The organism is Nonlabens agnitus (genome assembly GCF_002994045.1).
Taxonomy (GTDB): Bacteria; Bacteroidota; Bacteroidia; order Flavobacteriales; family Flavobacteriaceae; genus Nonlabens; species Nonlabens agnitus.
Genome location: NZ_MQUC01000003.1, coordinates 703,187 through 760,857, shown reverse-complemented (window position 1 = coordinate 760,857; position 57,671 = coordinate 703,187). Strand labels below are relative to the sequence as shown.

Below are 57,671 nucleotides of genomic sequence, written 5' to 3'. Positions count from 1 at the left end.
TCAAAACCGTTGTACGAGACAATCCCAAAGCAACCGAAAGAGTTCGCGTGGGTGGCATGAGCCAGTGATCCGGTAGTTCTCTATTGTGAATGCTGGCTTTTATAGCTTTGTAGAGTAAAGTGTATTTTGCAAGTTCCTCTTTATCTTCTTGATATTGAAATTGTTTGATGATACGTTGGATTGCAAAGTCATGATTGGTACTCATTTTTTGTCGTAATTGGTATCTTAAATATAGACCTATTTACTCGTAGTTTTCAAGTTGGAACTAATAAGTCCCTTTTAAAATGAAAAATGCTTTACGATTCTTGTACGTTGCCTTATGCAGCAGCTTTCTATTTCTTTCTTGCAGTGACCCAGATAATGTAGTATCTCAAGAGAATGAAACCCTAGAAGCTGGTAGCGGCTTCTATAGGTACAATTATCAAGATGCTGGAACTTCAAGGGAAATGAAAGTGTATTATCATATCCCGATGGATGTAAGTCCTTCAACCCAAATTTTATTTGTTTTCCATGGAGGTGGCAGGAATGCTAGAGATTATAGAAATGCTATGGTGAGCAAGTCTGATCGATATTCATTTATCGTCATAGCGCCAGAGTTCTCAACGGCCAATTTTCCAGGAGGTGATGGATATAATCTAGGGAATGTTTTTAGCGATGGTGACAACCCAACACCAGAAAGCCTCAATCCAGAAAACGAATGGGCGTTTTCCATTATCGAGCCCTTATTTGATGATTTCAAGGAAAAGCTTGATAACACGAGTAGCACTTATGATGTCTATGGCCATTCTGCTGGTGGGCAATTCGCTCATAGGTTGCTCATGTTTCAACCAGACCTAAGAATGGACCAAATGGTAGCATCAGCTTCTGGTTGGTACACAGTTCCAAATAATCAGGTTTCATTTCCATATGGGTTTGCAGATTCTCCCTTGAATAGTATTTCAATATCTAGTTTGCTTTCGCGAAAGCTAACTATTCAAGTAGGTGCCAATGATAATGATCCCAATGCTTCTAGTTTAAGGCGTAATGCCGAGGCAGATGCTCAAGGGACAAACCGAAAAGATCGTGCAGAATACTTTTTTGAGTACGCTGAAGATCTGGCGGCTAGGAATAATGTGATATTCAACTGGAGGTTTGTTATTCAGCCAAATGCAGATCATGATTATATATTAGCTTCACAAAATGCAGCTGATTTGCTATATCAATAGATAAAAAAAGAGGATGACAAAAAAGAAAATCGGGTTACTATTAGGACCGTTATTGTTTGTATTGATTCGCTGGTTTTTTCGACCAGAAGGAATGAGTGACGAGGCTAATGCTGTACTTGCCTCTACTGCCTGGATTGCCAGCTGGTGGATTACTGAGGCTGTGCCTATTGCTGTAACTGCTTTTTTACCCATTATTCTCTTCCCATTAACGGGCGGATTATCACTCTCTGAAACTACAGAATCCTACGGTCACAAATATATTTTTCTTTTTATTGGTGGTTTTATTCTAGCCATTGCCATTGAACGGTGGGATTTGCATAAACGCATAGCCCTTAATATAATAAAAGTCGTAGGTACGAATGTCAACAAAATCATTCTAGGTTTCATGATTGCAACAGCTTTCTTATCCATGTGGATTTCCAATACGGCTACGGCTGTGATGATCCTACCGGTAGGAATAGCCATCGTTGTTCAATTGCAGGACAATCCATTGACTAAAAAGAATGAGACGCTCATTTTTGGAAAAGCATTGATGCTTGCAATCGCTTATAGTGCATCCATTGGAGGTATGGCTACACTAATAGGGACACCTCCTAATCTAGTGTTAGCTGGTGTCGTAGAAAGTACTTTTAATACTGAAATATCATTTTCTCAGTGGTTTCTGTTTGGTTTTCCTTTAAGTATCATCTTGCTGTTTATCTGTTGGGTTTATTTGACAAGATTTGCTTTCAAATTTGAGCAGAAGCAATTTCCTGGAGGTAGAAAAGAGATCGATCTTCAATTGAAATCACTAGGCAAAATGTCGTATGAGGAAAAGATGATTGCCATAGTTTTCTCATTAACCGCAATTGCATGGATTTGTAGGTCCTTTTTATTACAGCAATGGCTACCTGCTATTGATGATACGATTATAGCCATTGCCGGTGCGTTTCTGATGTTTTTGATCCCAAGTAAAAAGACTAAAGAGCCTTTATTGAGTTGGGAAGATGCCGTAAGGTTGCCTTGGGGAATATTGATTCTTTTTGGCGGTGGTATGGCTCTCGCATTAGGTTTTGAAACAAGCGGACTCGCTGTATGGATAGGGAATAAATTGACATCACTAGAAGGGGTTTCTATTTTCCTTTTAATTCTATTCCTTATCGCCTCCGTTAATTTTCTTACAGAAATTACATCTAACATGGCGACCACAGCAATGCTTCTTCCTATAGTAGTTACTCTAGCTGCAATTCTAGAAATAGACCCATATATACTTCTTGTGAGTGTTACTGTGGCCGCTTCATGTGCATTTATGTTACCCGTTGCGACTCCACCTAACGCCGTGGTCTTTGGATCAGGTTACCTTTCTATTGAGGACATGGTAAAAAAAGGGGTTTGGATGAACTTGGTTTCCATTGGTGTGTTGACTTTGTTTGTTTATTATGTGTTGCCTTGGTTGTGGGGTTTATCTTAATATCATTTAAGGACTACTTCTACGGTCAGTTTTGACCCATAATTTATAAATAATGTACACCTATTCTCCACCTGATTGTGTAGAAGACCAGTAATATCAAAACATTGAATATTCTGCATCGGCAAATAAACAGATGGAATTTGTAGAACAAAGTTTCTCTAAGACAGGACATCATCCAGTCTATGTTGGTGATTTTAGAAATTGATGGAGATGAATTACTAATGCATTCTGCTTTTGCAAGTTTCGCTTTCGCGAAAGCGAACTTCTCAACGACCATTCATCAACTTTTTGCTCTAATAGTGAGTCCATCAGCAGAATTATGAATACAATAACCATGCAGATGCGGTAGCTATGGCCTTAGGCAGTATTTTTAGGGTATGATCACCTCTATTCCAAAGACGATATGACCAATAAAGCCATTTACATTACCACAATGGAACCGCACAGCGGGAAATCTATTGTCTCACTAGGCTTAATGCAGCTGTTGCTGGGCAAAACACCCAAGGTTGGCTACTTCAGGCCCATAATAGACGATTTTGCGGCTGGCGAGATGGACAATCACATCAAGACAGTTATCACTTACTTCAATCTAGATCTCAAATTTGAAGATGCGTATGCCTTCACGCGCAGTGAAGTCATAAGAATGCGCAATCTGGATCTGGAAGATGGGATTCTGGGCGGTATCATAGAAAAATACAAGGCTATCGAGCATAGCTATGATTATGTGCTTATAGAAGGTACTAGTTTTACGGGCGAAGGTTCTTTGATCGAATTTGACATTAACGTCGCTATTGCTAGAAATCTAGGCGTACCCGCCATAATTCTTGCCAGTGGTACTGGAAAATCACTTAATGATTTGACCGGCAGCTTGCGGATTGCTTATGATACTTTTAAAGATAAGGGTGTCGAGGTACTTTCTGCCATTGCCAACAAAGTAGCACCAGAAAATATTGAGGCGGTGATTGGAGATCTTAAAAGAAAGCTGCCATCTCAGGTTATTGTGAATGCCATACCGCTCAATCCTATTTTGGCAAATCCATCTATTAAAGAGATCGTGGATGTGCTGGATGCGACGGTGCTTTTTGGCAAGGACTATCTCAATAATCAGGCTGGTTATTATAGCGTCGGTGCTATGCAGCTGCGCAACTATCTCACGCACCTCAAATCCAATGGGCTGGTCATAACACCTGGCGATCGTGCCGATATTATTCTGGGTGCGCTGCAGGCAAACATCTCGGCAAACTATCCGTCTATTTCTGGAATTGTTTTGACCGGTGGTTTGATTCCTGAAAAGTCTATTATCAAATTGATTGAAGGTTTGAGTGCCGTGGTTCCTATCATCTCTGTTCAAGGCGGCACCTTCAACGTGACCAATCAAATAGGGAACATCAAATCACAGATCTATGCAGAAAACACGCAAAAGATCACGGCATCCATCAAAGATTTTGAAAAGCATGTTGATGTTGATGCTTTGGTAGAGCGATTGATCACTTTCAAAACCGATGCGATCACACCCAGAATGTTTCAGTTTAACCTATTACAAAAGGCCAAAAAACATAAAAAACACATCGTCCTACCAGAAGGAACGGACGAGCGCATCTTGCGAGCTACGAAACAACTTATCGATATTGACGCGGTAGATATCACGCTTTTGGGCGATCCTAAACAAATTGCAGATAAGGTTACTCGCCTTGACTTAGGGCTGGATTTAAGTAAAATACAAGTGATTGATCCAGTGAATAGTGATGATTTTTCCGCTTTCGCGAAAGCGCTATACGAATTAAGAAAGCACAAGAATGTCAATCTTGCGATGGCCAAAGATTTGATGGAAGACGTCTCCTATTACGGCACCATGATGGTCTATCAAGGAAAGGCAGACGGAATGGTATCTGGTGCGGTACACACCACACAGCACACCATCTTGCCAGCGTTGCAGTTTATCAAAACCAAGCCTGATGCATCCATCGTGTCATCCGTATTTTTTATGTGCCTGGAAGATCGAGTATCCGTTTACGGCGACTGTGCCATCAATCCTAACCCAACTGCAGAGCAGCTGGCCGAAATCGCTATTTCATCGGCAGCGACAAGTCGGGCATTCAACATCGATCCTAAAATTGCGATGCTCTCCTACTCTAGCGGTACCTCTGGCGTGGGCGAAGATGTAGAGCGTGTACGCAAAGCAACGCAACTTGTAAAAGAATTACGACCTGACTTAAAAGTAGAAGGACCTATACAGTATGATGCAGCGGTAGATATGAAAGTAGGTAAAAGCAAAATGCCAGACAGCGAGGTTGCTGGACAGGCTAACGTCTTTATTTTTCCAGATTTGAATACTGGTAACAATACGTATAAGGCGGTTCAAAGAGAAACGAAAGCACTCGCCATAGGACCAATCATTCAAGGACTGAATAAACCAGTCAATGATTTAAGTCGTGGCTGCACGGTAGATGATATTTTCAATACGGTAGTCGTGACTGCAATACAGTCACAGGAAGATTTTTAAAATAGAGCTATGAATATATTGGTGATCAACGCTGGAAGTTCTTCAATCAAATTTCAATTACTGGAATTACCTGCAGAACGTGTGGTGTGTTCTGGAATGGTAGAGCGTATAGGCGCAGTGGATGCGATTTTGACCTATGAAACTAGTGAATCGCAACACTCAGAGACGACCTCTATCCCTAATCATCATGATGGTCTGCAAAGAATTTTAAGGCTTTTATTAGATCCAGACAAAGGCGTGGTGAAGGATATTAGTGATATTGACGCAGTAGGACATCGTGTAGTGCATGGCGGTAAGGAATATTCAGACACCACACTTATTACCCAGCAAGTCAAAGAAAAAATAGCGGAGCTTTCTGCGTTGGCACCTCTACACAATCCACATAATTTGGAAGGTATAATAGTGGCCGAAAAGCTTTTCCCTGATGCGGCACAGATTGCAGTTTTTGATACCGCTTTTCATCAGAGCATCCCTGTAAAGGCAGCTAAATATGCATTACCCGCTGAACTTTTTGAAAAGCATGATGTCCAGGTATATGGGTTCCACGGCACTAGTCACAAATATGTCAGTGAAAAAGCGATACAGCATTTAGGAACTAAGTCTGGAAAAGTCATTTCCATCCATCTAGGCAATGGCTGTAGCATGACGGCCATAGAAAACGGAAAAAGTATAGATACCAGTCTTGGATTTGCGCCATCTAACGGCTTGATTATGGGATCACGCAGTGGCGATGTAGATCACGCGATTATTTTTCATTTGGTCAACAAATTAGGTTATCACTTGAGTGATGTGGAGCGCATGATCAGTAAAGAAAGTGGTATGCTAGGATTGACAGGCTACTCAGACTTACGAGACATTCAACGTGCGGCAGAAAATGGTGATCAAAATTGCCAGCTGGCATTAGAAATGAACGCCTACCGCATCAAAAAATACATAGGTAGCTACGCGGCTATTTTGAACGGATTAGACGCAATTATTTTCACGGCAGGAATTGGAGAGAATTCAAGTTTGCTGCGCCAGATGGTTTGTACAAATCTTGACTTTCTTGGAGTTGAACTGGATCGAAATAAAAACGATCAACGATCTAATGACTTACGAGAAATTCAGTCTGCAGAGTCAAAAGTCAAAATTCTAGTCGTTCCTACCAATGAAGAATTGGAAATCGCAAAGCAAGCGCATCAGCTAATGATGAAGCGCACAATTTAGTAGGCAGTGATTAATTTTAATCATGGTCCACAGATTCAAGAGCCAATTCGAACTGATTTATTTTAGAAGATAAGTAGCTAATTGCAGGAAAAATTATTGAAAAAATTGAAACGAGAACGAAGTATTAAGTTGGTTTAATACTCATGAAGAAAACCTAAGCAATATAAACCTCCATGAACTTAGCTCCATTTGAAGTGAAATGGGTCGTATTTGCTGTAGCCGGCAATAAAATGGTTTCACCGGTTTGAACTGTTTCCGTATATCCATTGATGGTTACTTTAGAATTTCCTTCTACACACATCAAGATTACAAAAGAATCGAGATTTGAGTACTCACGATCAAATTGGTGACGCACTTCAAAGATATTGGTAGTGAAATAATTACACTCAACGACGTTAGCAATATCATTTGCTTTTACCTCAAAGTCCTTTTTGCTCTCTTCTTCAAACTCTTTGGTAGATTTCACAGACTGATCTAAATGCAATTCTCTTTTACAACCACTGCTATCGGTACGATCCCAGTCATAAACACGGTAAGTGATATCTGATGTTTGTTGGATTTCTGCAGCTACTACTCCGGCACCTATGGCATGAACTTTTCCTGCAGGAATGAAATAGGCGTCACCCTTACGCACTCTATTACTTTCAAAAACATCATATACATTCTCTCTACCAACGGTTCTCAGTATTTCGGTATTGGCTGTCTTGTCTTTCATTCCCACGATGATTTCAGCTTCTTCTTCGTGATCCATGATGTACCACATCTCTGTTTTACCAAATGACCCGTGATCTTTCTTTGCTATAATGTCGTCTGGATGTACTTGTATGGAGAGGTTTTCTTTAGCATCCAGGAATTTGATAAGTAAAGGGAACTCATCACCAAATCGCTCGTAATTCTTAGAACCTACAAAATCTTTGTTATAGGTTTTCAACATTTCCACCAACGACCGTCCTTTGTAGTCACCATTTTTCACAACAGAAATATTTCCCTCGACGCCAGATATTTCCCAGCTCTCACCTACATTATCTTTATCAGTATTCTTGTGAAGTACATCTCGCAGTTTAGAACCGCCCCAAATTTTTTCTTGTAAAATTGGCTCAAATTTGATAGGATAAATATTCATGGTGATATGATTTTAAGATGATTGGAATTAAGCTGCAGTTCTTTGCGTAGATAGGGTTGGTGCTGCTATTGTAAAATCGTGATCCACAACCACAGGGTTTCCTGTATTAGTAACTGCATAGTTCAACCAGATTTGAGTGAGGTTGAATGGGATTTTCAAAGCGTCTTTCATTCCTAATTTTGAGTCGTCCACATGAACCCATCTCATTAATGGTTGTTCAACAATCTGTTTCATGACCTTTTCCTTTCCTAGGTATTTTTTTAACCTTAGGAAAATCTCAACATCAAACAACCATCTGCTCAAAAAGCTTTTACCATATACAAAAGGCACGATCTCTCTTTTGAAAACCTTTGCACCGCATTGCGTGTCTCTAATAGGAAGTCCTAAGATCATTCCTATAAACTGCTTGATGAATTTTGAGAGGAGATTACGCATAAGATCACGTTTAATTCCTGCACCAGTTCCCATGTTTCTGGATCCAAAAACCATGAGCTTTTCATCTCGATGCAAGGTTTTTACCAGGTCCTTAAAATCTCTAAAGTCTGTTGATAAATCTGCATCGATAAATCCTATAGAAGTGATCTCTGGAATACCATACATATATTGAGATCCAGATCTTACGGCAGCGGCCTTACCCGCATTTTTCTTGATATCTACAATGCTGATGTTGTATGGAGACTTCCACTGCATCTTTTCAAGAATGTCATTAGTATTGTCAATACTACCATCGTTGACAAAGCACAAATGATAATCTTGATGAGAAATGGCAAAGTCCACGAACGCCTGTTGGTCGATTCTATTCGCTTCGTTATAACACGGTATGATGATTCCAGTTTTCATAATATTTGAGATTAAATTCATGACAAACTTAGAGCTGGTAAGGGCTGTGAGCTGTTGGTTTTCGGTCAATGGAGCATTTGTGTAGATGGAAACCGCTTATCGATAGTTAGAGCAGATTTTAAAACCTTTATCTTCGAATTGACGAAACTCATACCACACGAGTGAATCAAAATGAAAGCATCGACTACCAATAAATATCTGATTGTAGCCATTCTAGTGGGCCTGGTTTTTCATGGCACATCCATGTTCTTTACCCTAGAGAAGACTTATGATGCGCTCATTCACCTATTTTTTGCAAACCACTATGCGACCAGTTGGTTCGAGCCATGGAACTACAGTTGGTACACAGGCTTTACCGTTATGGGTTATCCACCGCTGGTCCATCAAGCTATAGGTGCACTATCGTTAATTGGCGGATTGAAGTTTGGGATGTTTACAGTGGCCTTGATCGCTATAGTGTTATTTATCACGGGTGTGTATCGATTTACTCAGGTATTGATTCCCAATAAAAAGGTGGCTGGCTATGCGGCGCTTCTCGCTGTGTTTTCATCATCTTTTGTAGAGACACTGCACATCTTCGGGCAGTTGCCTAGTATCATAGGGATTTCCATTTTGATGCACGCCATGCCAGAGATCTATTTATGGATCAAAACTGCTCGCTATAAGCACCTTTTTAAAGCCTTGGCGCTGCTGGCAGTTACGGTGACTTCTCATCATGTGACACCCATTTTTGGAATGGCTTTCTTCATTTTTCCTTTAATAGGTATGGCGGTGATGGATGCTACAAGGGAAAAGGTAAATAGCAATAAAGAGGTGACCTTTTTCGCTTTCGCGAAAGCGTTATGGCAGCACCTCAAGCGCATTATCCTTTTTGGGGTGTGTTCCTTAGTATTGATTGTGGGCTGCATCCTGCCGTACTGGATCAACACCAAAAACAATCCAATTACACAGGTTCCTATTCCACATGGGTCTCGTGACAATTTTCTTGAGGTGACCTCTTCAGGACTGGTATTTTTTGTAATTCCATGGGGACTTTTACTCATCCTATTACCCTATTTCTTTTACAGGTATTACAGCAAGCGATTATTGTTCTTTGGCTTCTCATTTACCTTGCTCGCTGTACTTGGAACTGGCGGTACCACGCCTATTCCTTTGAAGATATTGGGTGAGAATGCTTTTAATATTCTTACTCTCGATCGTTTTACTTTATGGGCATCCATCATGGCCTTGCCAGCTTTTGGCGAATTTTGCTTCCGGTTTGTAGAAGGTGATTATAAAGAGTATCTGCAGGACAAATGGGGCAGCCTTGCCCACAGATTATCTGGCGGATTGCTTGCCAGCTTATTTATATTCCTAGCCATTTTTACGATTACCCTTGGAAAGTTCCGACCCAGCCAGCCTGATGAAATCAACATGCTGCCTATCGTCAACTTTTTGAATGAAGACGATCATGACATGTGGCGTTATTTGCCCTTGGGATTTGGCGATCAAATGGCATGGCTGTCTGCGCAAACCAAAGCAACCACCGTAGACGGCGATTATCATAGTGCGAGACGTTTACCAGAACTTACCTCACGAGCCGTAGAGAGACTTGAAAACTCAAAATACCGTGGGATTGAAGGTATAGGTTCGCTCCAGCAATTTCTTACCGTACCAGAAAAGTATCACTTGAAGTATGTGTTTTCCAATGATAAATTCTACGATCCACTACTCTACTTTACGGGTTGGCATCGACTGAGTTTATTGGAAAACGGAATCATGGTTTGGGAAAAAGCAGGAATCGCACCACTGCCCAGTATTTTGCCTAAAGACAATGTGCCGCTTTTTCAAAAGATCCTTTGGGGAACCATTCCTTTTCTAACCATCATCGTGGCCTTGCTATTGCACCTAAGATCGATGTGGACACGTTCTTTTAAGAGTGGCCCGGAAGAATTGCCAGCCTACATGCATTTTGCTCCAGTGTACAGAAGAATTCCAAAACTTCTATACGGGATTTCCTTGATATGGTTTGTGATCGTGACGGTCTGTGTTGCTATAGGCATGTATATTTTTTACTTGAAAAACTCCACCCAAATCAGTGCAGAGAACGTCGTACTCGCGTATTACGACGCACTGGATTTCAAGGAGTTTGAACGCGCACATTCGTATCTGGATCCTAAAGCAGATAAATCCATCTCTCAGTTTATGCTCGAGATTTCGGTATCAGATGGTCTATTGAGCTCCTATGCCAAGCTGGATGAGATTGACATTGATATTACTGCAAAAACGGACAGTACCGCTACAGGCTTTGTAAAAGCCAATTGGGTCACGCCGCTCAAGATTATTGATACTCGAGACACTTTAGATCTAGAAAAGATCAAAAGTAAATGGTACATCAAACCTAAACCTATCGATCCAGATGTGCCACCAGAACAACTGGTTATACAGAGCAACACACAGTTTTACAACCATGGAAAGCGTAAGATCACATCAGAGCAAACCTATCATGAGGATGTGCTCAAACAACCTGTGGTAGAAGTCTTGACGGCAAAAATGGTAGTAGTTGATGGTGAATATGCCATCATAGGCGAGATTCAAAATGTGGACAATGTCCCGGCAGATATTTCAGTTACAGGAACATTGTATGACATTGATAACAACCCATTAGCAAAGTTCAATGCAAAAGATGTCATCAAACATAAATTACTGCCTAAAGAAACGACGCCGTATCGTGTCAATTTTGAAGATATCGCTTGGGCTGGCGATCAAGCCCAAAAGCCAGCTTCTTACGATCCCACAACATTCACAAAAATAGACCTGAGCGACACGCCGGTTAATTTTGAAGTTCAAGTCGTAGCTAACGTAGCCACTACCGATTTATACCAAGCGGTGGCCACATCGCAAGTAGAGCAAAATAAAAACCTTATCAATGGTTTTCTATTTAATCCTAGCATAGAAGCAGCTACGATCCCGCAGTTGTTGATCAGTTATTACAATCAGAATCAAGAATTGGTTTGGGTCGAATCCATTTATATTGATGAAAGTGTACGCCAGCAGCGCAAGCGTAAATTTCAAATTGATATTTCTAAAATCGCATTGCCAAGACTATTGTCAACCAGCCTGCAAAATGTTTCTGTCAATGGATTGCCTAATCAGAGCATCTCAGATAAAGTGGTTCCTAATCGCAATGACATTGGCCTTACAAATCGATTGATTCCAGTAAAAAATATGCCGTTTGGTTATATTTCCATTACACCTAATAGTTACATAGGAAATCCCGAATGAGAAAGCTGCACGTCTATATAGGTCTGTTTTTGCTGCTTATCTTGAGCGGCATAGGCATATCATGGAATACCATGACTGCGGTGATTTCTCCATCACAGGAAAATGAGCAAATCCAGATTCAAGAACCGAAAGATCAAGAAGTACATGCTAGCGGAATTTCAATATCAGTTTTAGGTGCAGTATCTGTGCAAAAAGAGAATTTTAAACTCATTGTTTCTGGAACCTACGGCAGCACTATTTCAAGACCCGAAAAGAAGGATGATAAATGGTTTTTCCAAATTCCACCTAGCATATCCAAACGCGCTGGTGTCGTTCAATGGGATTTGGTTTTAGAGGATCTCATCATTCAGAAAGGCGAATTCCAATTATTGCCCGATACTAAAAATCTGTGTGCATTGGAAAACTATTTAGGACCTCGCAGCATCGTGGCAAACGTGAGAGATTACACCATGCTAGTCGCCATTCCAACAGATTCACTGGACAATATGCTGCCCGACGATACGCAAGTTTTCCTAAAACACCAGTTCAAAAACAAAATAAACACCACTCCATTTGCCTTGGAAAAAGGTTTTGCGTGGCAGCGTATTCCTTCGCCACTTTCTACTGGTAGAATTAGTACAGGCAGCACGCTGGACCAGATTTCTTCAACTGAATTGGTTGCCGATGTTTTTCCAGATGTTGCGGTAGATTTTCAACTATCGCTGGATCAAAATCATTCCTATGCAGACGGCAACGAGATTTCCACCTTCAAAACGTCCCAAATCACAGACGAGCACGGCAACGTGATGACTGATGGAACGCTGGTCAAATTTTTCATGAGCGATGCTAACGGTTCCCAGTGGCAAACCATGGCGAGTACGATTAATGGGTACGCTTTTGCGAAAGCGATACATCCACAAACACCTACCACATGGACGGTTAAGGCCTTAATTCAAGGCATCGCCGAAAGTCCAGACCTCATCGTCACTTTCAAATCCATTATCGACGACATACCTGTGGAAATGCAAAATAATGACACTATAGTGGTGGGACCGCTCACAAGCTATTTAGGCCAGATCATTCCCGATGGTATTCAAGTAACGATTGATTTTCAAGGAGAAACACAAATCCTTTTTACCGAAAAAGGAATGGCGACCATCACTTTTGAAAGCGCCATCAATGAGAATGCAGAGATGACCATCGCCACGCTGGGCTTGACCAAAACTTCTAAAATAGGATCCTTTGAAAAAGAATAAGACCTTGTATCGCATATTGATCGTGGCTGCTTTTCTGGTACTATTTGCTGGAATCCTATTCGGTATTAGTCAATTGTTGGCCTATTTGAATACGGGCGCAGATCGTTCTACCATGCTGCATCTGGATCTGGAACGAGAAAATTATTATGTGCCTGAGGTGCTTTGGGAATCCATTGAAAACCCAGGAAGACCACTAGAGCCCGCAAATCAGGAAAAAATAGAGCAGGATTATCTCGACGCTTGGTATGTGAAAAATCAGGCGCTATTCACCGGTGATGATGCTGGAATTTATGACCATTATACCAAAAGCGCCAGAGCCAAAGTACGCGAACTCATTTCTTACAATGCAAGCGAAGATATTAGTATTGAATCCACTACCTTAAGTCATCATCTCACGCTTGACTTTTACAGTGCCGACGGTACGTTAGCGGTGTTAACTGATCGTAATGTGCGTGGTGTAGAGCAACTCTATAAAAATGACGAGTTTGTTCTCCAACGAGAATTCAATAATGATTACCGAATCGTTCTACTGTTGGAAGACGGTTTCTGGAGAGTGCGGCATTTTGAATTGTTGCAAACTCATCCTATCAAAGAAAATAAGCCCGTAATTTCAAGTGAGATCAAAAATCTGGCTGGATTAAATTATTACCCACAAGACAGTCCTTGGGACACTTTTGGAGAAAACTTTGATGCCGCACAAATCGCCGCCGATTTTAAAATTATTCAAGACTTACAACTGAATACCATCCGAATTTTCCTGAGCTATGAGGATTTCAAAATCAGTGAAAATTCCAATGAGAAAATGGAAAAGCTTACAAATTTGTTAGATCAAGCAGATAAAGCCGATTTAGAAGTGATGGTCACTTTATTTGACTTTTACGGTGATTATGGAATCCAAGACTGGACTTTGACTAATGCCTACCTTAAAAATATCGTGGATCACATGAAAGATCATCCAGCCGTGTATGCCTGGGACATTAAAAATGAACCTGATCTGGATTATGATTCTCGAGAAAAACGCAAGGTGAATGCCTGGCTCTCACAGACGATCACGAGATTGAAGGAACTAGACTCCATACATCCTGTAACCATAGGCTGGTCAACTGCTGCAGCGGCTGTGGAACTAGAAGATCAAGTAGATCTGGTTTCTTATCACTATTATCAAGATCTGGAAGATTTGTCTGCAACGCATCAAGAACTCAAATCAAAAACCAAAAAACCTATCGTTTTACAAGAAATAGGCTGGTCCAGCTATCATGGCTTGTGGAATCCATTTGGGATGGACGAAGAAGATCAAGCGGAGAAATACACTGAGTTTTTTACAACGCAAAAGAGAGACAGCATCAACTATCTCTCTTGGACTTTATATGATTTTCAAGAAGTTCCTTCTAGCGTTGCGGGTTCACGACCTTGGCGACGCAACAAGCAAAAATATTTTGGACTTATTGATGTCGATGGTGAGAAGAAGCCGAGCTACAGTGCTTTTTTGAAAAAGTAACCTTAAGCAGCTACTGGGAAATCAGCATCTACTGTTGCAGGTTGACTTTTAAAAGCATCGATATACATTTTAGTAATGACCGACATAGGCATTGCGGTGGCTGCTTCATAATTCACCTTGGCAACGTGATTTCTATATTCTGTATCAAGTACAAATCTCTTGATGGATAGGGCTAGAGAGTCCACATTGGATGGTAAAAACAATTCTGCCATATAGCCTTCATCTTCCATGAGTGTGCTTAGGTCACCTAAATCTGGCATGACGACTGCCTTGCCATAACTTCCTGCCTGGTGCAATACTCCAGAACTTCCTGTGGTAGATGTATAGGGAAACACCACCATGGCACTTTCTCTAAAGATCACGGGAACCTCTTCTTCTTCCACATAACTGGTAAAAGTCAATTGTGGTACGTGGCTGTATTTCTTCTTCATGCTTTCTAGATATCCAGGAACATTAGGATTATCAGTTCCAGCAATCACAATTTCTAAATCACGGCCTGTAGATTTACGTACTTTTTCTACTGCTTCAATCATCACTTCTACTTTCTTGTAGGTACCAAATTTTCCAAAAGTCATGATCTTCATAGGGCCTTCTGGCAAACTATAATCCGGTTCTGCTGGGATTTCAAACGTACCATGAGGTATTAAGATACAATTGTCTGCCGCATATTTCTCTTCCAATATGTCCACATACTTTTGTATCGTTACAGCTACTTGATCTGCTTGCAGCACTACTCTAGTGAGCGTTTCGCCTATGAAGTTAAAAAATTTGGACTTCCATTTGTTTTCGGTAAAACCTGCACTGCTCAAGTCTACGGCTTCCATTATGTTGTGAAGCAGCACGATGGTTTTTACTTTCATTAGTTTAGTTACCCATGGAGAAAACAAGCCTAATGCAGCTGGAATCTTTTTATCCCCAAATTTCATGAATTGCAGATTGTATAAAACAGCATCAGGTTGGGTAGCTTTAACGGCCTTGGAGATGGAAAGCACATTAAATATACCGTTGAATTTCCAGCATTGCTTGACCGTAATCTTGCATCCATCTTCTTCAAAAGCAAGATCTGCAGCTTCTGGAGTGGTGTCAGTAAGCAATACGAGTTCGGTGACTTCTTCTTGCTGGCGGAAATGCTTTACCAAATGATACGCATATTCATTTAAGGTAACTTTACTAGGTGGATAAGCGGTAACTATTGCGAGTTTCATAATTCGGTTATTTTGAGGATATGGTATTGGATGGTGTTTAGGCGGCTTGATAATAGTTGGCTGGGCTGTTTATTTCTTGGTACAGTTGCTTGACGTTACGGTCTGGTGATCCAAAAAAGATCAACGATCTATCAATGGAAAGGCTGTCCTTAATCTGCTGCAAAAGAAACAGTAGTGAAGCCTGTCCGTGACCTACTTGGCATACATTGACCACAAGTCGGTTTTCAAATTTTAGAGCCGCTGTAAAATAGTTTTTCAGCTCGGTCAATCTGTTGGCGGTTACTTCACCTTTGATGCAGATGACTCCTTCGATGTTTTTGATTTCTAGTGCCATAATAGTTGAATTTAAAAGTGGAATTAGATGATGATTTCTTGTTTGACAGTACAAATATGGGGTGACGCTTTCGCGAAAGCGAACTAAAAACGACCGACGAACAACTAGTGTAGACGAATGGTAGATTCCAGCCGATTAGCACTTTTCGCATACTTCTGGTGCATCATAAAATAGCCCAACTGTATCACCAGCAAACCAGACATGACGAGCACTTGAGCAATGGTCACTTGAAATAAGGAATCATGAAATAGGCTGATGGCATAGACCTGTACCAGTCCAAAAATGCCCGCAATGATCACCGGCTTGTATTTATCTAGGGAAAGGAAATAGTAGGCAAAGATGTTGGAGATGGCAAAAAAGGAAGTCGCAAGTGCATACCAGCCCAGCAAGGGCGCGATACTCAAATACTGCTCGCCAAATAATAGGGTCACCGCAAATTCAGGAACGATAAACGTGAAGCTCACAATCATGGCAGACAAGGCCGTGATGTAACCTACATATTTTTTCAAAACGGGAATGGGATCTTCACCGCGTTTGCGCAAATCGATGACCGCTGGCAGCAAGAGCATCACAAACATCCAGGTAACGAAATACACCACGCGACCAATTAACGCCAGTGAAGAATACAAACCTGCATCATAGGAATCAAAATAATGTTTTACCATCAAGATATCGCTATTGTTACAGACAATTTGCGTGAGCTCATAAAAGGCTGTGAGCAGGAAGAATCTAAGAATACTTTTCTTCTCTGCTGCAGACAGATCCACTTTTAAAAAGGAAGCACGACGCACCTTCTTGAATGGAAACAAACCTGCAATAAATGAAACACCTATGGCAATGGAAACGATAATCGCTGGACTAACAGGAAGAATGGAAAGAAGTATAAACGTTAATCCCAGTCGCCAGAACATCTCAAACTGATAGGTAATAGACAATTCCACAAAGGATTGATCGCCCTGCAGCTTCCCACGATTCACGCTCATAATAAAATAGAGCGGCACGGCCGCACCAAAAATGGTAAACATCAAACTGGATTCGGTTTGAAAAAGGCTCTGCAATTCTGGAGCAAAAATCACGACCGCAGCACCCAGCACCAGTCCGAACATAAGCGCATACTTGTAGGCCTGCTGGATAAAGCTGTTTTGGTTCCTGCTGTGCAGTTCTACCATATACTTTGCGACGGTAAGCTGGAAGGTCATGGCCACAAAGGACAGCACCAGCAGTAAGGTGATAAGAATCACGGCATCTGCAAAGGCGCGTGGTCCCAAGAATCTACCCAGCAACAGGTTGTAGGCATAATTCCCAACATTCACGACAAAGGCACTCGCCATGAAGATTTGCTGTGGTGTTAATGTTCTTTTGAGTTTGAGGATGATGGCAGTCATGGAAGTAGTTTTTTAGGCGATGGTTAAAAAAAGAAGTGGTGCTTCTTCTTTTCTATAGACCACTTGTAGGCGGCAGTCTTTAGTAAGCTTTTTAGTCTGGTGTACGACTTTCAAGTGTGTTGCAGAGTGTATGATGGTCATTTGCATAGCGATATGTTTAAGATTACTGGTGCAAATATGTGGACGCTTCCTTGCTGGCAGGATCAGATTTCGATGAGCAGGAATTTGCTGTAGATGAATGGCGCAGATCGCTCTTTAAACCTGTGACGAAGGATTATGGGTTTTCAATGGCTTCATATCCATGTTTTACAGGCCAGTGTTAGCATCATTTTTATGCCTATGAATCAGCTGGCTGCCTGTGGACAGTTCTCAGGTTCCTTGAATGGACCATAAGTGTAGACGAGTGGTATTTTGCTGCCGATTGATGCGCTGCAAACTGGCTCTACCTTGCTACTGTAAAATAAGGAACATGAGATTAGTTAGTTTTTTAGTGATCGCCTTCATCGCAAGCTTTGGTTTTTCGCAAGACATGAAAACCGGTTTCCAGTTTTTGGAACAAGGCAACTATATCAAGGCTCGGGACTTTTTTGAAGAAGTGCTGCAGGAATATCCAGATAATAAGACCGCGCGTCTTTGTTATGGAAGAGCCTTGGGTTTGAGTGGTAAAACAGTAGAAGCAAAAAGCTTGTTTATCGAGCTGCAAAAGGATTACCCAACCGACTTTGAAGTAGCGCTCAACTATGCCGAATCCCTATTATGGAACAAAGATTTCACAGAAGCTGAAAGCGTTTATGAAGATCTGGTACGGCAAGATTCCACGAGTTTCCCAGCCATATTGGGTTATGCGAACACCTTATCCAATCTCAAGAAATACGACAATGCCTTAATCTACGTCAACAACGCGCTGGATCTACAACCAGAAAATCAAAACGCTGCCATCTCTAAAAAGTACATGCAACTGGGCAAGGCGTCCCAGCAAATCACTAATGAGCAAGTGGATGATGCGATCATCACACTTGAAAGTAACTTGAAGCTGTTCCCTAAAGATGCAGACACCCAGAATGCGTTGGCCAATGCCTATATCGCTCAAAAGAATTACGACCAGGCAGCCACGACTTACGGTCTCATGGCAGATAGTTTGAGCCTTTTGACCGGTCAATCGCTGGTCGCTCATTTGCTTAAAAAAGATAAACTCGCCTTGCAGTATGCTGTTGAAGGTTCCGCTTTCGCGAAAGCGAAATTCCAACAAGATTCCGTGCAACATAAAGAAACCTTGCTAGCAGCTAACGAACGTTATATTCAGGCCTTGATTTGGAACAACAAGTACCCAGAAGCCAGAGAAGTCATCGCCACGACCGAAGCAGCTTGCGGCGTGAGCAACAGACTGGATGCCTTGAAAGCAACCTTGGGAATGTACACGGGAACTTTTGCCAAAAGCATCTCCTATTACAGAGCCATTCTTGAAAAAGACAGCACCTCATTTGACGGAAACCTAGGTATCGCCAATGCCTACAGAGCGCAAGGAAATCTAGATCTCGCAAGAGATTACGCCTTGAAAACACTGGACTTTTATCCCAATCAGCCAGATGCGCGTGCCTTACTGGCAGCATTGAAAAATGGGCTAGCTCCTGTGGTAAATACCGTAGGATCCTATACCAGTGATAATGGTAACAACGAGGCTTATGCCGCAGGAATAAATGCAGTAATTCCGTTTTCTGACCGATTCAGATCTGTTTTTAATTACTCGTACAGAACTACAGAAAATACCGGTAACGGTTCCATGGCATACAATACCAATGCCTCTGTTGGCGCGCACTATCGCGTTCACAACAATACTTGGGTAGAAAGCACGCTGGGATTTGTAAAGGCCAACGCCGACCAAAATGATTATACAGATGTCAATGGATCTGTCTTTGTAAAGTCCAGACCATGGGCGCTGCAATACCTTGAAGTAGGCTACAGTCGCGAGCTTCAAAACTTTAATGCAGATTTGATTGACGAGAAAATCTTTATGAACAACTACTCGCTTAATTATAATATGGGCACCAACATCAACCTGGGCTGGTACACGGGTTTGATGCACACCCAACAAACGGATAGCAACTCGAGAAACCTATTATTTACATCCTTGTATTACACTTTTACCAAATCTCCAGCATTAAAAGGTGGCGTGAACTACCAGTACTTGAGTTATAAGGATCAGGTGCCGACACTCTACTTTAGCCCATCAAAATACCAAGCGGTAGAGGTTTTTGCAGACTTAAGCGGTACAAATGGAAATTGGACCTACAGCGCCAATGCCGCTGGCGGTTACCAATTTATCGAGGACCAAAAAGCCACCACCTTGTACCGCTTAGAAGGTAATTTAAGCTATGCGATAAGCGAGCGCTTTCAAGCTGGTGCTTATGGAAAGTACAGCAACACGGCCAGTGCTACTGCAGCTGGTTTTGAATTCATGGAGTTAGGCGTCAAGTTGAGATGGCAAATCCTAGAAGGCCCTTTATTCCAATTCTAAGAAATTCGTTCCCTAAGACGTTCCTGCCCAATTTATATTCGTAGTTTGATTACTGATGATTTTTTATTTAAATTATCTTTACGAATAAGGTCAAAAAGGTTGATTCAGATATGGAGGACAATACGTATATAAGTGCGGATGGGGTTTATTATGAGGGAATTATCAGAGATATAAAACGTTCCAAAACATCCTTACAACCAATTTATGAAGCATTTACCAACTCATTGGAGGCCATTCGTATAAAGGCAAATGATGATGAAACCTTTCAAGGACAAATTTTAATCAAAATTTATTCCACTCAAAACATCGATCAAACTTTTAGTTTTTCAAGATTATTGATTATTGATAACGGTATTGGTTTTAATGATAAAGAGTTCAAACGGTTCAATACGTATAAAGATTTTACCAAAGGCTTCAAAAACCTTGGATCTGGAAGGATACAATTCACTCATTATTTTGACACTACAACAGTCAAAAGTGTCTATAAAGCTGAGGGTGGATTTCGAGAAAGAGAATTCATCGTTTCAAAGAAAAAAGAATTTCTCGATAATAACGCGATTACATATCACAAACAAGATATCGGAAGTAGTTTTCAAACATCCGGCTCAACAATTATATTCGAAGGTCTTTTAGATCCAACGAGAAATATTTACCACAAACTTAATGATGCAAGTTTGAAGGATGCACTTCTAAGAAGATACATTCAATATTTTTGTTTGAATAAGAACGATTTACCAGACATATCTATTGAACACTTTGTTTTCAATGAAAAAATAAGTTCTTCATCAATTACAAATAAAGATTTACCCGAAATAGACAAAACTACAGAGGTTAACGTAAATTATTCAAAAATATCGGATGACGCCTTTACTATTGTAGAAACCGATAATCACGAGGTTTTCACTATTAATTCTTATAAACTCAATAAGGACTTGTTGAAGTATAACGAATTAAAGTTGACTAGTAAGGATGAATTAATCGAAAATTTTGAAATTGAATTACAATCTCTGGCCAAAGATGAAGTTATTGAAAATAGTCACTTCTTGTTTCTTGTCTCTAGTGATTATCTTGATTCAATAGATACAAATGAACGTGGCGAATTTGAGATACCGGATAACGAGATTTTTTCTGGCGAGCCAGATATCTTTCAAAATGATGAGGTAATAATACTTGACTTATTGGTAATGAAGTTAAATGAGTCTATTTATCATTTATATCCACAAATAGAAAGAATTCAAGAAAAGCGGGAATTAGATCTGAAGAAATTGAAAGAAATGTTTTTATTGCCAGATCACTTAGACCCATCACTCGAAATCTCAATAAATGATTCAGATAAAAAGATTTTAGAAAAATTTTATACTTCTGAGGCGATAAAAAAAGCTGAATTAGATTCAACTATAAAAGAAAGTATCGAAAGGTTAAATGATTTGGACACTACATCGGATGATTTTTCAGAAACTTTAGAAGAGGAAATTGATAAAATAGTTGAAGTAATTCCACAACAAAATAAAGTTGAACTAACACATTACGTAGCTCGTAGAAAACTTGTTCTCGAACTATTCACTTTAATTATTGAAAAAAACCTTTCAATCCAAAAATCTGGAAACCGTAATAAAGATGAAGCTTTATTACATAATCTAATATTTCAGCAAAAAACTACCACACCTGATAAGAGTGATTTATGGATTATAAATGAAGATTTCATTTACTTTCATGGAATTTCTGAATTTAAACTATCTGAAATAAAATATAAAGGAGAGAATATTATAAGGAATGATTTGTCTGATCAAGAGTTAAAATATCTTGATTCTTTAGGAGAAAAGAGGCTTGACAAACGCCCAGATGTTTTATTATTTCCACAAGAAGAAAAATGTATAATTATAGAGTTCAAAAATCCAGATGTGAGTGTTGCTGCTCATTTAAATCAAATTAATAATTATGCAACACTTCTTAGAAATTTTGCCAAACCAGAATTAAGACTAACTACGTTTTACGGTTACTTAATAGGAGAAAAGATCGAAGCAAATGACGTACGCGCTTATGATGCAGACTTTAAATTTGCGTACAATTTTGACTATTTGTTTAGGCCGCAAAAAACTATTGCTGGAATGTTTGCTAACGAGGGAAAAGACGGATCGCTTTATACGGAAGTTTTAAAATACTCAACGCTTTTAGAAAGAGCCAAAAAACGAAATAATATTTTCATAAAAAAACTGACCGATCGGTCTCTGGATTGAAGGAATACCCTTCTTACATTTATGAAATAATCAAATAAAAAACCACCGCAGTTTCCCGCGGTGGCTTTCCTTCTAACCAACCTCAAAAATCTTAACTTTTTTATCGCTTGATAAACTTACCTGAGTTGCTCTCGCCATCTGGATAAGAGACGATATAGGTATATATACCAGCACGCAATTGGGATGCGTTGTATTCAATTACCTTATCATTTTGAGTGGTACTTAAAGTCTGCGTAGAGATCATTCTACCCATCATATCATAAACCTGCAATTGAACGCTGCTAGTGGCTCTTGTCAACGCCATACTGGTACGATCCAGAACTGGATTTGGGTAATTCGTTAGTGCAGGCGTACGATCTTGAAAGGCTGTTGCAGTAGACAAGGTGCTTTTCCCGAAAGAAACATTACTTACTTCCAATTCGAATTCCTGGAAGCTGCTGTAATCTCCATGTATGGAAAACACCACCGATCGCAAGTTCTCAATAGCTATACGATTACCTGATGCATCTTTACAATCCGCTAAGGAAATCGCTTGAGAGGTACGCTCTTCTTGAGCTGGAATATAAAAACGTAAACGGTTTTCCCAGGCTATATCTTGATCAGTAATCAAGATTACTTCTACGGGCAGATTGCTTTTTAGGTCAAATTTGATTTGGTCAAATTCAGACACATCAATTGTCTGATCTCCAGCTTTCAAATGTCTAAATAGGTTGAGCGTTTGCTTTATACGACCTGCAATCCTTGGGTTTCTTTCTACTTGGTAAATATCTTCTACTGCAGCAACATCTAGGTTTTCAATATCCCATTGATCAATGACCACTTCATTCTCCAGATAATCCAAACCCCAAGGTCCATCGGCCAGATACAAAGCATCTATCGCTTCAGTTTCATCAGTCGCTATTGAAAACCCAATGTCAAATAAATGACCGGTAGTAATCTCTACGGTTTCGTAAGTCGCTCCGCTTAGGTTGATGACCGTATCAAAGGTAGATTCTGAGGCGACTTCGGTTGTTTTTAAGTTTCCTTTAAAGTACATCTGAGAAGACCTGTTCTTATTCACAATTTGCAACTGCAATTTCCCATTCTTATAAAATCCAGATTGCACAAAGACTGCAGGTATCACATCGCTAACCGCCATACTTTTCAAGGGCTTTTCTGCAATATAAGTGTCTACAATATGATTGGCGATGGCGAACACTTGAGAAAAGGAACTACCCCAAATCTGGAAGTTGTTATAATCTCCTGATGGGTATTGATCAATGTTCCAAAAACTTAAAATCTCATTTTCTGACGCACCTAGTTTGACCGAAAAACTTAGAGAATACTCCATGTTTCCAGCCTCACGTTTGATCTTGGAACTGATCAATTGGTGACCTCTCACCATAACAGTTCTTACGTCTTCCAGGCTAGAACTATTCAATCGATCACAAATCGCTTTAGAATGATCATAAACGGAATTCTCTGTAGCTGTAGCCAGGACCACAGCAACACGGTCTTCATTATTGTAATAATCCACAGACAAAACCTCATCTGCATTGGTGACGCCTAATAAATCGGTTGGTGTGGAATATCGAGGCTCCTCAGTACCATTTTTACCGGTAGCTGGCATGTAGCGATCCAAAGTTTGCGAAGAGCTGGCACTTTTCATGAAGAAAGAGCTTTGCTTTTCAAAATTCCCGTTGAGATCTTTCTTTTTAAGACGTTTCATCTGGCGTCTGGAAATCAAGCTTGCCAGATCACCATTACTCTCTAATCCACCAGTATTTCCAGAGCTCACTGCTTTATCTGCAATATCTGGATCTGATATGTTTGTGGTTTTAATGGCCTCGTATGGATTTGCTGTGATGTAAAAAATGGCGTCATTAAAATCTTGATCGCAGCTTGCGTAGTCCCTACGTATATCTTCAAAGGCAAGAATGATACGCTCGCTCAACGGTTCTTTTAAAAGAACGTTATGCTGTTGTAGAGTGGAATCGTTTTCTGGATTAAAATCGGGATTTGAAAAAACACGCCACAAACCATCGGTGACTTGGCCGTTTTGATACCCATTAGCCAGTAACACCCAACCTATTCCTGTACCTGCGGGAAATCGTCCAATATGGACTTTGTTACCAGGACGTAAGCCACCACCGCTAAACTGTTTGGATACGTTTGGAAAGATGATCGTGATATCTTCTCTAGTAGGTGCGGCAGGTGTGGCGTCTTCATAATTATAAGTATAAAAACCCAACACATTTCTATAGCCAGCGCCTTCACCTACAAAGGTCACCCAAACATCTGCGTCTGATTCCAACAAAATATCAGTATCATATCCAGACGATATGTATTGCGGGTTGTAATCTGGTACGGGAAAATTCTCTGGCAAAGCGAGATCGATAAATTCCAAAAAAGCACCGGTAACAACGTCGTCGATAGGTTCGAGGTAATCTGGAGTTCCATCGGCTTGAAAACTGCCCAAGTAATTATATCCTTGACCACTTAGAGATATTGAAATAATGTAAACGAAAAATAGTAGTAATTTTCTCATGGCTTATATTTTATACAAGCCAAATCTAGAGCGAACTATCGCGCTATATTTTCAAAAACGACTAGGGTATTTTAAGTGTAGACGAGTGGTCCATTCACTTCGATGAATGCTTTACAGCAAATTCAATCGTTTCATCAACTCTGGTCTGTTGGACCTGCTTATGGGAACTACATTTTTTGCAATGAGCACGCTGTTATCCTCAATATCAATGATTTTTCTAAAATTGATGATGTAGGATCGGTGAACTTTTAAAAAGCTGCTATCAGGAAGTTTTTCCTGGATTTTTTTGAGCGTGGAATGTACCGTATAATTTTTATCCTCCGTTTTGATAAGAATGTAATCGCCTTTCGCTTCTATGAGTTGGACCTTGTCAAATTCGATTTTGATCAGGCGTCGGTCGATGTTGACATACATTTCCTTTTCCGCTGGATCAACTTTGGCCTTTTGTGTAGCCAGAGGAAGGCCTTCCACAGGTGTTACAAAATTCTCTGCCTTGAGCACTGCTTTTTGAAATCTGGGTAGTGTGATGGGTTTTACCAGATAATCGACAATACATTCATAACTAAAAGCCTCTATGGCAAAGTTCTTATCAGATGTAGTCAAGATGATCTTCGGTGGGTTTTTAAGCGTATCGATAAAGTCAAAACCCGTAAAGTCTGGCATGTGAATATCCAGAAAGATCAAGTCTACTTCATTCTTGTTCAAGAACTTGATGGCCTGCATGGCGTTGGGAAACTCTTCCAGCACCTTCAAATTATCGGTCTGGCTGCATAAATGGCCTACAATCGTTCTAGCTGCTGCCTCGTCATCTACTATGATACACTTCAAATCTCAGGTTTTAGGATGGACAGCAATTTACATATTACAATTGATTTATGAAATGGGTCACGCGGTCCAGAACGATTTGAAACGACTCTTTTTGGGACGTGTTCCCAGCTTTGAGGTCAAGTTCATATTGCACCGCTAGTTCATAGCCTTCTACCAGTCCCACGATGCCTAATTTATGTTTGATTTTGTGTACGTTGAGTGCCGCTTTCGCGAAAGCGGAATTCTTCATATTCATCTCGTATTCCTTGACCTCATCGGGCCATTCTGTCTTGATAACAAGAATCAGCTTGTCCTCAAAGGCCGCATCGCCGCCAGAAAGTTCGTTGATGTAATCGCGATTGGGTTGCTCCATTTACAGCGTTTTAGGTAAAGTGAAATAGAATGTGGTGCCCTTGTCCACCTCGCTGTCCAGCCAGATGGTACCATCATAAAAGTTGACGATCTTTTTGACGATGGAAAGCCCAATACCAGTACTAACCGAATCGTCTTCCAGCTTTTGAAACACCTGAAATATTTTACCAAAATAATCTCTGTGAATTCCCTTGCCATTGTCCTTGATCTCAAACTGAATGCCTTGATCCAGCTTCCTTGCGATAACATCGATACGACCGTTCATTTTATCCATATTGTCCACGGCATTTCCCAGTAAATTCTGGAAGAGTTGCTGGATCTTGAATCGATCTGCTGTAATGGTAGGCAACGTATGGATTTTCACCTTGATATGACTGGGCACGTGAAGCAACTCAACGGTTTCGGCCACCAGTTTATTGAGGTCAATAGCGTGTTCCTTGCGGTCTTCCTTATCAATGGAAGAATAACTCAAAATCCCTTGAATCAAGGCATCCATCTTCTCTAAATGGGTCACGATCAAATCGATTTGCTGCTTTCCAGCAGTTCCCAATTCACTTTCATAGTCTTCTATCAACCAGCTGACCAAGGCCTCGATACTGCGCAAAGGAGATTTTAAATCGTGGGAAACAATGTGTGCATAGTCATTCAATTCTTGATTTTGCAAGGCGAGTTCTTTTAATAATCGCTCCTGATTTTTGTTTACTGCAATCAATTGCTCTGCCTGGTTGCTTATGTAATCTGCCAAGCTACCTTGTTCTATGTCTTGAATACTTTCCGCATCTTCAAGGTCACCTTTTTGCGGATTCACGCTGTTGATGACGGCTTGTAAGCGTTCCAGTAGTTTTTGTTGCTGTTCTGATTCTTCTCGTAACGACTGGTTGGCCTCAAAAAGTTCGTCAGAGCTTATGGTCATGGCGCGCTGAGTCATTTTAAATTGATCTTCCAGATTGTCATAAGAATCACCAACTGCCTTAAGAAATGCCTGTAGGTCTTCCCTATCCCGAAGGTCTTCGGGCAACAGCTTCCTGATCTGTCTCTTAAGCAATGGGTTCATCTACTCGCTTATTAAGGTAATGGTCATGGTCTGATTGTGCAGCCTGCATTCCCGCTCACCATAAAACGGAGCAATCTCGCCATAGGAGTACATTCCTGTGATGACCACATTATTTCCTATGACATCCATCACTTCTTCTACTTCTTCTTCCACTCGCTGATCCAGAACCAATTTGCGGCCTATACAGCTTATCAATATAGCCAGTTGTGGTGGCTGTCGCCTTCCTTCCATGGCTCTTATGGCGGCGGTCTCTGACGCCGCGGCTATATCATCCATAGTACTCATCATGAGTTGGACTTTGGATTTTTCTGGAACATCACCTGCCAAAATCATGGCGTTATTTTCCTCATCAATATTGAGAATGGTGCGTACAAAGGATTGCTTGTTACCTTCCAATTGTACGTTCAAAGGATAAATCAATGCAGATCCTGGTAGGTCTTTGGCTTTGTCACCTAAATATTTTTTATAAAGATCCAAGGCTGGTTTGCCGTCGATTTCATACAGTACATTTCCTTTAGATCTAGTAATCACTCTTTCTGGACCAAAAGGTTTCCAGCCGCCATAGATGGAAAAGGAAGCTTCAAAACTTTCTCCATAAAAACCAATAACGATGATCTCACCTTCTTTAGGCGATTCATTGTAGGAAGCCAGCGTACGCTCAAACCGATCACCATCTGCGCAAAGTCCGCCAGTAATCAACGTGCTGGGCAATCTGGATTGCATTGCTTTAGTCAAGGCAGAGCCATTGACACTACTACCTTCAGAAATAACAAATACGTGTCGTAAACCTGTGGTATTTAAAAGAGACACAACCGCATCACCTGCCGCTGCTGAGTCATCAAAATCCTTGATGTTGACTCTTTTAATTTCAAACTGAGTCTTTTCAAACTCGATCGCAGTAATGGTGATATGCTCGTCGTTGACGGCACCTGCCACGAGATCACCACTGGAAGAGGCAAATACTAACTCGCCATCTGGGAATAACGCTCTAACCTCACTCAACAACGCAGGATCTTCGAGTAAAAACCTATTCCCAAAGATGAGCACCAAAGGAGCGATCAATTGCTGGTGGTCTCCTATGTAGATCCAGTCCTCATTCTTCCCACGTTGTAGCTGAACTGTTTTCATACGTTATTTGGATAACGTAAAGTGAAACGTAGTGCCCTTTTCCAGTTCGCTTTCTACCCATATATCACCGTTATATAAATCAACGATCTTTTTAACGATGGAAAGTCCTATTCCAGTAGAGTCTTTGCGCTTGTTGAGCGTTTGGAAGATTTTGAAGATTTTTTCATGATATTCTGGGCTGATTCCTATACCATTATCTTCTACAGTAAACTTGAAATGTTTGGGTGTCTCTTCAAAATCCACTTTGACATATCCTGGATCTTTATCGCAATAACGTATGGCGTTGCTGATCAAGTTCTGAAAAAGCTGTTGGATTTTGACTCTATCTGCCTTTATGGTTGGTAATGGATTTTTAATCTCAAGAGTGATGTGATCAGGAATGTGCAGCAACATTTCAATGTCGGTCAAAACCTCATTTAAATCAATGGATTCCTTGATGCTGCTGTCTGATCCTACACTGGAATATTCCAATACATCAGAGATAAGTTGCTCCATTTTTTCCAATGTCGCGTCAATCATATTGAGGTGGTGCCTGGTATCTTCCGTCCACTTGTCCAGATTGTCTTCTCTAATCCAACTCACCAAAGCATTGATACTGCGCAAAGGTGATTTTAAGTCGTGGGAAACGACGTGTGCATATTCCTGGAGCTCGTCGTTGCTCTTCTCTAATTTTTTGAGGAGATTTTCTTTTTGGATTTCGAGGTTTTTGAGTTCTGTTATATCCAGATGTATTCCAATAGAACCAATTACCTTACCGTTGATGTTATACTGTGGTGCACCACTAATAAGCCAAGTACGAATCTCTCCATCCTTTCTACGTATTCTTACCTCATAAGAATTGGAACTGCCTTTGAGTCTTTTTTGGTTTTCTTTTTTCAGTACTATCCTGTCTTCCTTGACAAGCAACATCTCATTTCCCTTTTTACCTATCAGCTCTTGCTCTGTATATCCTGACATGGCTTCCAGTCGCTGGTTGACCATCAAGATCTCGTCATCAAGATTCACTTCTATCAAACCTAGGTTCATGTTAGCAATGATGCTGCTATATTTTTCCCGCTCTACCTCAATATTTTTACGGTAGCGTCTTCGCAGGGTAACATCTCGATAAGCCCAGAGGTGTCCTTTATAGATCTCATTTTCGTATACTGGAATAAAGTCTCGTTCCAGAACGCGCCCATCCACTAGTTGAAGCTCATCAGCTAAGGCAAGCTCCTTGTTATTTACCAGTGTATTGATACGTTCTACAAAGCTATCAGGATCTGCAAACAGACCTTTGCTCTGCTCTGCAGCATTAGCGCAGTTTTGACCAACCAACTGTTCGGGCGAGGCAGGAATATTGAAAAACTCGCAAAATCTATTATTGGTGATGACGATATCCCTGTTTTCATCTTCCAGCAAAATGCCACTTTCAAGATTTTGGATTAAGGTCGCCAGTCGGTTTTGGGATTCTCTTAATTGATGCTCTGCAGCCTTTTCTTTTGTGATGTCTCGCACGATACCTTGAGCAGCTACTGGCTTTTTATCACTATCAAAAATTAAGCTCGCATTGATGTGGACCATTTTGGTAGAACCATCTTTAACTACGATTTTTATTTGAAAATCGGTAATGGATGAGTTGTGAAATAAATATTTAAAAGCTTCAGCGGTTTTCTCCTTTTCATCATGATGAACCAGCGAGAACAGATCGATATCTTCTTCTAATTGGTATCCCAGTAGCTTTTCTGCAGCATGGTTCATTTTTATGACCTTGCTGTTCATGTCCATGACGACATAAGCATCCACAATGTTTTCAAAGACGCCTTGAAGTTCTGACGAGGTTTGTTTGTAGAGGTTTTCTAGTTTGAAATTGGAAATGCGCAGCTCTTCAGATTTTTCAAAAAGCTCTCTGGATTTTTGTTCTAGGATTTGTTCCGCTTGCTTCCTGGCCGCCTTCTCGCGGGCTAGAGCACGTTCGTAAATCTTAATTTTATCTTCAGCCATTTCTCTGAATACTGAATTTTACCTCAGTTCCATCTTCTTTTATTTTCTCAACTAATATAGTGGCTTCAGAATTGAAATACTCAAAAGTCTTGTTCATAAGTCCCAACCCAAAACAGTGCATGGAACGACTGGACTTATAAATCATGATCAGTGTATTTTCTGTTTTCTCCAGAACATTGAAAGTAGGAAGCTCTGCGTCTGGATATATCTTTCTGACTTCTACGTGAATATGGTTTTCTATGGAAGCAAGCATTTCTATAGGATCAGTAAATTCCCTCAAAAAAGAGGAATAACTATTCTCGACTACCGTAAAGAAATGTTCCCCATAAACCAGCAACAGTTCATCGATGGCTATACCCGTTTCCTGACTGAGGTTGACCAATAAGCTGAGCATTTCAGAAAAACTATAGGTACCAACTGAGGTATAAATACCTTTTGAAGGCAAATCTGCATTAGAAACGATGGTGTCCACCATCTCAAGGCCAAACTTAGTCTCTACCAAGTCCAGAAATTCTGTAAAAACGATTCCCTTCATTATCCTTTAATTAATTCGTTGGAACTCCAATAATTTAATGTGGTGCTTATCTTTTCCACATAATCATCGTACTTGAGCGGCTTCAATATATAACCAGCAACACCTTCTTTATAACATTCCAGCATGTCTTTTCTATTGCTGGAAGTAGTCAGAATTACCACTGGTAAAAAGCGCATCACCTCGTCATTTTTTAGAATCTTGAGAAATTCCAAGCCATTGATACGAGGCATGTTCAAATCCAAGAGGATCAAGTCTGGTAACGAATCGCGGTTTCTAAGTATATCAAGAGCTTCTTCACCGTTTTTTGCTTCTACGATTTCATGAGGCATTTCCAGTTTTGCGATCGCTCTCTTGAGTTTCATGACCTCAATCGTGTCGTCTTCTATGAGTAATACTCTGAGTTTGTTGTTCAAGGTTGAGGGTTTAAGCATCTACAAATATGATGTTTAAGGTCAGTTTTCTGGAATTAGTTAGTTGAACAGTATTTTACTGTCGGTAGATAACGTTTAAGTGTCGACGAACGGTAAAGACATATTGAATCATCGTCGATAGAAAATAATTTGGGTAGACCTGAAGAAAAGGTTTGATAGTTCAAAAGCCTATAGCTTTTTTGACTGTAAAGCAACACTCATCGTGAGCAAGCTAAACCTAAGATAGGACTAATTTTTAGCAGCAATCATCGCTGGTGTAGCAACAGTTCTAAATCCTAAGTGATCACTTCCAGAATCTCTGCTCGTACTCATTCTGGCGCTTATTCTATAGCTGGCGCAGTAGGACGCGTGACATAAATAGGAACCGCCTTTCATGACCATTTCTTCCTGATAGGGGTTTTGTCTGTTTTTATAGGTATCCGCTCCTTGCGGATTTGAGATCACCTGATCTTTGGGTAACGTCTGGTAATAATCCTCATTATACAGATCACTGGTCCATTCCCAAACATTTCCTGCCATATCGTATAAGCCTAACGAATTAGGGTCAAATGACTTGACTGGAGCCACATATTTAAAGCCATCTGCACCTGTGTTATTGACCGGGAATTGACCTTTCCAAGTGTTTGATTTTTGACCAATCTTGCTGGAATCATCGCCCCAAGTGAATATCTGCTGCGTTTCGGTTCCTTGTGCGGCGCTTTCCCACTGCGCTTCTGTGGGTAGTTTGCGATTGGCCCATTTGCAGTAAGCTAGTGCATCTTCATAGGCGATATGGACCACTGGATAATTTCGTTTGCCTTCAATGGAACTGCCTGGACCGTAGGGCTGTCTCCAGTTGGCGCCAATCTTCCATTTCCACCATTGGGCATAGTTGTTCATATTCACGACGCCTTCAACGTCTTTGTTGAAAACCAGCGATCCTGGTTGGAGAATGGAATCTGCTGGTTTTGGCGTTCCTTCTGGCAGTTCCTTTTTCATTTGTTCCCAGTCTATGGGTCGCTCTGCAATGGTTTTGTATTGTGTCGCTTTCGCGAAAGCGGAAAATTCATCATTAGTAACCTCGGTAGCATCCATGAAAAATCCATCGACCCTAACCTCATGGGAAGGTTTCTCTCGAGGCATTGCCATCGCATCGCTGTCTTTTGCTCCCATGGTAAAAGTTTTACCGGGAACCCAAACCATACCTTCTGGCGCCTCAAAAGGAGCTTTTTCCACCTCTACAATTGTCGCATCATCTGGTGTATCATTCACAACATCTACTGACTTTTTACAAGCAATCGCTGAAAAAAGAAGTGTGTTGATGACGACTAATTTGATCAAAGATTTACGTGATCTATAATTGTTAAAGGTCATTTTCTTAATTTAGATATTCTTTATACACAAAAGTAATCAGCTAACATTTAGAACCCTTAACATGATTACGAATGTTATTATCCATTAACTAGACCAGACAAAAAGTAATTACTGCGACTCCCGTAGGTAATAGCCTTAACATTTCAGATCTTAATCCTGGAGTGTATATCGCAACATTCAAGAATCAAAACAACGATACCTTTAGCTCAAAGCTGGTAAAGAACTAAGTTTGAATTATCCTAATCTTAAATCCTGAAACAGTTGATCTGTTTCAGGATTTTTTTGATTCCTTAGCAAGGAATAATTGGAATTTAAATAATCAATAATGTAATCTAAGAATTAAGTAAAATTTCATCAATCACCACTTGCATTTTTTGGGTATCAAAACATTCCAGCAGTGCGTCAACTCCATGTTCAGATCCTTTGGTATTGCGGCCTACATGATGCAAGCCTTCTATAGTTACAGAACCCAGCAAATGATTTGCGCTATGTGAAACGGCAATGCCCAAATTCTCCTCAAACTGCTGCGTCATTGATTTAGAAACTAGAGATTCGATTAAGGGATCAGTGATATTGGAAAGATTGGGTTTATCTAAAACACTGTCTATTAAGGCATCACAAACGATCTCTTTATCATTCTTAAGAATTTTGAAACCATCGTCAACCAGTTCGATCTCTGGCTGATTCACAAAATCCAAATTCAAGACACTAGCATCATGAAGAGCTATGAGTTGCAGTATACTTTCTACCGGTGGTCCAAAGCTATAACGTTTTGCCATTTCATTGATCTCGATGAACCTAGCTACCAATGCCGGTGGCAATAATTGATATGTGTATAGATAATACATGTCTATTTGTAGTTCTCTCCACACTTGTCCAATAGTATAATCCAGGGAAAACGGTGTGTTACCATGAGACATTTGACAGGTTAGCTTCATGTAATCTACAATGAACATATTGGTATCAATGATATGCTCATTTTTGGTGGTTTGGTCCTTGAGCCAAGTGACAATGAGGTCCTTTCCTTCTGCATCGCTCAAGGATGAACTGCCGTAAGGCTGATCAAAACGGTTATAGACATTCATGACGACACCAGCTATTGGGTACAAAATATCATCAACGTCCTGGACTTCTCCATTTTTTATGTCTGTCTTTAGTTGGTCCAACATTTCTGCTTTTCCAGCCTTGATGGGATCAAAATTGTCATCAATATGTTTTCCTACTGGTTTAGGTACCATGGCAAGTCCGTCTAGTGAGTAGGGAACGATTTGAACGTTCTTGTTGCCAGTGTAATTCAGGAAGATATTGTGATCATTTTTCTCAAATCCAGCGTTATCATTTTCAGTGATCATGCGCACCACATCAATCATGGCGAGGCCTAAACCTTTGATTAAGATCTTCTTAGAAGAAGCATAAATCGCCGCAGCTTCATGGCTATACGGGTCATTGCTAAAATGCAATGCATCTTTTTTAGCATGCTCAATGAACCTCTGATTTTCCTTAGAAATAGTGGTTTTTAAATGTCCCAAGGCAAGAAGCACTTTCTTGAAATCATATCCATCGCCTTGTTCTGTATCGAGAGTAAAAACATTTTCTTGATGGGTAAGCTTGATCACGCGTTCTCTTTTAACTTCCAGCAAACCTAGACTTTGCAACGGCTCGACGATGGATAGTACGCGCTGGACCAGATAGGCACCGGTCACCTTACGTTTGGAAAAAGTATCCTTTTCTTCATTGATGGTCACGCCCATCACCTCTTCCAACCACTCCAGATAACTGGGAAATGAAGGGAAATGCACGTCTTTTAGATTGAACGCCGGCCTACCCTCAAAAGGTTCCAAAGCACGGTCAGAAATGTTACTCCAGTTCACGCTGGTTTGATCTGGATCCCAAGCTAGACCAGTACCTAGATTCTCACGTGTTTCAAAAACTATAACTTTGTAATTTCCTACTAATTGTGACGATACGCGATCAGACAACGTGATAAAGAATCGTTCCAAAGCATGTAATCCTCGCGCACCACAACCTACAATAGCTAAAAACTTGGTTTCTCCCATGCTACAAAGAACGGCCTAGTAGCGCCTAAATGTTCTTTACGTTCTCTTAAATCGAGCGTACAAGGTTATTTGCAATAAGATGGATGATGACTATCAGCTTTTAGACAATGGAAAAGCTTGATGATGTATTCGCTTTCGCGAAAGCGAACTCCTTAGAAACAAAGATCTTCCTTCCTACCATGGATCAAGTCGATGGATCTCGCTTGAATATTTTGATCAAGTTGAAAATCATGATACAGAAAACCACCCAAATAAAGCCTGCAATAAAACCACCAGCAACGTCTGATGGATAATGCACACCTAGGTAAATCCTGCTGGTTCCAATGCTTAAGATAAGAGTCACTAATAAAATGATCAACAATGTTTTCCAGTATTTACTGATGCCAAACTGCGTGACGAAATAGATAAGCAGACCATAAAATGCCATCGCCATCATGGCGTGACCGCTAGGGTAGCTCAAGGTTTCTACCATAACGAGATGTTCTGCATCTGGTCTTGCCCGGTTGATGGCCTGTTTCAAAATCAAATTAGAACTCAAGGCCAGGATCATGATCAGGGCAAATTGCGCTACATATTTCCAGCTTTTAAAAAGAATATAAAACAAGAGCGTACAAAAGGTGAAAATGATGAGGTAACCTAAAGTGTCGCCTACATCGGTTACAAAAACGAAATAATCTGTCAATGAAGCTGTGCGAAATTGTTGCACATAATTTGATATGGAACTGTCATAAGATGCCAGATATTCTGTCTTCAGGACTTCGGTCAATTTGATGAAGAGCTTGACGCCGCCCACAAATACAATGCTTGCCACAACAGCCGTGATGATGTAAGCCAACCGACCGTCATACTTTTCCATCGTACGTGATAGAAAATTCTTGAGGTATCTTAATGAGGCTAGTAATTGTTTTTGCACCAAAGCTTGATTTTGCAATCGATAAAATTAGCACTTATAACAGCAACCGTTTTGTAAACTTTTCACAAGCCTGACCATAATCGCAAAGTTTAAGGCTCCAATTAAGATATCTAGAACATCAACACCTTGTTCGAAAAATCTTACATAATAATTAAGAGGTCCACATCGCTATTAATCGGAAATTGGCAATGGATGAAAAACATTTCCATCTTTTCTAATCTAAGAATTATGAATATTTCTAATATCAAAGAGTGGTTGTATCTAGACCTAACGGCCTCTACCATCATTGTAATTACCGTTGTGGTAATTTTTTCAGTACTTATTTTAATCACTAGGGTTGCCGGCCTGCGTACTTTTTCAAAAATGACCAGTTTTGATTTTGCCACTACGATTGCCATAGGTAGTATTTTGGCTTCTGTATCGCTGGATCCTAAGACTTCCATAGGTAATGGTGCTGTAGCTCTAGCGGCTATCGTTCTATTCCAAGTGGTATTTGCCTTGTTACAGCGCTATGCGGGCTGGTTTAGAAAAACTGCGACCAATGCGCCCATTTTATTAATGAAAAACGGTAAAATCATTGAAGAGAACCTTGCCAAAACCAATCTGCACAGATCAGAACTGATTGCAAAACTGCGCGAAGCCAATGTCTTGAAGTTTGAAGAAGTGAAAGCCGTGGTTTTTGAAAGTACTGGTGACGTGAGCGTCCTACACGGCAAGGTTGATGCAACGCTAGAGCCTAGGTTATTGGACTTTCTAGACGTGAAAAAAGAAAAGGTTTAAACCCATTTAAAAAATATAGTTATGAAAAAGATTTTTAAAATTATTACCCTAGGGAAACTAGGATGGAAAGGTTATCGCTGGTATCGCGATAGAAAGAAAAAGAAAGCTGGTAAAAGCAACAAGACAACCTCAAGGTCTAAATAGCTGCTTGAGTCATTGAACTCAACAAGTCTATCAGTTCAGCTTTACCTCTAGAATATTAGCCTTGTTCTTTTTACTGGCTTCATTAGAAATAAACAAGGTACCGTCTTGACTAAAGGTGATTCCTTCTGGCTGTGCAAAATCGTCCTCATCCAGTTCGATTACCTTTTTGATGGTGCCATCCTTTTCTAAGATCACCAGTTTGGGATCAATTCCTTCCAGCACATAATACTCGCCAGTTAAAGGATGCACAGCAGCATCTGATGGGCTAAATGTTTTATAAACCTTCTTTTCTAGATAATCCTCAAAGGCATCATCTTCCATATTGATACTCACGGTAGGCACCGCGTCCACCAGCCGTGACTCTAGGTCAATTTTATACAATCCCTTGAATTCATCCACCTTATCACGATCCTTTGGCGCTGAGATCAAGTAGGATCCATCGCGACTTATGGCAAGTGTTTCCATGTTGTTTTTGGAAGAGAACTCCGTTTTGTAGCTGATGGTTTTAGCTTTTCCGCTTTCGCGAAAGCGTGCTACCTCAAAGATCTTTCCATCACTACGCATTACATAGGCGGTGTCATCGTGCACAGCGATACCTTCATAATCACCAGAATCGGCGAAATGAATATTTTGTAGAATTTTATTGCTTTCAAGATCGTAAATGAAGATTTCTCCTTCTTCATCCTGCACGCAAGCCATTTTCCCATCTGGAAGCCAAGCGATACCGCTTATTTCTCTCAGGTATTTGGGCATTTCCCATTTTTGAACAATAGTATAGTCAGTAGACGCTTTTTTCTGCTTGGGCTCATCGTCGGTCTTCAAGCCTTGAAACGCAAGAAGCGCGATCATTAGTGATAACACCACGGTTACCGCCAGAGTATATTTGATCGTTTTCATAGGAGTACAAAATTGCAATATTGCATGGTCTAGGTCTCAAAAAGTAAGCATAAAATATAGCAGGTCTTTGTTAATCATTTCTATCGTTACTGTGCTCCATATTGATAGTTACCCAGCATAGCTTGTACATAACAACCGTTTCTATAAATAGGTATCTTTGAACCATGGCCAAATCTGGAAAGCAGAAAAACACAAAAAACAAGAGCAAGCATTCCAAACTTATGGAGCGCAAGAAAAACAAATTGCGCACAGAAAAGGAAGCTCGAGCACAACGCCTCAAGGATCTCCAAAAAGCCTTGAATTCTCAAAAGGAATAAGGCGATCCATATCTTTATGATACGACCTAAAAAAAATGCGAGCCTGCCAGTGAATCACTAGCAGGCTCGCAATTTTAAACTTCAAAAAGTTTACGTAGTCGTCGCAAACTGATAAAACGCACGGCATTTCTCACCGTAAGCTCTCAGGTTTGCAAATAGACTTTCAATTCGAGAGACTCTTCCTTCTCTCTTCACAACTTGCGTTCTGTAAGGTCTCATAATAAAAAATTTAGACCCAAATATAATAATTATAAACGTTAATTATACATTTAGTTAACCTTAATTTTACATTGAATGTCTATTTAATTGATTTACAGTAACTTGTTTTACAGCTTTATAATCACTTCATGAATGGTAGCGATACCTGCGTTTCCCTCATTGGCAATATAGATTCTACCTGTTGGACTAATAGCGATTCCTTCAGGCTGAGCAAAATTCTTACTATCCAAGAATATGATGTCCTTGACCAATCCTTTTTGATCCAGTACGACCAGTTTAGGGTGAACACCTTCCATTAAATAAAAATCACCAGTTTGCGGGTGCACCGCCATATCTGAAGGACTAAATCTCGTTCGGACCGCTCGCTGCTCATTTTTATTAAACAAACTGTCGTTGATCTTTATTTCAATTATAGGATCGGAAGAAGTCTGTTTTGTTTCTGGATCGATTTCATAGATTCCTTTCGCATCTTCTGTATTATTTGTTTGTTTAGGAATGGTGAGAAGCATATCACCGGTGGCGTTAAGCGCCAGCGATTCCATGTCATCATTAGGCGTAAAGTTGGTTTGAAAATAGGTGGTTGTTTTTTGTTCGCTTTCGCGAAAGCGTGCTACTTTAAACAGTCTACCATCGCTACGCATCACAAAGGCATCATCATCCATCACGGCAATAGCCTCGTAATCACCATCACCAGCAAAATTTATGCGCTCGACCACCTTACCTTGCTCTAGGTCATAGATGTATATAAGTCCGTTTTCATCCTGGATACAGGCAATGGTATTATCGGTTAGCCAAGTGATACCGCTTATTTCTTCCAACTCTCTTTGAAGTGGCCACGTTTTTACGATCTCATAGTTGGTAGATGCAGCCATAGGTTTTTGGTGGGAAACCATGAGATAGGCAAAAACCGCGACCAGCACCATGCCTATCACGACCAGGGCAAAGGTTAGCTTGACATTTTTCATACATGCATTTTAAACAAATATCCTAGATCTAATATTTTTTGTAACCTCAAACGCTGTTAACTTATTCTAAAAGCAACACCAACGATCAATAAATATGATCCTACAGTTTTGAAAATGAGGATAGAAGAATTAGAACATACCTTAAAGAAGATGTGCTATCGCTTTAAAGAAAAGTGTCCCGAAACGGTACGACCATCTTCCAATTCCAGACGGTACCAATAGTCTGTAGAAGGCAATGGCTCTCCATTAAAAACGCCATTCCAACCTTGTTGATCTAGGGTAAGATCTGCCAGCAATTTGCCATACCGGTCAAAAACATAAAGTTTTGAATCTTGATCCAAAACCTCTAAACCTTTGATGTTCCAGGTGTCGTTGTAGCCGTCATTATTAGGCGTGACAAATTGCGGGATTCCCAAAGTAATCACTTCTAGGGTCTGTGTCCAACATCCATTGGAATCTCGCAACTGGATGGTTTGAATACCATTGCCGGTTTCCACACCACGGAATGTATAGGTGTAGCTGCCATTAAATTCATTCATATCATACCATGAACCATCGCCCAGCATGACCTGATAAGTAGTTTCTTGATCCATGGCGGCTTCTACCTCAACATTGATGACGTGATTGTTTAACACCGCAGTCAACTCTGCACTCGCGGTAGCTTGAATAGGATTCAGTACAGTGTCTACCGTGGCAGTAGCTTTGGCAGTGCAACCTGTCATTTTGTTGATGGCTTCCACAGTATAGATACCTGCTTCATTGACCTGCAACTGCGCCGTTGCATCTGCAAGCAGCTCTGTTCCTGATTCTGTTTCTACGGTCCAGATAAAATCATAATCTTCAATGGAAAGATTGGTTCTTATTACCGTAGATAAAAACTCGCCAGTAGTTGCCTCGCATAGAGAAACAGAAGTAGGATCGATGATCAGTTCTGGTGCTTCAAAGAGTTCAAATGTCAAGATCGTTGTGCTGTAGCAACCAGTATTGGGATTGGTTAATCGTGCATAGATCACGTTTTCGCCCGTAGTAATTTCTAGTGTATTGGAGATTGAATTCAGCGAATTATCAGCATCATTTTGATTTAAATGATAGGTAATATCGAGATTTTCAATTCCCATGGTCACCTGATCATCATAATCATTCAGGTCTATAAATTCTATGCCTATTCCATTCTCAGGATCATCGCATTGTGCTACATCAATATTAGATGGTGCGATGGGCGCTTCATTCACAACAATGGTTATGGAAGCCGTATCGCTTGTAATTGCTGCCCTGCTCGATGGATCTGTAGCGGTAACTCGATAGGTGGTGCTTGTGGATGGCAACACCTCAATCTGCGGAGTTGTGGCAATAACATTGGGATTTCCATCTTGTCTCCATTCATAGACATAATTACTATCGCTTACGGGTGCCAGCGGTATGGCAGTTATGGTGACAACATCCATGTCATTATCACAAATAACTGTTGTGGAAGCTTCTACTTCTACTTTGACATCACAGACGGTAAGATCCAAATCAAAGTTGCGTTCACTAAAACAGTTCGCCGAACTCACATCGTACACGTAAAAAGTAAGTGGATAGGTTAAGGCCTTGTCGATATGAATAGTTTCTCCAGAATTATACTTAGTACCATTACCACCAGATTCAGTATAGTAGGCTTCATTTCCAGATAGTTTTTCACCTTTGATTTCTGGAAAAACGTAGGTCTCACAAACAAGTACATCTGCCACAGGATCCAACATTGGTGTAGGCAATATGTTTACGTCAAACGAAACCTGATTTTTACAGCCATTGTTACTGGGCGCATCGTCATAGATATAATACGTCACCGGATAGGTTACTGCTGCATCAAAATTGATGATGTCACCAGCGCTGTATTTAATTCCGTTGCCGTCCACTTGTGAATAAAAAGCTTCATTGCCAGACAAAGCAACTCCTGTAATTGCTGGAAATGTAAAGCTGTCGCAATAGTCTCCATCTGGAATATCATCAATAGCTCCAGAACTACCGTTGCCTGTTATAGTAACAATTGCTGCACCTCTAGTAACATTACCGTTAATATCAGTGACTGTGATTTCGACTGAGTTATCGCCGGTATCAGTACAAAAGAAGGTGCCTTTACTCAAGGAAATATCCTTGATACCGCAGTTGTCAAATGCTGGATCAACTAAAATGTCATCAGGAGCAATGTTGACTGAAGATGTGTTTTCTAACGACAACGAAATATTACGTACCGTAAATTGTGGAGCTTCCTGGTCCAAAACCGTTACATTAAAACTACAGCTCGTTTCCACACCATTCTCATCTATAGCCGTGAAAGTAACTGGCGTAGTGCCCACAGGAAAGAAACAACCCGATTCCAGACCTGCGGTTTGTTTGACAGATGTAGGTGTGAACCTGAAATTATCAATACTCGTGTCAATGGTGCCTCCAGTTTCTTCCCAAGTCATTGATGTGATGTTTTGCCATTCTGGAGTATCAGGAAAGTCTACATCACCCGTTTGAGTTGGGACGAATTCTGTACCACAATCGCCGGTCTTAAAAACCATGTTTGTAGAACATACATACACACGATTAGGTGTGAATGGTTGGCCACCATTGTACGTCCACGTATTTCCTGTATAAGGATGAATCAATGCACCTTGTCTATTATCACATGGAATAGGCCATGGAGCATCGATATGGTCGCGATCAAATCCTTGCAGTCGCATTCCTTCTTCTTCGTAAACAGGCAGAGCTAGAGGATCGCCTTCAAATCTCAAGATAATTTGATCAGCGCTAGTAACTCCTGTGACCGTAGCATCTGGAAAATTTACGATAGCTCCACATTCTCCAGCATCAGCAGTTACTACAATGTCTGAAGGGCACGTGATGTTTGCTGTAGTTGTAGGTTTGGCTACCTCACTATATTTCGTAGCATTATTCCACGCGCTGTACTCAGGCTTGAGAATCAAGCCAAAGAATACGATCAAAGTGGTCGCTAAGAATATTGAATGTTTCAAGAAAGTCGAGTTGCCTATTAAGATGAACTATATAACGTCTCAAAAATAGGGCTAACGAATCAAAAACATCGATTAAAGGTTAAAATACGTATTTTTTATGTATTTCGTCGATAAAATGTAAAACCTAAGACCAATTAGGTATTCAAAATCTTGTATAAAACTGAATTTAATTAACCAATGTTAATTTAATAGTTTGAGCTTTGTAAATTTCGCTTTCGCGAAAGCGAACTCTACCTACTCTATTCTACTTCCTTAAGAAGTTCTTGAATGGCACGATCCAATTGCTCATCTGTCCCGTTTATGATGGTAGAAGGCATGTTTTTGACCTGTATCATAGGATTGGTTTGATTGTTTTCCATCCAGTCACCATTGATGTCTTTTGCACTCACTGGAACGACGCCCCAACGAGAACCATCTGGCAAACGCTCCCAACCGGCAAAACTACAAGTACCTGGTATAGGCATACCTACCGTGGTTCCTATTTTCAAATCGCTATAACCTGCGGCAAAACAGTGTCCATCACTGTACTGAGCCTCATTGATCATTGCTAACGTAGGCTTGGTCCATCGCGATGTAGGCTCGCCGCCTACTACCTTTTGCTCTGTCGCATATATTATAAAGGGCTGACCCGTGAAGAATGCAGCAAGGTCTGCCACGAGGTCACCACCACCATTAAATCTAGTATCGACGATCACACCAGCGCGATCGTGATATTTACCCATCATCTTATCGTACACATCCCGATAGGGACCGTCGCTCATTCCTGGAATGTGAACGTATCCCAGTTTGCCGTTGCTTTTCTTTTCTACTTCTTTTTCATTGGTTTTTACCCATCGCTTGTACAGTAGGCTGCGTTCCTCACCTAGAGAAATGGGTTTTACCGTGATGACCAGATTATCCTTCTTGTTGGGATCCTTGATTTCCAAAAGTGTGAATTTACCGGTCTTGCGGTTCAAATATTTAGCAATATCTGTGTTAGACTGTATGTCCTGACCATCGATTTTTTGGATGATCATTCCAGGTTGGATATCAAACTTTGCTTTATCCAGTGGTCCACCTGTCAACACCTCGGTAATCAAGATGCCATCATCTTGATGGTCATAATCCATGAAAATACCTAACGATGCCGTTTCATCTTCATTATCGATGGAGTAACTAGAACCTCTGGCCCCAGCATGAGACACATTCAATTCCCCAAGCATTTCAGAGAGCATCTCAGCAAACTCTGTGCTATTGCCTATGTATGGAAGATGCTTTTCATATTCTGTTTTCATGAGATTCCAATCGATCCCGTGAAAATTGGAATGGTAAAAAATCTTATCAGTGCGCAACCACACGTGATCAAACATGGCCTGACGCTCTGCAACTGCATCATATTCCATCTCTCCAGAAATATCGACGCCTTCTTTCTTTTCCTTTTCTGGATCGATTTTAGAAATCTTGCTACTACTCAGTAGAAATAGGTTTTCTCTATCTGCATCCCATTCCAGATTACCAGATGACGCACCTAATTTCATTTTCATTTTAGTTTCCTGCGTGCGCAAGTCGGTTTCCCACAAGTCCAGTTTATCCTCAAACCTTGTGAGATAATACAGCTTGCTGTTGTCTTTGGAAAGAACGGCATCACTCAAGTTTGAAGAATGAATGGTGAACTTCTTCACTCGATCTTTCATTTCATCCCAATCAAAAGTCAAGTCTTTGACAGGCTCTTTCTCTTTTTTGTCCTTGTTCTTTTTGTCTTTGTTTTTATCGTCCTTATCCTCATCTGATTTCTTTTCAGACATCTTTTTGATTTCCTTCATCAAGTCGTATTCTTCCTTACTTAAATTGAATTCGTCCCATGCGTCTTGAGTAAAAAACATGCTGTAAACATCACTTTGGGTAGAACCACTCGTGGCGTAAGATTTTAAACCGTCTCTATTGGAAAACCACAACATCTGTTTGCCATCGTTAACCCAAACTGGATTGCTATCATAGTAGCCGCTTTCATTAAGGTTCACTCTTTTGGATCCATCTGCCGCCATAAGCAACACATCACTATTACTTAGGGAAAGACTCCAATCTACGAGCAACCATTTACTGTCAGGACTCCATCTAAAGTACTTATCACCATCTCTCATGTGAAAAAGTTCTTCTGGAGTTAAAAGAACCACCTCTTCACCAGTCTTGATGTCCTTCACTTTAAGGGTTTTGCGGTCTTCTATAAAAGCGAGTTTCTTACCATCTGGAGAATATCTTGCTAGATAGTTATCCTTATCATTTTCAATTACTGGAGTTTCCTTCAACAAGGTTGCTGCAAAAAAGAAAGGTTCTTCTTTACGCTCAATTTCTGTTTTGAAAATGCTCCATTTACCATCGCGCTCACTGCTGTAAACTACAGACTTTCCTTCTGGTCCCCATGTCACGAATTGCTCTGCTTCTGGCGTGTTGGTCAATCTCTTGGTAAAGGATTCTTCGACTGAGGTTACAAAAACCTCACCTCGTGCGATAAAGGCGATTTCCTTGCCATTAGGCGAGACGGCCATTTCCTGAACACCACCATTAACTGATATGAATTTATCGCTGTTATCAATAGCTTGAGTAGTGATGTTGACTACCAATTTCTTAGGCTGCTCACCTTCTTTCATAGTGTACAGCTTACCATCGTAGCCAAAGCTGAGAACTCCATTTCCATAGCTCAAAAATCGTACGGGATGCGTTTCAAAATTGGTCAACTGGGTGGACTTCGTTGGCTCGTTCAAATTCATTTTGAAAACGTTGAAACTGCCGCTTTGCTCACTTAAGTAATAAACCGTCTGATCATTAGCACCATAAACGGGTTGTCGATCCTCACCATTGAAAGTGGTCAACATTTTATGGCTTTTTGATGCGACATCATAAGCCCATAAATCTCTAGCGATACTGGAAGTATGGTGCTTGCGCCAGTCATTCTCACCACCTTTTTTATCTTGATAAAGTATGGTAGATCCATCGCTGTTCACGGCCAATTCTTCGGCTGGTATGGTAAATAATTGATCTACACGACCTCCAGCAACTGGCACAGAATAAACTTCTGGCTGTGAACCGGTTGGAAACTGTCTGTGTTGGGCCGTGTCCTGACGCAAACCGCCAAAGTAAATCTGCGATCCATCGGCACTAAAAGTATAGGGTTCCTCATCACTGGAATGGAAGGTCAAACGCGTCGCACTACCGCCATTGGCATCCATCACATACACATCAAAATTGCCGTATCGATTAGATGCAAAGGCGATACGCTGACCATCTGCGCTCCATACCGCCATATAATCATGGGCTTGGTGAAAGGTAAGTTGTTGAGGGTTACCGCCAGTAGAAGCCACTTTATATAAATCGCCCTTGTAGGTAAAAACAATTTGCGACCCATCTGGAGATATCGCACTGTGACGCAACCAGCCCGCATCATTTTGGGCTGTGGCAAAAATGGAGATAAAAAAAGAGGCTAGAAATACTATGCTTTTCATGTGATATTCTTTGAGCATAGCAAGATAATTCAAATATGAATATTGCCTATAAGCCGATTGGATTTTGAGCCGTAAGAAAATTAATGCAGTAGATGGTTGATAAATTCGCTTTCGCGAAAGCGAACTACCTTAAAAACCTACCAAAAAAATACCGCGCTATTTCTAGTGCGGCATGGATTGTTAGACACTGGTCGCGATCATGTCGCAACTATTTTGAAGGCTACTTTTTAGGAGCTTGCTTCATAGCCTTTCCTTTTGCAGGAGCTGGCTTAGCAGCCGATTTGCTTGCGCTTTTCGGTGCTGGTTTTGCTTTGTTTGCCATGATGATATGACTTTAAATTACAAGGTAAATTTGCAGATATGCCCACCATTTTCAATCGATATTTTAGTTAAATATCGAGGTGGTTTTAGTTAATTTTTTGAGCGATGAAAACAAGACTAGACAGCTTGTTTTTCAAATAATCTTAATCCAAATGCTCAATCAAAAGCGCCAGTAATTGCTCTGTGTGATAAGGCTTTACAAGAATGGAGTCGATCCCATGGCTAAAAACGTCTCTCTCCAGATTCAAGTCGTCTGCTGCCGTTAAGGCAATGACCGGTGTCGTGATGCCCATTTTACGTATCTCAATGGTCGCGTTAATACCATTCATGACAGGCATATTGATGTCCATAAGGACATAATCATAGGTGTTTTCTTTGACCATATCTACCGCTTCCTGCCCATTGTTAGCCGTCTCGTGCTGCATGTGATATTGCTCCAAAACCTTTTGAGTCACCAGCTGGTTGATCTTATTGTCATCAACAATCAAAAGTTTTTTGTGGTCCAACTTCTTGATGTCTTTTTCCTTGATGGTGGACTCCAGTTTCTGCTCAGATCCTATTTTGATAGGTAAAGCAAAAGAAAAGGTCGTCCCTATTCCATAGGTGCTTTCCATTTGCAATTTACTATTGAGTATGGTGAGCAACTTATTGACGATAGGCAATCCTAGACCTGTTCCACCTTCTGTAATGGTTGATGGTACTTGTGTAAACTCTTCAAAAATCTCTTTCTGGTTTTCTTCTTCAATGCCGCGCCCGGTATCTTCTACCGCAAACAACAATTCTAGTTGATCATTATCTTTTGACAATTGATCTACCCTTATCATGATAGAACCGTCTTGGGTGAATTTACTGGCATTACTCAACAAGTTCATGATCACTTGTGAGAGTTTAGTCTTATCACCATAAAGCACCTCTGGAATCTTAGGGTCCACTTTGAGCACCAACTCGTTATTATTCTTCTCATTTAGAAAATGGAAGGACTGTAAGATACTGTTCATAAGCAAGGATAGATTGAAGTGCTCTTCCTGCAACTGGCGCCCTTTTTCTGATTCGTACTTGTTGATATTGAGAATGTCATTTACCAAAGACAGTAAATAATCTGCAGAGAATTTTAGAGAGTTGAACTCTTCATCGTACTCTTTCAACTTTTTATCTTTCAGGAAAACAGAGGATAAGCCTATAATTCCATAAAGTGGCGTGCGCAACTCGTGGCTAATGGTAGAAAGAAACTTGGTATTCTTGGTGGCTAGTTTTTCTGAAACTTCTTTGGCTTCCAGATACTGTGCATTCTTGATTTGTAAATCTGCAAGCAGTTTGTTTCGTTTTGATCGCGAATACAGAAGTGTAGCGATCAACACCAAAAGCAAAATTCCAACTACCGTAAATACCCAAAAGATGATCTTATCTTGATCTGCTTTTTGCTTCATCAATTTAGCAGTAAATTCTGATTTGAGTAATTCCTGCTGGTATCGATCTGCTTTATATTTTGAGTTGGCTAATTGCTGCTGTTTGATTTTCCCGTCTTCATAGCGCTGGGTAATCAAAGAGTCATACACCTTGCGTACCTCAATGAGTGCTTCGTATTGCTTCGTTTTCTCGTAGGCCTCTATCAAATTCTTGTATGAATTGATCCTGTAATTTTCATCAATGTCATCCCTGTCATTATTTAAGGCCTCTAGCGAACTCTCTATGGACCGATAATAAAGCCCTTGTAGAAGGTAAATACTTCCTTGAACACTTTGGGAAGTTGGGACAAATTGACCTTTGGAACCTGGTATTTCAGGGTTCTCTAAAGCTTTAACCACATCATTCATATGCTGCTGGGCCTGGCCCGGTAATTTCTTTTTTACATAAACCTCAGCGAGATTATGATGAATGATGAGATAGTGCAAATCAGTGGTACTTGCGCCTTTTTGTAATTCTAAAGCTTTAGTATAATAGTCTATGGTAAGGTCATAATCAGCGTCAAAATAGGTATTCCCTAAATTGATGTAGGTATTGATAAGCTGGAAAGTGTCCTTGCGCTGCACCGCTTCTTTTAGTGCATCTTGATACAACGCATCTGCATTCTCACGATCACCTAACTGAATAAATGAATTACCCAAAACTGCACGCAACCTAGTCTTGATGCGTTGCTCATCAATTTCTTCAGCATATTCAATAAGTGCAGGTGCTTTATCTAGAATTGCCACATAGTCGCTCTCAAAATAAAGATTGAAGGTGAGTTGAAGAACAGAGTCCAGTTCCTTTGCAGTAAAGTTGTATGGTGGTGCAGGCAATCTAGGAACCAGTGGCTCTGATTGAGCCAATAAATTCTTGCTGCTATACAAAAACACTAGTAAAACAAGAACTAACCTCATTAGGGATATGAATAATTCTATAATCTATGAAAACCGATTGCTGTTAACAAAACGCAATTCCATCGATAAAAGTACGAATGTAACGATATCTATGAACTAAAAGGTTCTATGAATGGTTAATAGGCCTTAAACTCAGGTTAAAAGAAACTCCAGTACGCAGTTGTGAAAATTTATCAATCGCATCATTAGATAACTGTAATACACGTGGATAGCCTCCAGTTGTTTGTGCATCTCGCATCAGGAATAAAAGATCGCCATCTGGTGTCAACTGCACTGTTCCGGGCATTACGGGTACCGTTCTAAGTTCTGGTAAATCAAACGGCGTACCAGTAGAAACCTTGAAAGCCATACGACTCCAGGATTTAGATACCTCAAGAGTTTGACTAAGCAACTGATCTTGATGAGTTGCAGACAGTAAGTGAAATTCTGGACCTTCAAAAACATCGATTAGGGTATTTTGATTTAGTTCGCTTTCGCGAAAGCGAGTTTCCTCAACAACCTCAAAGCAATTTTCATAAGGCACGGTATCACCTTTTGAGAGCTTACCACTGGCCGTGATACCAGCAAACATCGACCTACTAGCCAAGATCGGCTTGGTTTTCCATCCGCCAGAAATACCTACATAGGCAAAATTACCATGAGTGACGTGACCGATTTTAAGCACATCGCCAGGTTCCACGGCAATGGCTTTATCCATAGAGATCGTCTTACCATTAAGCGTGGCGCCGTCAACATTTTGAGATATTGAGACATAGGTCTTGGTTTCAAAAGAGATTGTCACGCCCATGAGGATCATTTCAAGAACCGCAGCTTCTTCGCTGTTGCCTAAAATGGTATTTGTCTTTTTAGCGAGTTGCATGTCCATTGCACCAGATTGTGGCACGCCAACATTTCTATAGTCTAACCTACCCAAATCCTGGATGCTGCAGTAAAATCCTGGATGTACAATAGTTGCCTTATTCATTAGAAAACTCCTTTACATTCAACCGACCGTTCTTAATCCTATCATATTCCTGCTGGTTGATTTCATAAAACGAGACCTCATCACCTATACTCAGTAAATTGGGCTGTTCTCTATGCACATCAAAAAACTCCAACGGACTTTTCCCCAATACATACCAACCGCCAGGTGACGTTTGTGGATACACACCGCATTGTCCTGCTGCAATGGCAACACTGCCAGATGCGATGCTGGGGTTGGGCGTTTTCCTGCGCGGGACTTGTAACTTTTCAGGCAAACCAGATAGGTATGGAAATCCAGGCAAAAAACCGATGAATTCTACCGTATAAATAGCTTGCCCATGCATCTTTACAATGCTTTCAAAAGTGAGCAAGGTGTGTTTGCTTATGGACAAAAGATCCTCGCTATCTCTATCATATAAAACGGGTATTTGCCATTTAGTACCCTGAAAACCCTGAATGTTTTCGAGATTGCACGACATCGAGCTTAGTTCTTTAAGTCGTTCTTGATATTGCCCAATCGGTTTTTTAAAAATCACCAAGATGCTAAAATACCCTTCATTGACCACGACTTGGTCACCATAGAACCGTTCTAACCCTAAGGCCATCTTATGTCTTTCCAACCACACCGAACCATCGCTAGTAGGCCAGCCTATTTCAATAGCGTTTTCGCTTACTTGGTAATATTTAAGCTTTGTATTTGGCAACTTGAATTTGATTTTGATGCAGCTGTTTAACTAGGACCGGCAATTGCTTTACAAGCTCGACATTATCACCATGAATGCAATAGGTGTCTGCGATTAGTAACAGATTGGCACCATCTAGCGTGGTGACCTGATTATGGTGGGCCATAGATATCAATTGATGCAGCGCTTGCTCTGTGGTCTCGTGAACGGCTTCCTGCTGTGATCTAGGTACCAAACTACCGTTTTTCAAGTAGGCACGATCCACAAAAACCTCGGCAATAAAAGGTTGACCAGCTTCTTTGCATTTTTCATGCAACAACGATTTGGGCAAGCTATAAATAGCCTTGTCAGGATAAAACTCTTGAAGCCATTCAACCGTCCATTGAGCAAAGGATTCCTCATGAGCCGTGGCGTGGTATAGCGCTCCATGCATCTTGATATGATGCCATTTCATTTGTAAATCAGCTGCTGTGGTTGTGAAAAGTTGAAGTTGACGAGTTACGCTTTCGCGAAAGCGAGCTCTGGACCAGTCCAATTTCAATCGCCCAAAATTTTCCCGATCCTCAAAAGATGGATGTGCACCAGCTCTGACATTAAATTTTTGCGCGAGTTGCAAACTTGATTTTATACTATCGGCATCGCCAGCATGACCGCCGCAAGCGATGTTGCAGGAGGAAATGTGCGGCATGATGAGCTCGTCATTGCTCATGCCTTCGCCCAGATCGCAATTGAGGTCAATGACTTTCATAAGATTCCCGCTACGCTTGCAATGGTTTTACCACCTAGAAACAAAGTGACCAGCACTACCGCTAGCGCCATAATATTTAAAAAAATGTTGTTCTTGTAGGTATCCAAAATATTGGTGTTGACCAGCCACAGCAAAATGACTGCCATGATAGGAAGCAGCAGTCCATTGGCAACCTGGGCAAAAGTGATTACTTGTATGGGCTTAAACCCTATGGATGCAAAGAGAACTCCTGTTCCCAACACTAGCATCCAGACCATTCTAAAACGCCAATTTCTCAAATCCCTATTCCATCCCAAACAACCTTGAACCACATAGGCTGCGGCAAGCGGTGCCGTGATGGCACTAGTAATACCGGCGGCGATGATCCCAATGGCAAAAATGGTTGTAGAAAATGAACCGTAGACAGGTTCAAGTGACCTGGCTAAATCTGCCGGTGAATTAATGTCTTGACCCTGTAATCCCGATGCAGCAATAATGATTGCCATAGACACCATACCACCAAGAATGACGGATATAATCGTGTCCCAGCGAACGTACTTCAAATCGGTATGGTTGTTCCATTTTTCCTTTACCAGCGAGGCGTGTAAGAACAAGTTATAGGGAACAACGGTCGTGCCTATCAAACCCAAAATGAGTAACAGTTGATCCTCTTGAAACGATGGTTTAAAAAGCCCTTCCAACACCGCTGAATAATTTGGCTTGATGGCGATCGCCACGGCGATAAATGATATTCCCATGAGCACAACCAAAGCTATCAACACACGTTCCAGCACTTTGTAGTTTCCAACCATCAATAACGCAAAAGCACAGCATCCCACTAATAGCGGTTGATACCAAGCCGTACCCGAAAGGACTTCCAGGCCTATCACACCACCAGAAATATTTCCAGCCTCATAGGCCGCATTACCCACAAATATCGCACTGATCATTAATACGATCATACCAATTTTGATGGGCTTACTCGAGATTTGATTGCGTACGATATCTGATAATCCTTTGCCTGTAATAAGCCCCAATCTGGCTGCCATCTCTTGTAGTATGATGGTCGCCAGCATGGACAACACCATTGCCCAAAGAAGCGTATAACCAAAAGATGCACCAGTAATAGTACAAATCGTGATGGTTCCTGGACCTATAAATGCAGCAGCAACTAATGTTGCAGGTCCTATATTTTTGAAGATCCGTTTCAATTTTTACCTGCTTCTTGCAAGGCATAGATGGCAAAACTTCCCAACCAGTGACCGCCTTCGTAATCGTCTGCTACAAGATTAGGCAGCGTGTAGGTGATGTGCTCATCTGCGATCTCAATAAGGTTATCGTATTGGTCATATTGATTTGCAAGACCATAAAGCACCCAAGCTCTGCTTAAGTTAAGCCCATCTATGTGAACCAACTTACCATCTGTTCTATCGCTAACCTCGCCTAGTTCAAGATCTAGTTTTCCGTTTTCGATTCCTGGAAGAAACTGCGCTAGCCACTCATGAAAATCTGAGGCTGGAAGAACGCGGCGCATAATGTCCACTTCTTCCAGACATGGAGATAAAAAATCATAACCACTAGGTTCCCAGCTTATGGGACAATTTTGATCATTGCTGTAGAACTCCATAGCTTTAGATTCAATCGCTTGCTTGAGAGCTTCATTTTTTGCATGAACCGCATAATCCCAAGCAAAGGCTATCCCAAATGCCGTAATGGAGTGCTCACCTACTCTGATAGCATAGTTGAGTTTAGGTAGATATTCCACATATCGCTGCGATACGAGATCTGTCAACGGTTGTAGTGCTGCCGCCATTTGTTTTCCCTCAGCGGTGTTCCAGGTGTCTAGCTCCTGTTGCAGTTTAAGCAGCCACGCCCAACCATAGGTGCGTTCGAAGGTTTGGTTGTTTTCGCTATTGAGATAATCTATTTCTACCGCTACGTTTGCCGCAGTGATGTTGGAAGTGAGCTTTTGTAGGAGCTCGCTAGCATTATCCAACTCTGGAAACTGTTTGAGTAGTGCCACAGCACTCCAGTGTCCATGCACCGCGCTATGCCAGTCAAAACAGCCGTAAAATACCGGATGCTGTACCGTTGGTCTTTTTTGATCTTCTGGCGCAGCCGTGACATGTCCCATTTTGTTGGGATATTCCTGATCTACACAATGCAGTGGCAGCAATGCCAGGTTATTAGCCTGTTCTAATGTGAGTTGCGGTGTAGGAATGCTATCAAGGTTAGTAGAGCTATCCGCTTCCTGAGTAGGAACCTCATTCTCTTTTTTCTGGCAGCTAGCCAGGATCAATATAAATACGAGTAGAAGTTGTTTCACGAGTTTGTTTGAAGGATTCCCGTAAATGTAAAGATTGATTTTTAAATACGGTGGTGGAGAGTTGTTACGCTTTCGCGAAAGCGAACTTATAAAACACCCAATAAAAAAACCGCCTATGGTTACATAGGCGGTTTACAAGCATGGCTGGTTAAAAGCTATTTTTGTTTATTCTTCTCCATAAACGGTTATACCATGTTCATGCATATCAAGACCATCTTCTTCTTGTTTTGCTGTAACGCGCAAACCAATGGTCTTTTTAAGGATGAACAAAATGATAAATGTAGTCAACATGGCCCACCCTATATAGGAAATTGAACCTAACGCCTGGATACCCAAAAGTTTGAAACCACCGCCAGATATAAGACCACCTTCCAGTGCAAATACTCCAACAAGTACGGTTCCCAGGAAACCACAGGTTCCATGAACTGATATCGCTCCTACTGGATCGTCTATTCTTAGCTTCTTGTCCAAAAATTCTATGGAAACCACTACCATGATGCCACATATAAGACCTATACATAACGCACCGAAGGCATCGACGGCACCACAGCCAGCGGTAATTCCCACCAATCCTGCAAGACCACCATTAAGTGTCATTGAAATGTCTGGACGGCCGTAACGCACCCAAGTAAAAAACATGGCGCAAACAGCACCGATCGCAGCTGCAACATTGGTATTGATGATTACGCTACCTGCAGCAATGGTATCGTCACCACCCCATGCGAGTTGCGATCCACCGTTAAATCCAAACCATCCCAACCAAAGGATAAATACTCCTAATGCTCCATAAAGCATATTGTGTCCAGGAATGACGTTTACCTTGCCGTCTACATATTTCCCGATTCTAGGGCCAACCAATTTGGCCGCTACCAATGCTGCACCACCACCGACAGCATGCACTACTGATGAACCTGCAAAATCAATGAAACCTAACGTATTTAACCAGGCATCATCATCAAATGGCCAATACCAGCTTCCTGATATAGGATAGATGAAAGTGGTTAAAATCGCTGAGAATATGAGATAAGTGGAGAACTTTGTTCTACCAGCAACTGCTCCAGAAACGATGGTAGCTGCCGTAGCACAAAACACGGTCTGGAAAAACAGGTTGTACCAGTCTGTAGCGTGAAAGAAGAAGTAACCCTGTTCTGCAGAACTTAATCTCATAAAGCCTCCAGCTACTACCTGATCACCGTACATAAATGCATATCCTACACATAGAAACATTATAGATCCTATCGCTAGGTCCATGACGTTTTTCATAATGATGTTTCCTGCATTTTTGGCTCTGGTAAACCCTACTTCTACGAGCGTAAATCCAGCCTGCATAAAAAATACAAGGATGGCGCACAGCATGATCCACATGGCGCTCAAGTCACCATTGACACTTGCTATTGCCGCATCTAAACTTTCTTGTTGAATTTGATTCATATTTATAATCTTTAATGTGTTTTATTATAATCTGTTTGTGTCTATTTGAGTGTAGCAGCGCCTTTTTCACCAGTACGAATTCTATAACTCTCCTCTACATGGGAAACAAAGATTTTCCCATCACCTACATCGCCGGTTTTTGCAGATGCTATAATCGCATTGATGGTTTTCTCTTCAAATTCATCAGTCACGACAATGGAAAGATATCTGCGCTGTATATCACTAGTGCTGTAAGAGACACCACGATAGACAGATCCTTTCTTTTCATTTCCCAATCCGGTAACATCCCAATAGGAGAAGAAATTCACATCAACTTCATGTAAGGCTTTCTTAACGGCAGAAAATTTTGACTTTCTGATAATTGCTTCGATTTTTTTCATGTTATTCAGTTTGATTTAAAATTTATAGATGGCCGCAATTAGGAAGGAAGAAAGGTTGTCTGAAAACATCCCGTCAGAATCAATGAACGGCTCATCATTAGACCACGTATCAAGACGTAGTTCTGGTTTTATAGTCAAGTTTTCAATGGAATAGCTACCGGTAAGTGTTAGGTCGATCACGCTAGGATCATCTGTACCACCATGTAAAGAGAAGTACTCACCTCTCAATCCTAGGTCAAAGCTATCTGATAAAGAAACTTGTGGGTAGAGTGCAGCACCGTAGAAACCAGCGTCATCATTAGTTTGATAAGCAGCATTGATTCCTAGAAAAAAGCTATCTGAAACATCAAAACCACCGGTGTAGTCTATTTCAAATCCTAGAACGACTCCAGAGTCGTAGTAAAGATTTAGGTATTGACCTTTGTAACCCAATTGACCGCCTAGTGCATAATCTCCAGTCAAGTTATCATTGACATCTGTCGGATTCATAACCAAGATCATTGCGCTAAAATCTTCAGAAAGCGCAAAGTCTGCCTTTACACCTACATGGGAAAATGGTCCACTCGCAAACAGATAAGAAGTACTGTAATTAAAGTTTCCTACCGGTGAGATTACCTCGTATCCTAAAAAAGTATTGAATCTACCCAACGTAAGCGTTGTAGATTCTGAAACATTCCAATATGCGTATAGCTGATTTACATTAGGTAAGGTAGTAGCTTCATCTGCTCTAGGTCCAAAAACTAAATCTGCCACCGCTCCTACTTTACCATTAGAACTTTCATAGCCAGCAATAATATTTGCCATACCTACCGCAAAACCCGTTTGTCCTGCAAAAGATGCTACGCCTTGCGGTGTGTCATCACTCGCATTAAGTTGCGTACGGTAATAGGCATCAACGCTACCTTCAAAAGTGAATTTCTTGGTTTCTTCAGTTTCATCTTGTGCAAAAACACTGAAAGTTGATAACACAAATACGAAGAGTAGTAATTTTTTCATAATAAAAATGATTTGGTTGTTATGGGGCTAAAACTATATTTTAAACCAATTAACCCCAATATTTTAGGGGTCAAATACATCATTTTTATCGTTATCGTAATTAAGACCCTAAAAATTATAGGGTACTCATTTAAAAGGTTGTGTTTTTATGTTAACAATAATTTCACGTTTGAATTTTAGTAGGAATTTTGGCTAAAACCCAGAAAAAAACATGCAAATCATCTTGATAACATGTTAAAAAGTAGGAGAAAACGTCAGGTAAGCTACAAATGAGCATTTTGTTATGAAAAAAACTTTCATACCATCAGTATGAAATCATCATGAAAAAGTTCTTGGGAGGAAGCGAAATGGAAAAACTATCTCCTTATATTATAGAACTATCGACTTTAAAGAATTGAGCAGTTGACCGCTATTCTCTATAGTCAATTAGATAAAAAAGTTGTTGATTCTAGCTGATTGGGCTAAGATGGAAAAAGTAACTTATTCCTCTTCCGTTTCTGCCATTGCGATTTCGGCCTGGCGACGCTCCTCTTCTCTGGCCACCGCGCGCTCGTGCTCTAGATGCGCGTAAAAATCCTTTTTACGTTGGTAGAGACTCTTGATGCCATCTGCCTTACCATATATAGTGACTACATCATCAGCCTGCAATTTGAATGGACCTGAAGGTGATCCGTAATAATTGTCACCTTTACGGTATACGCCCAGGATAGTGATTCCTTCCTCACGCAAATTCAACTCTTGGAGCGTGCGGTTACACATCCACCCATCACTATCCACATTTGCCTCGCTAATCTTATAATCATTCTTAAGATGCAGCACGGCTTCAAAATCCTGAACTTGCAGGTCTGTATAACGTCGCAGCATGGAACTTATCATTTTGGACAATCCGCGATCTACCCATTTGCTGCGTATGGCAAACCATAAGCCCGTCAATCCTACCACGATAATAAGTAAACCGTATAACCTGGAGGCCGTAGTTTCGGGTAGCACAAAGGTTAAAATCAAAGAGGACATTACCGTAACAATACCCGCGTTACCTATAAGCATCAGATTATAAACAATCTTACGTCTTACAGGATGATTCATAATCAGTTCTGTTTCCTTTGTACTTAATCCAGCACCGGTATAGGCAGACCTGGCTTGGAACTTGGCACTTTCTGCAGATAGCCCTGTATGGACCAGAGCAATGGACGCAATCTTGGTAATGAGAGCAGATAAAGTAACAATAAGAAATAGTGAAATCGCAGCAATCATCGGAAAAGAATCTTGATACAAATCTATCCATATTTATCAGATCACGATGTTATAGTTTAGTTAGGTATTGATAAAGTGTGATATAAAGTTCGCTTTCGCGAAAGCGAAACAAATCCATCCATCCTACCTGCAATCACCATTTTAGCTTTAACAGATCTAGCTTGAAGAAGCTGTCTTTTCAAATAGGAATATGACAAGTTTGGCAGTCGATTAATCCTTATTTAATAATCTGATAAGCAGCATTTTCCTGATCTGGCAAAAGTGTTCCTTCCATTTTTTAAATCGTTAGGCTTACTTTATATTAGGATATATTTAAGAGTTTTAGATACTCAAAAGCAAGGTTTATGTTGAAGCAACAAGGTTTATATTATCCAGAATACGAGCACGACAATTGTGGTGCTGGGTTTATTTGTAGTCTTAAAGGAGAAAAGTCTAACGATATTATTCACAAGGCATTACAAATTCTAGAAAAACTAGAACATCGCGGTGCCGTGAGTGCAGATGGTCGCACCGGTGATGGTGCAGGTATTTTGATAGATATACCCCACGAGTTTTTTCTAAAAAATGTGGATTTCAAATTGCCCAAGGCCGGTAATTATGCCGTGAGCAATGTCTTTTTGCCCAAAAAGTCGAACCAGCGTCAATACTGTTTGAACACGCTAGAAAACCATTTGAATATAATGGGTCTCAATATCTTAGGATGGCGTGACGTTCCTGTGGATGCCAATCATTTAGGTAAAATCGCAACGACTACAGAACCGTTTATCAAGCAGATTTTCATAAGGAAATCAGACGATAAACAATCTGATTTTGAATTTACCAGAAAGCTCTTTATCGCTCGTAAAAAAGCAGAACACGAGATCTATTCCTCTAAAATTTCAGAAAGCGGTAAGTTTTATCTGCCCAGCCTTTCTACTAAAATTATAATCTACAAAGGTTTGTTGATGCCAGGTGACATCAAAGGCTATTACAAGGACCTGAACGATCCATCGTTTGTAACTAGATTAGCCTTAGTACACCAGCGTTTTTCTACCAATACATTCCCTACATGGGATCTGGCACAGCCTTTTAGATATATGTGTCACAATGGTGAGATCAACACGTTAAGAGGTAATGTCTCCAGAATGTTTTCCAGACAGGAGTTGATGGAGAGCAAAGCCTTTGGCGATGATATAAAAGAAATTCTGCCTATCGTGTTGCCTGGTAAATCAGATAGCGCATCCATGGACATGGTAGTAGAATTATTACTCATGACCGGTAGATCACTTCC

48 protein-coding genes (2 of these 48 running past the window's edge) are annotated in these 57,671 nt (G+C 40.7%); 16 read left to right on the top strand and 32 right to left on the bottom strand.

Annotation, left to right across the window (positions count from 1 at the left end; all coding sequences use genetic code 11):
• Positions 1–205: the 5' portion of a MocR-like pyridoxine biosynthesis transcription factor PdxR gene (gene pdxR, locus BST86_RS03650; RefSeq protein WP_105982075.1), read on the bottom strand. Its footprint begins 1,292 nt before the window's first position; the window shows 205 of its 1,497 coding nt (coding positions 1–205); the start codon lies at positions 203–205; the stop codon falls past the left edge of the window.
• A 79-nt stretch (positions 206–284) separates the two neighbouring features.
• Here pdxR and BST86_RS03645 point away from each other — a divergent pair, with 79 nt between their 5' ends.
• From BST86_RS03645 to BST86_RS03630, 5 genes are all read left to right on the top strand, one after another.
• Complete coding sequence (locus tag BST86_RS03645; RefSeq protein WP_105982074.1) at positions 285–1,205, top strand: alpha/beta hydrolase family protein; 921 nt, start codon at positions 285–287, stop codon at positions 1,203–1,205.
• Positions 1,206–1,218: 13 nt separating this feature from the next.
• The gene (locus BST86_RS03640; RefSeq protein WP_105982073.1) at positions 1,219–2,655 is read left to right on the top strand and encodes an SLC13 family permease; all 1,437 of its coding nucleotides are present in this window, start codon (positions 1,219–1,221) and stop codon (positions 2,653–2,655) included.
• 182 nt (positions 2,656–2,837) lie between these two features.
• Positions 2,838–2,978 (top strand): hypothetical protein, encoded by a 141-nt coding sequence (locus BST86_RS14860; protein ID WP_172443307.1) that lies wholly within the window; start codon positions 2,838–2,840, stop codon positions 2,976–2,978.
• 80 nt (positions 2,979–3,058) lie between these two features.
• Positions 3,059–5,158, top strand: coding sequence for a phosphate acetyltransferase (gene pta, locus BST86_RS03635; protein WP_105982072.1), 2,100 nt, complete (start codon positions 3,059–3,061; stop codon positions 5,156–5,158).
• A gap of 9 nt (positions 5,159–5,167) precedes the next feature.
• Positions 5,168–6,364, top strand: a complete 1,197-nt coding sequence (locus BST86_RS03630; protein WP_105982071.1) for an acetate/propionate family kinase — start codon at positions 5,168–5,170, stop codon at positions 6,362–6,364.
• Positions 6,365–6,518: 154 nt separating this feature from the next.
• On the opposite strand, the gene BST86_RS03625 is transcribed toward BST86_RS03630, so the two are convergent.
• Complete coding sequence (locus BST86_RS03625) at positions 6,519–7,487, bottom strand: type I phosphomannose isomerase catalytic subunit (RefSeq protein WP_105982070.1); 969 nt, start codon at positions 7,485–7,487, stop codon at positions 6,519–6,521.
• Positions 7,488–7,514: 27 nt separating this feature from the next.
• Positions 7,515–8,327 (bottom strand): dolichyl-phosphate beta-glucosyltransferase, encoded by an 813-nt coding sequence (locus tag BST86_RS03620; protein WP_105982069.1) that lies wholly within the window; start codon positions 8,325–8,327, stop codon positions 7,515–7,517.
• A gap of 171 nt (positions 8,328–8,498) precedes the next feature.
• On the opposite strand from BST86_RS03620, the gene BST86_RS03615 reads away from it, so the two are divergent.
• The 3 genes from BST86_RS03615 to BST86_RS03605 are packed head-to-tail and all read left to right on the top strand — an operon-like array spanning position 8,499 to position 14,324.
• Positions 8,499–11,591: a hypothetical protein gene (locus BST86_RS03615; RefSeq protein WP_105982068.1), complete on the top strand. Its 3,093-nt coding sequence runs from the start codon at positions 8,499–8,501 to the stop codon at positions 11,589–11,591.
• Complete coding sequence (locus tag BST86_RS03610) at positions 11,588–12,826, top strand: hypothetical protein (RefSeq protein WP_105982067.1); 1,239 nt, start codon at positions 11,588–11,590, stop codon at positions 12,824–12,826. Before BST86_RS03615 ends, BST86_RS03610 begins: the two co-directional genes overlap by 4 nt.
• A complete protein-coding gene (locus BST86_RS03605; RefSeq protein WP_105982066.1) occupies positions 12,813–14,324 on the top strand; it encodes a glycoside hydrolase family 2 TIM barrel-domain containing protein in 1,512 nt (503 codons plus the stop codon). Before BST86_RS03610 ends, BST86_RS03605 begins: the two co-directional genes overlap by 14 nt.
• Before the next feature lie 2 nt (positions 14,325–14,326).
• On the opposite strand, the gene BST86_RS03600 is transcribed toward BST86_RS03605, so the two are convergent.
• From BST86_RS03600 to BST86_RS15065, 4 genes are all read right to left on the bottom strand, one after another.
• Entirely contained in the window at positions 14,327–15,529 is a 1,203-nt protein-coding gene (locus BST86_RS03600; protein WP_105982065.1) for a glycosyltransferase, read from the bottom strand.
• A gap of 37 nt (positions 15,530–15,566) precedes the next feature.
• Positions 15,567–15,863, bottom strand: a complete 297-nt coding sequence (locus BST86_RS03595; RefSeq protein ID WP_105982064.1) for a hypothetical protein — start codon at positions 15,861–15,863, stop codon at positions 15,567–15,569.
• A 104-nt stretch (positions 15,864–15,967) separates the two neighbouring features.
• On the bottom strand, positions 15,968–17,248 hold the full coding sequence (locus BST86_RS03590; protein WP_105982063.1) for an oligosaccharide flippase family protein: 1,281 nt from the start codon (positions 17,246–17,248) through the stop codon (positions 15,968–15,970).
• A 12-nt stretch (positions 17,249–17,260) separates the two neighbouring features.
• Positions 17,261–17,395 (bottom strand): hypothetical protein, encoded by a 135-nt coding sequence (locus BST86_RS15065; RefSeq protein ID WP_262497909.1) that lies wholly within the window; start codon positions 17,393–17,395, stop codon positions 17,261–17,263.
• A gap of 322 nt (positions 17,396–17,717) precedes the next feature.
• On the opposite strand from BST86_RS15065, the gene BST86_RS03585 reads away from it, so the two are divergent.
• Both BST86_RS03585 and BST86_RS03580 read left to right on the top strand, forming a co-directional pair.
• Positions 17,718–19,763 (top strand): tetratricopeptide repeat protein, encoded by a 2,046-nt coding sequence (locus BST86_RS03585; protein WP_105982062.1) that lies wholly within the window; start codon positions 17,718–17,720, stop codon positions 19,761–19,763.
• A gap of 110 nt (positions 19,764–19,873) precedes the next feature.
• On the top strand, positions 19,874–22,000 hold the full coding sequence (locus BST86_RS03580; RefSeq protein WP_105982061.1) for an ATP-binding protein: 2,127 nt from the start codon (positions 19,874–19,876) through the stop codon (positions 21,998–22,000).
• A gap of 100 nt (positions 22,001–22,100) precedes the next feature.
• On the opposite strand, the gene BST86_RS03575 is transcribed toward BST86_RS03580, so the two are convergent.
• From BST86_RS03575 to BST86_RS03535, 9 genes are all read right to left on the bottom strand, one after another.
• Complete coding sequence (locus BST86_RS03575; protein ID WP_105982060.1) at positions 22,101–24,527, bottom strand: DUF4114 domain-containing protein; 2,427 nt, start codon at positions 24,525–24,527, stop codon at positions 22,101–22,103.
• A 111-nt stretch (positions 24,528–24,638) separates the two neighbouring features.
• Positions 24,639–25,355 carry a LytR/AlgR family response regulator transcription factor gene (locus BST86_RS03570; protein ID WP_105982059.1) on the bottom strand — a complete coding sequence of 239 codons (717 nt, stop codon included), beginning with the start codon at positions 25,353–25,355 and terminating at the stop codon, positions 24,639–24,641.
• Positions 25,356–25,389: 34 nt separating this feature from the next.
• Positions 25,390–25,707: a histidine kinase gene (locus BST86_RS03565; RefSeq protein WP_105982058.1), complete on the bottom strand. Its 318-nt coding sequence runs from the start codon at positions 25,705–25,707 to the stop codon at positions 25,390–25,392.
• Entirely contained in the window at positions 25,708–26,760 is a 1,053-nt protein-coding gene (locus BST86_RS03560; protein ID WP_105982057.1) for a sensor histidine kinase, read from the bottom strand.
• Positions 26,761–27,888 (bottom strand): FIST signal transduction protein, encoded by a 1,128-nt coding sequence (locus BST86_RS03555; protein WP_105982056.1) that lies wholly within the window; start codon positions 27,886–27,888, stop codon positions 26,761–26,763.
• A 3-nt stretch (positions 27,889–27,891) separates the two neighbouring features.
• A complete protein-coding gene (locus tag BST86_RS03550; RefSeq protein ID WP_105982055.1) occupies positions 27,892–29,868 on the bottom strand; it encodes a PAS domain S-box protein in 1,977 nt (658 codons plus the stop codon).
• Positions 29,861–30,403, bottom strand: a complete 543-nt coding sequence (locus BST86_RS03545; protein WP_105982054.1) for a heme NO-binding domain-containing protein — start codon at positions 30,401–30,403, stop codon at positions 29,861–29,863. Before BST86_RS03545 ends, BST86_RS03550 begins: the two co-directional genes overlap by 8 nt.
• Positions 30,403–30,834 (bottom strand): response regulator, encoded by a 432-nt coding sequence (locus BST86_RS03540; protein ID WP_105982053.1) that lies wholly within the window; start codon positions 30,832–30,834, stop codon positions 30,403–30,405. The genes BST86_RS03545 and BST86_RS03540 overlap by 1 nt, the downstream gene beginning before the upstream one ends.
• 228 nt (positions 30,835–31,062) lie before the next feature.
• Complete coding sequence (locus tag BST86_RS03535) at positions 31,063–32,187, bottom strand: formylglycine-generating enzyme family protein (protein WP_105982052.1); 1,125 nt, start codon at positions 32,185–32,187, stop codon at positions 31,063–31,065.
• A 107-nt stretch (positions 32,188–32,294) separates the two neighbouring features.
• On the opposite strand from BST86_RS03535, the gene BST86_RS15165 reads away from it, so the two are divergent.
• Positions 32,295–32,414, top strand: coding sequence for a T9SS type A sorting domain-containing protein (locus BST86_RS15165; RefSeq protein WP_105983933.1), 120 nt, complete (start codon positions 32,295–32,297; stop codon positions 32,412–32,414).
• Positions 32,415–32,519: 105 nt separating this feature from the next.
• Here the strand turns inward: BST86_RS15165 and BST86_RS03525 are convergent, their stop codons facing one another.
• Together BST86_RS03525 and BST86_RS03520 are read right to left on the bottom strand one after the other, a co-directional pair.
• Positions 32,520–34,244, bottom strand: coding sequence for an FAD/NAD(P)-binding protein (locus BST86_RS03525; protein WP_105982051.1), 1,725 nt, complete (start codon positions 34,242–34,244; stop codon positions 32,520–32,522).
• Positions 34,245–34,428: 184 nt separating this feature from the next.
• Positions 34,429–35,157: a phosphatase PAP2 family protein gene (locus tag BST86_RS03520; protein ID WP_242446451.1), complete on the bottom strand. Its 729-nt coding sequence runs from the start codon at positions 35,155–35,157 to the stop codon at positions 34,429–34,431.
• 228 nt (positions 35,158–35,385) lie between these two features.
• Here BST86_RS03520 and BST86_RS03515 point away from each other — a divergent pair, with 228 nt between their 5' ends.
• Entirely contained in the window at positions 35,386–35,937 is a 552-nt protein-coding gene (locus BST86_RS03515; protein ID WP_105982050.1) for a DUF421 domain-containing protein, read from the top strand.
• Positions 35,938–35,958: 21 nt separating this feature from the next.
• Positions 35,959–36,081, top strand: a complete 123-nt coding sequence (locus BST86_RS15060) for a hypothetical protein (protein ID WP_262497908.1) — start codon at positions 35,959–35,961, stop codon at positions 36,079–36,081.
• 30 nt (positions 36,082–36,111) lie between these two features.
• Here the strand turns inward: BST86_RS15060 and BST86_RS03510 are convergent, their stop codons facing one another.
• On the bottom strand, positions 36,112–36,978 hold the full coding sequence (locus BST86_RS03510; protein ID WP_242446450.1) for an SdiA-regulated domain-containing protein: 867 nt from the start codon (positions 36,976–36,978) through the stop codon (positions 36,112–36,114).
• A gap of 164 nt (positions 36,979–37,142) precedes the next feature.
• Between BST86_RS03510 and BST86_RS14855 the strand changes: the two genes are divergently transcribed.
• A complete protein-coding gene (locus BST86_RS14855) occupies positions 37,143–37,295 on the top strand; it encodes a hypothetical protein (protein WP_172443306.1) in 153 nt (50 codons plus the stop codon).
• 326 nt (positions 37,296–37,621) lie between these two features.
• Here the strand turns inward: BST86_RS14855 and BST86_RS03505 are convergent, their stop codons facing one another.
• The 3 genes from BST86_RS03505 to BST86_RS03495 form a co-directional block, all read right to left on the bottom strand.
• Entirely contained in the window at positions 37,622–38,479 is an 858-nt protein-coding gene (locus BST86_RS03505; RefSeq protein ID WP_105982049.1) for an SdiA-regulated domain-containing protein, read from the bottom strand.
• Positions 38,480–38,634: 155 nt separating this feature from the next.
• Positions 38,635–41,481, bottom strand: coding sequence for a T9SS type B sorting domain-containing protein (locus BST86_RS03500; RefSeq protein WP_146126701.1), 2,847 nt, complete (start codon positions 41,479–41,481; stop codon positions 38,635–38,637).
• A gap of 239 nt (positions 41,482–41,720) precedes the next feature.
• On the bottom strand, positions 41,721–44,960 hold the full coding sequence (locus BST86_RS03495) for a S41 family peptidase (protein WP_105983930.1): 3,240 nt from the start codon (positions 44,958–44,960) through the stop codon (positions 41,721–41,723).
• A gap of 92 nt (positions 44,961–45,052) precedes the next feature.
• Here BST86_RS03495 and BST86_RS03490 point away from each other — a divergent pair, with 92 nt between their 5' ends.
• Positions 45,053–45,292, top strand: a complete 240-nt coding sequence (locus BST86_RS03490; RefSeq protein WP_105982047.1) for a hypothetical protein — start codon at positions 45,053–45,055, stop codon at positions 45,290–45,292.
• A gap of 132 nt (positions 45,293–45,424) precedes the next feature.
• Here BST86_RS03490 and BST86_RS03485 read toward each other — a convergent pair whose 3' ends face one another.
• The 10 genes from BST86_RS03485 to BST86_RS03440 all read right to left on the bottom strand — a co-directional run bounded on the left by BST86_RS03485 (position 45,425) and on the right by BST86_RS03440 (position 56,401).
• Entirely contained in the window at positions 45,425–47,641 is a 2,217-nt protein-coding gene (locus tag BST86_RS03485; protein WP_105982046.1) for a tetratricopeptide repeat-containing hybrid sensor histidine kinase/response regulator, read from the bottom strand.
• 106 nt (positions 47,642–47,747) lie between these two features.
• Positions 47,748–48,605 (bottom strand): 5-oxoprolinase subunit C family protein, encoded by an 858-nt coding sequence (locus BST86_RS03480; RefSeq protein WP_105982045.1) that lies wholly within the window; start codon positions 48,603–48,605, stop codon positions 47,748–47,750.
• The gene (locus BST86_RS03475; protein WP_105982044.1) at positions 48,598–49,308 is read right to left on the bottom strand and encodes a 5-oxoprolinase subunit B family protein; all 711 of its coding nucleotides are present in this window, start codon (positions 49,306–49,308) and stop codon (positions 48,598–48,600) included. The genes BST86_RS03480 and BST86_RS03475 overlap by 8 nt, the downstream gene beginning before the upstream one ends.
• A complete protein-coding gene (locus BST86_RS03470) occupies positions 49,289–50,035 on the bottom strand; it encodes a LamB/YcsF family protein (protein WP_105982043.1) in 747 nt (248 codons plus the stop codon). Before BST86_RS03470 ends, BST86_RS03475 begins: the two co-directional genes overlap by 20 nt.
• Positions 50,032–51,225 carry an Nramp family divalent metal transporter gene (locus tag BST86_RS03465; protein ID WP_105982042.1) on the bottom strand — a complete coding sequence of 398 codons (1,194 nt, stop codon included), beginning with the start codon at positions 51,223–51,225 and terminating at the stop codon, positions 50,032–50,034. Before BST86_RS03465 ends, BST86_RS03470 begins: the two co-directional genes overlap by 4 nt.
• Complete coding sequence (locus BST86_RS03460) at positions 51,222–52,340, bottom strand: DUF2891 domain-containing protein (protein ID WP_105982041.1); 1,119 nt, start codon at positions 52,338–52,340, stop codon at positions 51,222–51,224. The genes BST86_RS03465 and BST86_RS03460 overlap by 4 nt, the downstream gene beginning before the upstream one ends.
• 165 nt (positions 52,341–52,505) lie before the next feature.
• Positions 52,506–53,771, bottom strand: coding sequence for an ammonium transporter (locus tag BST86_RS03455; RefSeq protein WP_105982040.1), 1,266 nt, complete (start codon positions 53,769–53,771; stop codon positions 52,506–52,508).
• Positions 53,772–53,812: 41 nt separating this feature from the next.
• Positions 53,813–54,151 carry a P-II family nitrogen regulator gene (locus BST86_RS03450; RefSeq protein WP_055412469.1) on the bottom strand — a complete coding sequence of 113 codons (339 nt, stop codon included), beginning with the start codon at positions 54,149–54,151 and terminating at the stop codon, positions 53,813–53,815.
• A gap of 15 nt (positions 54,152–54,166) precedes the next feature.
• The gene (locus tag BST86_RS03445; RefSeq protein ID WP_105982039.1) at positions 54,167–55,147 is read right to left on the bottom strand and encodes an outer membrane beta-barrel protein; all 981 of its coding nucleotides are present in this window, start codon (positions 55,145–55,147) and stop codon (positions 54,167–54,169) included.
• Between the two features lie 480 nt (positions 55,148–55,627).
• On the bottom strand, positions 55,628–56,401 hold the full coding sequence (locus BST86_RS03440; protein ID WP_105982038.1) for a TrkA C-terminal domain-containing protein: 774 nt from the start codon (positions 56,399–56,401) through the stop codon (positions 55,628–55,630).
• A 344-nt stretch (positions 56,402–56,745) separates the two neighbouring features.
• On the opposite strand from BST86_RS03440, the gene gltB reads away from it, so the two are divergent.
• A protein-coding gene (gene gltB, locus BST86_RS03435) for a glutamate synthase large subunit (protein ID WP_105982037.1) crosses the window boundary here: on the top strand, positions 56,746–57,671 show its 5' end (the start). The gene runs 3,577 nt beyond the window's last position; the window shows 926 of its 4,503 coding nt (coding positions 1–926); the start codon lies at positions 56,746–56,748; its stop codon lies beyond the right edge, outside the window.

Bases quoted from the DNA above. Each gene is read 5' to 3' on its own strand.
- BST86_RS03640 (WP_105982073.1), top strand. From the start codon at position 1,219: ATGACAAAAAAGAAAATCGGGTTACTATTAGGACCGTTATTGTTTGTA.
- BST86_RS03645 (WP_105982074.1), top strand. From the start codon at position 285: ATGAAAAATGCTTTACGATTCTTGTACGTTGCCTTATGCAGCAGCTTT.
- BST86_RS03510 (WP_242446450.1), bottom strand. From the start codon at position 36,978: ATGAAAACGATCAAATATACTCTGGCGGTAACCGTGGTGTTATCACTA.
- BST86_RS03625 (WP_105982070.1), bottom strand. From the start codon at position 7,487: ATGAATATTTATCCTATCAAATTTGAGCCAATTTTACAAGAAAAAATT.
- BST86_RS03490 (WP_105982047.1), top strand. From the start codon at position 45,053: ATGGTTGATAAATTCGCTTTCGCGAAAGCGAACTACCTTAAAAACCTA.
- BST86_RS03535 (WP_105982052.1), bottom strand. From the start codon at position 32,187: ATGACCTTTAACAATTATAGATCACGTAAATCTTTGATCAAATTAGTC.
- BST86_RS03620 (WP_105982069.1), bottom strand. From the start codon at position 8,327: ATGAAAACTGGAATCATCATACCGTGTTATAACGAAGCGAATAGAATC.
- BST86_RS03630 (WP_105982071.1), top strand. From the start codon at position 5,168: ATGAATATATTGGTGATCAACGCTGGAAGTTCTTCAATCAAATTTCAA.
- BST86_RS14855 (WP_172443306.1), top strand. From the start codon at position 37,143: ATGGCCAAATCTGGAAAGCAGAAAAACACAAAAAACAAGAGCAAGCAT.
- BST86_RS03485 (WP_105982046.1), bottom strand. From the start codon at position 47,641: ATGAGGTTAGTTCTTGTTTTACTAGTGTTTTTGTATAGCAGCAAGAAT.
- BST86_RS03470 (WP_105982043.1), bottom strand. From the start codon at position 50,035: ATGAAAGTCATTGACCTCAATTGCGATCTGGGCGAAGGCATGAGCAAT.
- BST86_RS15060 (WP_262497908.1), top strand. From the start codon at position 35,959: ATGAAAAAGATTTTTAAAATTATTACCCTAGGGAAACTAGGATGGAAA.
- BST86_RS03580 (WP_105982061.1), top strand. From the start codon at position 19,874: ATGGAGGACAATACGTATATAAGTGCGGATGGGGTTTATTATGAGGGA.
- BST86_RS03450 (WP_055412469.1), bottom strand. From the start codon at position 54,151: ATGAAAAAAATCGAAGCAATTATCAGAAAGTCAAAATTTTCTGCCGTT.
- BST86_RS03495 (WP_105983930.1), bottom strand. From the start codon at position 44,960: ATGAAAAGCATAGTATTTCTAGCCTCTTTTTTTATCTCCATTTTTGCC.
- BST86_RS03440 (WP_105982038.1), bottom strand. From the start codon at position 56,401: ATGATTGCTGCGATTTCACTATTTCTTATTGTTACTTTATCTGCTCTC.
- BST86_RS03610 (WP_105982067.1), top strand. From the start codon at position 11,588: ATGAGAAAGCTGCACGTCTATATAGGTCTGTTTTTGCTGCTTATCTTG.
- BST86_RS03585 (WP_105982062.1), top strand. From the start codon at position 17,718: ATGAGATTAGTTAGTTTTTTAGTGATCGCCTTCATCGCAAGCTTTGGT.
- BST86_RS03600 (WP_105982065.1), bottom strand. From the start codon at position 15,529: ATGAAACTCGCAATAGTTACCGCTTATCCACCTAGTAAAGTTACCTTA.
- BST86_RS03560 (WP_105982057.1), bottom strand. From the start codon at position 26,760: ATGAACCCATTGCTTAAGAGACAGATCAGGAAGCTGTTGCCCGAAGAC.
- BST86_RS03550 (WP_105982055.1), bottom strand. From the start codon at position 29,868: ATGGCTGAAGATAAAATTAAGATTTACGAACGTGCTCTAGCCCGCGAG.
- BST86_RS03505 (WP_105982049.1), bottom strand. From the start codon at position 38,479: ATGAAAAATGTCAAGCTAACCTTTGCCCTGGTCGTGATAGGCATGGTG.
- BST86_RS03545 (WP_105982054.1), bottom strand. From the start codon at position 30,403: ATGAAGGGAATCGTTTTTACAGAATTTCTGGACTTGGTAGAGACTAAG.
- BST86_RS15065 (WP_262497909.1), bottom strand. From the start codon at position 17,395: ATGCAAATGACCATCATACACTCTGCAACACACTTGAAAGTCGTACAC.
- BST86_RS03540 (WP_105982053.1), bottom strand. From the start codon at position 30,834: ATGCTTAAACCCTCAACCTTGAACAACAAACTCAGAGTATTACTCATA.
- BST86_RS03455 (WP_105982040.1), bottom strand. From the start codon at position 53,771: ATGAATCAAATTCAACAAGAAAGTTTAGATGCGGCAATAGCAAGTGTC.
- pta (WP_105982072.1), top strand. From the start codon at position 3,059: ATGACCAATAAAGCCATTTACATTACCACAATGGAACCGCACAGCGGG.
- BST86_RS03595 (WP_105982064.1), bottom strand. From the start codon at position 15,863: ATGGCACTAGAAATCAAAAACATCGAAGGAGTCATCTGCATCAAAGGT.
- BST86_RS03555 (WP_105982056.1), bottom strand. From the start codon at position 27,888: ATGAAAACAGTTCAGCTACAACGTGGGAAGAATGAGGACTGGATCTAC.
- BST86_RS03445 (WP_105982039.1), bottom strand. From the start codon at position 55,147: ATGAAAAAATTACTACTCTTCGTATTTGTGTTATCAACTTTCAGTGTT.
- BST86_RS03565 (WP_105982058.1), bottom strand. From the start codon at position 25,707: ATGGAGCAACCCAATCGCGATTACATCAACGAACTTTCTGGCGGCGAT.
- BST86_RS03515 (WP_105982050.1), top strand. From the start codon at position 35,386: ATGAATATTTCTAATATCAAAGAGTGGTTGTATCTAGACCTAACGGCC.
- BST86_RS03575 (WP_105982060.1), bottom strand. From the start codon at position 24,527: ATGAGAAAATTACTACTATTTTTCGTTTACATTATTTCAATATCTCTA.
- BST86_RS14860 (WP_172443307.1), top strand. From the start codon at position 2,838: ATGTTGGTGATTTTAGAAATTGATGGAGATGAATTACTAATGCATTCT.
- BST86_RS03615 (WP_105982068.1), top strand. From the start codon at position 8,499: ATGAAAGCATCGACTACCAATAAATATCTGATTGTAGCCATTCTAGTG.
- BST86_RS03590 (WP_105982063.1), bottom strand. From the start codon at position 17,248: ATGACTGCCATCATCCTCAAACTCAAAAGAACATTAACACCACAGCAA.
- BST86_RS03525 (WP_105982051.1), bottom strand. From the start codon at position 34,244: ATGGGAGAAACCAAGTTTTTAGCTATTGTAGGTTGTGGTGCGCGAGGA.
- BST86_RS03480 (WP_105982045.1), bottom strand. From the start codon at position 48,605: ATGAATAAGGCAACTATTGTACATCCAGGATTTTACTGCAGCATCCAG.